56 protein-coding genes and 1 riboswitch (2 of these 57 cut by a window edge) are annotated in these 55,900 nt (G+C 74.3%); of the genes, 26 read left to right on the top strand and 30 right to left on the bottom strand.

The features are described 5' to 3' along the window. A protein-coding gene (locus E4U91_RS08370; RefSeq protein ID WP_137306244.1) for a carbohydrate ABC transporter permease crosses the window boundary here: on the top strand, positions 1-903 show its 3' portion. The gene continues 81 nt to the left of window position 1, outside the view; the window shows 903 of its 984 coding nt (coding positions 82-984); the start codon falls outside the window, past its left edge; it ends in the stop codon at positions 901-903. Beyond that, the gene (locus E4U91_RS08365; protein ID WP_137306243.1) at positions 900-1,799 is read left to right on the top strand and encodes a carbohydrate ABC transporter permease; all 900 of its coding nucleotides are present in this window, start codon (positions 900-902) and stop codon (positions 1,797-1,799) included. The genes E4U91_RS08370 and E4U91_RS08365 overlap by 4 nt, the downstream gene beginning before the upstream one ends. Before the next feature lie 17 nt (positions 1,800-1,816). Here the strand turns inward: E4U91_RS08365 and E4U91_RS08360 are convergent, their stop codons facing one another. Beyond that, entirely contained in the window at positions 1,817-2,284 is a 468-nt protein-coding gene (locus tag E4U91_RS08360) for a GNAT family N-acetyltransferase (RefSeq protein WP_137306242.1), read from the bottom strand. Between the two features lie 78 nt (positions 2,285-2,362). Beyond that, the gene (locus tag E4U91_RS08355) at positions 2,363-3,136 is read right to left on the bottom strand and encodes an IclR family transcriptional regulator (protein ID WP_137306241.1); all 774 of its coding nucleotides are present in this window, start codon (positions 3,134-3,136) and stop codon (positions 2,363-2,365) included. A 123-nt stretch (positions 3,137-3,259) separates the two neighbouring features. Here E4U91_RS08355 and E4U91_RS08350 point away from each other — a divergent pair, with 123 nt between their 5' ends. Then, a complete protein-coding gene (locus E4U91_RS08350) occupies positions 3,260-4,804 on the top strand; it encodes an aldehyde dehydrogenase (NADP(+)) (protein WP_137310726.1) in 1,545 nt (514 codons plus the stop codon). 50 nt (positions 4,805-4,854) lie between these two features. Further along, positions 4,855-5,463 (top strand): DUF1349 domain-containing protein, encoded by a 609-nt coding sequence (locus tag E4U91_RS08345; protein WP_137306240.1) that lies wholly within the window; start codon positions 4,855-4,857, stop codon positions 5,461-5,463. Here E4U91_RS08345 and E4U91_RS08340 read toward each other — a convergent pair. Then, entirely contained in the window at positions 5,423-6,814 is a 1,392-nt protein-coding gene (locus tag E4U91_RS08340; RefSeq protein WP_137306239.1) for an MFS transporter, read from the bottom strand. The genes E4U91_RS08345 and E4U91_RS08340 overlap by 41 nt on opposite strands. 70 nt (positions 6,815-6,884) lie before the next feature. Between E4U91_RS08340 and E4U91_RS08335 the strand changes: the two genes are divergently transcribed. The 4 genes from E4U91_RS08335 to E4U91_RS08320 all read left to right on the top strand — a co-directional run bounded on the left by E4U91_RS08335 (position 6,885) and on the right by E4U91_RS08320 (position 10,350). Further along, complete coding sequence (locus tag E4U91_RS08335; protein ID WP_137306238.1) at positions 6,885-7,868, top strand: GlxA family transcriptional regulator; 984 nt, start codon at positions 6,885-6,887, stop codon at positions 7,866-7,868. After that, positions 7,865-8,371, top strand: a complete 507-nt coding sequence (locus E4U91_RS08330) for a GNAT family N-acetyltransferase (protein ID WP_174867774.1) — start codon at positions 7,865-7,867, stop codon at positions 8,369-8,371. The genes E4U91_RS08335 and E4U91_RS08330 overlap by 4 nt, the downstream gene beginning before the upstream one ends. A 78-nt stretch (positions 8,372-8,449) precedes the next feature. Continuing rightward, on the top strand, positions 8,450-9,166 hold the full coding sequence (locus E4U91_RS08325; RefSeq protein WP_137306237.1) for a DsbA family oxidoreductase: 717 nt from the start codon (positions 8,450-8,452) through the stop codon (positions 9,164-9,166). Between the two features lie 122 nt (positions 9,167-9,288). Next, positions 9,289-10,350, top strand: coding sequence for an aminotransferase class V-fold PLP-dependent enzyme (locus E4U91_RS08320; RefSeq protein ID WP_137306236.1), 1,062 nt, complete (start codon positions 9,289-9,291; stop codon positions 10,348-10,350). Positions 10,351-10,405: 55 nt separating this feature from the next. Here the strand turns inward: E4U91_RS08320 and E4U91_RS08315 are convergent, their stop codons facing one another. From E4U91_RS08315 to E4U91_RS08295, 5 genes are all read right to left on the bottom strand, one after another. Further along, the gene (locus E4U91_RS08315) at positions 10,406-10,810 is read right to left on the bottom strand and encodes an ectoine synthase (protein ID WP_137306235.1); all 405 of its coding nucleotides are present in this window, start codon (positions 10,808-10,810) and stop codon (positions 10,406-10,408) included. Between the two features lie 29 nt (positions 10,811-10,839). Continuing rightward, positions 10,840-12,111: a diaminobutyrate--2-oxoglutarate transaminase gene (ectB, locus tag E4U91_RS08310; protein ID WP_137306234.1), complete on the bottom strand. Its 1,272-nt coding sequence runs from the start codon at positions 12,109-12,111 to the stop codon at positions 10,840-10,842. Between the two features lie 79 nt (positions 12,112-12,190). Beyond that, positions 12,191-12,718 carry a diaminobutyrate acetyltransferase gene (gene ectA, locus E4U91_RS08305; RefSeq protein ID WP_137306233.1) on the bottom strand — a complete coding sequence of 176 codons (528 nt, stop codon included), beginning with the start codon at positions 12,716-12,718 and terminating at the stop codon, positions 12,191-12,193. Between the two features lie 317 nt (positions 12,719-13,035). Continuing rightward, entirely contained in the window at positions 13,036-13,587 is a 552-nt protein-coding gene (locus E4U91_RS08300; protein ID WP_137306232.1) for a DinB family protein, read from the bottom strand. Positions 13,588-13,619: 32 nt separating this feature from the next. Next, positions 13,620-14,723 carry a pyridoxal-phosphate-dependent aminotransferase family protein gene (locus E4U91_RS08295; protein WP_137306231.1) on the bottom strand — a complete coding sequence of 368 codons (1,104 nt, stop codon included), beginning with the start codon at positions 14,721-14,723 and terminating at the stop codon, positions 13,620-13,622. A 194-nt stretch (positions 14,724-14,917) separates the two neighbouring features. On the opposite strand from E4U91_RS08295, the gene E4U91_RS08290 reads away from it, so the two are divergent. The 6 genes from E4U91_RS08290 (at position 14,918) to E4U91_RS08265 (ending at position 20,590) form a co-directional block, all read left to right on the top strand. After that, the gene (locus E4U91_RS08290; protein ID WP_137306230.1) at positions 14,918-15,769 is read left to right on the top strand and encodes a transporter substrate-binding domain-containing protein; all 852 of its coding nucleotides are present in this window, start codon (positions 14,918-14,920) and stop codon (positions 15,767-15,769) included. Further along, entirely contained in the window at positions 15,766-16,599 is an 834-nt protein-coding gene (locus E4U91_RS08285; RefSeq protein WP_137306229.1) for an amino acid ABC transporter permease, read from the top strand. The genes E4U91_RS08290 and E4U91_RS08285 overlap by 4 nt, the downstream gene beginning before the upstream one ends. Further along, the gene (locus E4U91_RS08280) at positions 16,596-17,387 is read left to right on the top strand and encodes an amino acid ABC transporter ATP-binding protein (protein WP_137306228.1); all 792 of its coding nucleotides are present in this window, start codon (positions 16,596-16,598) and stop codon (positions 17,385-17,387) included. Before E4U91_RS08285 ends, E4U91_RS08280 begins: the two co-directional genes overlap by 4 nt. 121 nt (positions 17,388-17,508) lie before the next feature. Beyond that, complete coding sequence (locus E4U91_RS08275; RefSeq protein WP_137306227.1) at positions 17,509-18,300, top strand: PIG-L deacetylase family protein; 792 nt, start codon at positions 17,509-17,511, stop codon at positions 18,298-18,300. 33 nt (positions 18,301-18,333) lie between these two features. Next, positions 18,334-19,425 (top strand): amidohydrolase family protein, encoded by a 1,092-nt coding sequence (locus tag E4U91_RS08270; protein WP_137306226.1) that lies wholly within the window; start codon positions 18,334-18,336, stop codon positions 19,423-19,425. A 268-nt stretch (positions 19,426-19,693) separates the two neighbouring features. Further along, complete coding sequence (locus E4U91_RS08265) at positions 19,694-20,590, top strand: SCO1860 family LAETG-anchored protein (protein WP_137306225.1); 897 nt, start codon at positions 19,694-19,696, stop codon at positions 20,588-20,590. 26 nt (positions 20,591-20,616) lie between these two features. Here E4U91_RS08265 and cobC read toward each other — a convergent pair whose 3' ends face one another. From cobC to cobM, 6 genes are read right to left on the bottom strand one after another with little or no spacing between them, the layout of a single operon-like run. Then, positions 20,617-21,672 (bottom strand): Rv2231c family histidinol phosphate aminotransferase CobC, encoded by a 1,056-nt coding sequence (gene cobC, locus E4U91_RS08260; RefSeq protein WP_137306224.1) that lies wholly within the window; start codon positions 21,670-21,672, stop codon positions 20,617-20,619. Beyond that, the gene (locus tag E4U91_RS08255; RefSeq protein ID WP_137306223.1) at positions 21,662-22,585 is read right to left on the bottom strand and encodes a sirohydrochlorin chelatase; all 924 of its coding nucleotides are present in this window, start codon (positions 22,583-22,585) and stop codon (positions 21,662-21,664) included. Before E4U91_RS08255 ends, cobC begins: the two co-directional genes overlap by 11 nt. Continuing rightward, the gene (locus tag E4U91_RS08250; protein ID WP_137306222.1) at positions 22,582-23,169 is read right to left on the bottom strand and encodes a precorrin-8X methylmutase; all 588 of its coding nucleotides are present in this window, start codon (positions 23,167-23,169) and stop codon (positions 22,582-22,584) included. Before E4U91_RS08250 ends, E4U91_RS08255 begins: the two co-directional genes overlap by 4 nt. Further along, on the bottom strand, positions 23,166-24,839 hold the full coding sequence (gene cobJ, locus E4U91_RS08245) for a precorrin-3B C(17)-methyltransferase (RefSeq protein ID WP_137306221.1): 1,674 nt from the start codon (positions 24,837-24,839) through the stop codon (positions 23,166-23,168). Before cobJ ends, E4U91_RS08250 begins: the two co-directional genes overlap by 4 nt. Further along, a complete protein-coding gene (gene cbiE / locus E4U91_RS08240; protein ID WP_168218082.1) occupies positions 24,836-26,131 on the bottom strand; it encodes a precorrin-6y C5,15-methyltransferase (decarboxylating) subunit CbiE in 1,296 nt (431 codons plus the stop codon). Before cbiE ends, cobJ begins: the two co-directional genes overlap by 4 nt. Continuing rightward, complete coding sequence (cobM, locus tag E4U91_RS08235) at positions 26,128-26,946, bottom strand: precorrin-4 C(11)-methyltransferase (protein ID WP_137306220.1); 819 nt, start codon at positions 26,944-26,946, stop codon at positions 26,128-26,130. The genes cbiE and cobM overlap by 4 nt, the downstream gene beginning before the upstream one ends. A 121-nt stretch (positions 26,947-27,067) precedes the next feature. Between cobM and E4U91_RS08230 the strand changes: the two genes are divergently transcribed. Next, the gene (locus E4U91_RS08230; protein WP_137306219.1) at positions 27,068-27,796 is read left to right on the top strand and encodes a ZIP family metal transporter; all 729 of its coding nucleotides are present in this window, start codon (positions 27,068-27,070) and stop codon (positions 27,794-27,796) included. Positions 27,797-27,813: 17 nt separating this feature from the next. Here E4U91_RS08230 and cobI read toward each other — a convergent pair whose 3' ends face one another. The 9 genes from cobI to E4U91_RS08185 all read right to left on the bottom strand — a co-directional run bounded on the left by cobI (position 27,814) and on the right by E4U91_RS08185 (position 40,575). After that, positions 27,814-28,560, bottom strand: coding sequence for a precorrin-2 C(20)-methyltransferase (cobI, locus tag E4U91_RS08225; protein WP_137306218.1), 747 nt, complete (start codon positions 28,558-28,560; stop codon positions 27,814-27,816). Beyond that, a complete protein-coding gene (locus tag E4U91_RS08220; protein ID WP_168218081.1) occupies positions 28,545-29,936 on the bottom strand; it encodes a cobyrinic acid a,c-diamide synthase CobB in 1,392 nt (463 codons plus the stop codon). Before E4U91_RS08220 ends, cobI begins: the two co-directional genes overlap by 16 nt. Continuing rightward, on the bottom strand, positions 29,933-30,532 hold the full coding sequence (cobO, locus tag E4U91_RS08215) for a cob(I)yrinic acid a,c-diamide adenosyltransferase (RefSeq protein WP_137306216.1): 600 nt from the start codon (positions 30,530-30,532) through the stop codon (positions 29,933-29,935). The genes E4U91_RS08220 and cobO overlap by 4 nt, the downstream gene beginning before the upstream one ends. Continuing rightward, positions 30,532-32,541, bottom strand: a complete 2,010-nt coding sequence (locus tag E4U91_RS08210) for a putative cobaltochelatase (RefSeq protein ID WP_137306215.1) — start codon at positions 32,539-32,541, stop codon at positions 30,532-30,534. Before E4U91_RS08210 ends, cobO begins: the two co-directional genes overlap by 1 nt. After that, positions 32,538-36,191, bottom strand: coding sequence for a cobaltochelatase subunit CobN (gene cobN / locus E4U91_RS08205; protein WP_174867773.1), 3,654 nt, complete (start codon positions 36,189-36,191; stop codon positions 32,538-32,540). Before cobN ends, E4U91_RS08210 begins: the two co-directional genes overlap by 4 nt. Next, positions 36,188-37,696: a cobyric acid synthase gene (locus E4U91_RS08200; RefSeq protein ID WP_137306214.1), complete on the bottom strand. Its 1,509-nt coding sequence runs from the start codon at positions 37,694-37,696 to the stop codon at positions 36,188-36,190. The genes cobN and E4U91_RS08200 overlap by 4 nt, the downstream gene beginning before the upstream one ends. After that, positions 37,693-38,637 (bottom strand): cobalamin biosynthesis protein, encoded by a 945-nt coding sequence (locus E4U91_RS08195; RefSeq protein ID WP_137306213.1) that lies wholly within the window; start codon positions 38,635-38,637, stop codon positions 37,693-37,695. The genes E4U91_RS08200 and E4U91_RS08195 overlap by 4 nt, the downstream gene beginning before the upstream one ends. A gap of 101 nt (positions 38,638-38,738) precedes the next feature. Beyond that, positions 38,739-38,878, bottom strand: a riboswitch (cobalamin riboswitch). A gap of 136 nt (positions 38,879-39,014) precedes the next feature. Next, positions 39,015-39,236 (bottom strand): hypothetical protein, encoded by a 222-nt coding sequence (locus E4U91_RS08190; protein WP_067232427.1) that lies wholly within the window; start codon positions 39,234-39,236, stop codon positions 39,015-39,017. Between the two features lie 31 nt (positions 39,237-39,267). Further along, on the bottom strand, positions 39,268-40,575 hold the full coding sequence (locus E4U91_RS08185) for an inorganic phosphate transporter (RefSeq protein WP_137306212.1): 1,308 nt from the start codon (positions 40,573-40,575) through the stop codon (positions 39,268-39,270). A gap of 248 nt (positions 40,576-40,823) precedes the next feature. On the opposite strand from E4U91_RS08185, the gene E4U91_RS08180 reads away from it, so the two are divergent. From E4U91_RS08180 to E4U91_RS08170, 3 genes are all read left to right on the top strand, one after another. Then, positions 40,824-41,528: a class II aldolase/adducin family protein gene (locus E4U91_RS08180; protein ID WP_137306211.1), complete on the top strand. Its 705-nt coding sequence runs from the start codon at positions 40,824-40,826 to the stop codon at positions 41,526-41,528. 210 nt (positions 41,529-41,738) lie between these two features. Then, positions 41,739-42,872 carry an alpha/beta hydrolase gene (locus tag E4U91_RS08175; protein WP_137306210.1) on the top strand — a complete coding sequence of 378 codons (1,134 nt, stop codon included), beginning with the start codon at positions 41,739-41,741 and terminating at the stop codon, positions 42,870-42,872. A 343-nt stretch (positions 42,873-43,215) separates the two neighbouring features. Further along, a complete protein-coding gene (locus tag E4U91_RS08170; protein ID WP_168218080.1) occupies positions 43,216-44,541 on the top strand; it encodes a hypothetical protein in 1,326 nt (441 codons plus the stop codon). Between the two features lie 220 nt (positions 44,542-44,761). Here the strand turns inward: E4U91_RS08170 and E4U91_RS08160 are convergent, their stop codons facing one another. Next, positions 44,762-45,175, bottom strand: a complete 414-nt coding sequence (locus tag E4U91_RS08160; protein WP_137306209.1) for a VOC family protein — start codon at positions 45,173-45,175, stop codon at positions 44,762-44,764. Positions 45,176-45,360: 185 nt separating this feature from the next. On the opposite strand from E4U91_RS08160, the gene E4U91_RS08155 reads away from it, so the two are divergent. From E4U91_RS08155 to E4U91_RS08145, 3 genes are all read left to right on the top strand, one after another. Continuing rightward, on the top strand, positions 45,361-46,959 hold the full coding sequence (locus E4U91_RS08155) for an ABC-F family ATP-binding cassette domain-containing protein (RefSeq protein ID WP_137306208.1): 1,599 nt from the start codon (positions 45,361-45,363) through the stop codon (positions 46,957-46,959). A gap of 323 nt (positions 46,960-47,282) precedes the next feature. Continuing rightward, positions 47,283-47,504, top strand: coding sequence for a helix-turn-helix domain-containing protein (locus E4U91_RS08150; protein WP_067232444.1), 222 nt, complete (start codon positions 47,283-47,285; stop codon positions 47,502-47,504). A 162-nt stretch (positions 47,505-47,666) separates the two neighbouring features. Continuing rightward, positions 47,667-48,458 (top strand): enoyl-CoA hydratase/isomerase family protein, encoded by a 792-nt coding sequence (locus E4U91_RS08145; RefSeq protein ID WP_137306207.1) that lies wholly within the window; start codon positions 47,667-47,669, stop codon positions 48,456-48,458. Positions 48,459-48,497: 39 nt separating this feature from the next. Here the strand turns inward: E4U91_RS08145 and E4U91_RS08140 are convergent, their stop codons facing one another. Further along, on the bottom strand, positions 48,498-49,274 hold the full coding sequence (locus E4U91_RS08140) for a nucleopolyhedrovirus P10 family protein (RefSeq protein WP_137306206.1): 777 nt from the start codon (positions 49,272-49,274) through the stop codon (positions 48,498-48,500). Between the two features lie 89 nt (positions 49,275-49,363). Here E4U91_RS08140 and E4U91_RS08135 point away from each other — a divergent pair, with 89 nt between their 5' ends. The 5 genes from E4U91_RS08135 to amaP are packed head-to-tail and all read left to right on the top strand — an operon-like array spanning position 49,364 to position 51,740. Continuing rightward, a complete protein-coding gene (locus E4U91_RS08135; RefSeq protein WP_174867771.1) occupies positions 49,364-49,849 on the top strand; it encodes an Asp23/Gls24 family envelope stress response protein in 486 nt (161 codons plus the stop codon). Between the two features lie 44 nt (positions 49,850-49,893). After that, complete coding sequence (locus tag E4U91_RS08130) at positions 49,894-50,079, top strand: hypothetical protein (RefSeq protein WP_137306205.1); 186 nt, start codon at positions 49,894-49,896, stop codon at positions 50,077-50,079. A gap of 4 nt (positions 50,080-50,083) precedes the next feature. Next, complete coding sequence (locus tag E4U91_RS08125) at positions 50,084-50,494, top strand: Asp23/Gls24 family envelope stress response protein (RefSeq protein WP_137306204.1); 411 nt, start codon at positions 50,084-50,086, stop codon at positions 50,492-50,494. Further along, positions 50,491-51,156 (top strand): DUF6286 domain-containing protein, encoded by a 666-nt coding sequence (locus E4U91_RS08120; RefSeq protein WP_137306203.1) that lies wholly within the window; start codon positions 50,491-50,493, stop codon positions 51,154-51,156. The genes E4U91_RS08125 and E4U91_RS08120 overlap by 4 nt, the downstream gene beginning before the upstream one ends. Next, the gene (gene amaP / locus E4U91_RS08115) at positions 51,153-51,740 is read left to right on the top strand and encodes an alkaline shock response membrane anchor protein AmaP (protein ID WP_137306202.1); all 588 of its coding nucleotides are present in this window, start codon (positions 51,153-51,155) and stop codon (positions 51,738-51,740) included. Before E4U91_RS08120 ends, amaP begins: the two co-directional genes overlap by 4 nt. A 24-nt stretch (positions 51,741-51,764) precedes the next feature. On the opposite strand, the gene E4U91_RS08110 is transcribed toward amaP, so the two are convergent. From E4U91_RS08110 to E4U91_RS08090, 5 genes are all read right to left on the bottom strand, one after another. After that, on the bottom strand, positions 51,765-52,520 hold the full coding sequence (locus tag E4U91_RS08110) for an SDR family oxidoreductase (protein WP_137306201.1): 756 nt from the start codon (positions 52,518-52,520) through the stop codon (positions 51,765-51,767). 4 nt (positions 52,521-52,524) lie between these two features. Beyond that, the gene (locus tag E4U91_RS08105; protein ID WP_137306200.1) at positions 52,525-54,312 is read right to left on the bottom strand and encodes a glycoside hydrolase family 15 protein; all 1,788 of its coding nucleotides are present in this window, start codon (positions 54,310-54,312) and stop codon (positions 52,525-52,527) included. Between the two features lie 162 nt (positions 54,313-54,474). Then, complete coding sequence (locus tag E4U91_RS08100) at positions 54,475-55,266, bottom strand: SURF1 family cytochrome oxidase biogenesis protein (protein ID WP_137306199.1); 792 nt, start codon at positions 55,264-55,266, stop codon at positions 54,475-54,477. 47 nt (positions 55,267-55,313) lie between these two features. After that, positions 55,314-55,547 (bottom strand): hypothetical protein, encoded by a 234-nt coding sequence (locus E4U91_RS08095; RefSeq protein ID WP_079083979.1) that lies wholly within the window; start codon positions 55,545-55,547, stop codon positions 55,314-55,316. Between the two features lie 87 nt (positions 55,548-55,634). Beyond that, on the bottom strand, positions 55,635-55,900 hold the 3' portion of the coding sequence (locus E4U91_RS08090; RefSeq protein WP_137306198.1) for a DEDDh family exonuclease. The gene runs 748 nt beyond the window's last position; 266 of the gene's 1,014 nt are visible here — the last part of the coding sequence; its start codon lies off the right edge, out of view; it ends in the stop codon at positions 55,635-55,637.

Raw genomic sequence — 55,900 nt, 5'->3', positions numbered from 1 at the left:
CCGGTCGACAGGCGTTCCCACCGCCGTTCCTGGCAGGACCACCCGCTGCGCCGCGTCACGCCGTGGCTGTTCCTGCTGGTACCGCTCGCCCTGCTCGTCACGTTCACGTACGTGCCGGTGGGCAACATGATCTATTACAGCTTCACCGACTGGGACGGCGTGAGCCCCGACCGCTCCTTCGTCGGCGGCGACAACTACGAGGAACTGTTCACCCGGCCCGAGCTCTTCCGCGTCTTCGCGGTCAGCCTGTACTACCTGGCGGCGTCCGCCGTGCAGATCGCCGCCGCGTTGTACTTCGCGACGATCCTCAGTTTCGACCTGCGGCTGCGCAACCTGTTCAAGGGCATCCTGTTCTTCCCCTACCTGATCAACGGGGTCGCGATCGGCTTCGTCTTCCTCTACTTCTTCCAGGACGGCGGCACCCTGGACTCCGTCCTGTCCCTCCTCGGCATCGACAGCGACCACGCCTGGCTGGGTGATCCGCGGTCCGCCAACACCGCCCTGGCCGGGGTCTCGGTGTGGCGCTTCACCGGGCTGAACTTCGTGCTGTTCCTCGGCGCGATCCAGTCCATCCCCGGTGAGCTGTACGAAGCGGCCCAGATCGACGGCGCCACCCGCTGGCAGCAGTTCCGCCACCTGATCGCCCCCGGTATCCGGCCCGTGCTCAGCCTCAGCGTCATCCTCGCGATCTCCGGCTCCCTGTCGGTGTTCGAGATCCCGTTCATCATGACCGGCGGCGCGACCGGCACCCAGACCTTCGTCATCCAGACGATCAAGCTCGCCTTCCAGTTCAACAAGACCGGCCTGGCCTCGGCCTGCGCCGTCGTGCTGCTGCTCATCATCCTGGCCGTCACCTGGATCCAGCGGCGCCTGGTGCCCGACGAGAAGGTGGACCTCGTATGACCGCCCCTGCCCGCACGTCCGTCCCCGCGCACACGTCCGCCCCTGTCGACGGCCGGCCGGCCCGGCGCAAGCCCCCGCGCGTCAGTACCGTCCTGATCTACGCGTCGCTGGTGGCCGCCTCGCTCGTGGTGCTCGTGCCGCTCCTGGTCGTCTTCCTCACCTCGCTGAAGACGTCCGGCGAGGTCGCCGACGGCACCGACGTGCTGGGCCTGCCCCACGATTGGCTGAACTTCTCCAACTACGGCACCGCGTTCACCGACGGTCACATGCTCATGGCCTTCGGGAACACGGCGTTCATCCTGCTGTTCTCGATCACCGGGACCGTGGTGATCGGCTCCATGACCGCCTACGCCATCGACCGCTTCGAGTTCCGCTTCAAGAAGGCCGTCATGGCCCTGTTCCTGATCGCCACCCTGGTGCCCGGCGTCACCACCCAGGTGGCGACCTTCCAGGTCATCAACAGCTTCGGCCTGATCGACACCCGCTGGGCCCCGGTCCTGCTGTACATGGGCACGGACATCGTCTCGATCTACATCTTCCTCCAGTTCATCCGGGGCATCCCCACGTCCCTGGACGAGGCCGCGCGCCTGGACGGGGCCAACGCGTTCACGATCTACCGGAAGATCATTTTCCCGATGCTCAGGCCGGCGATCGCCACCGTGGTCATCATCAAGGGCATCACCACCTACAACGACTTCTACATCCCCTTCCTGTACATGCCCTCGGAGGACCTCGGCACCATCTCCACCGCCCTCTTCCGGTTCAAGGGCCCCTACGGCGCTCACTGGGAGACCATCTCGGCCGGAGCGATCCTGGTCATCCTGCCGACCCTGCTGGTCTTCCTCTTCCTGCAGCGCTACATCTACAACGGCTTCACCCAGGGGGCGACCAAGTAGGTCCCGCGCCGCGGACGTCAGTCCAGGACGAGCACGAACTCCTCGGTCTCGCCGCCGCGCGCCTCGGCGAACCCGGACGCCCGGCCGGTCACCCGGAACCCGCACTTCTCCAGCACCCGCAGCGACCCGGTGTTGTCCGTGGCGGTGCGGGCGTACAGCGGGCGCTCGGTGACCTCGGCGAGCAGGGCCCGCAGGGCGCTCGTGGCGATGCCGCGCCCCCAGTACGCCCGGTCCAGCCAGTAGGTGACCTCGCGCTCGCCGGGTGAGCCGTAGACCGCGGCGCTGCCGACCACGTCCCCGTCGGCCAGGACCGTGCGCGTGACGGCGTCGGAGGCGCGGATGCGCACCCACCGCGCCTCGAAGGCGTCCCGGTCGGCCGGGTCCTTCGGGGTGAAGGCCGCCATGCGCAGGGCCTCGGGGTCGTTCATCTGCCGGAAGAACACCGGCAGGTCGCTGTCGTGCACCGCACGCAGGGCGATCTCCATGCCCCGAGCCTACGAGGGGGCACTGACAACGGGCGGGGCGCGGGGGCCGCGGGTGCGGGCGGGACCGCACCCGGGCGCTCAGAGCCTGCGCGTCGCGAGGGTCAGCCGGTCGCGGGCGTCGAACAGGGCGTCCTTGACCATCTGCTCGTGCGCCGGGGTCAGCCGGGCCACCGGCACCGAGCAGCTGATCGCGTCGCGGGCCGGGGTGCGGTAGGGGATCGCCACGCCGAAGCAGCGCAGCCCCAGGGTGTTCTCCTCGCGGTCGACGGCGAAGCCCTGCTCGCGGACCTGGTGCAGCTCCTCGACGAGCTTCTCGCGGTCCGTGATCGTGTTCTCGGTGAGCGCGGGCAGCGTCTCGGGGAGCAGCTTGCGCACCTGCTCGTCGGTGTAGGTGGCGAGGATCGCCTTGCCCAGCGAGGTGGAGTGGGCGGGCAGCCGGCGGCCGACGCGGGTGAAGGGGCGCAGGTAGTGCTGGGACTGCCGGGTGGCGAGGTAGACGACGTTGGTGCCGTCCAGCCGGGCCAGGTGGATGGTCTCGGTGGTGTCGTCGGACAGCCGGTCCAGGGTCGGCCGGGCCGCCGCGACCACCTCGTCGCCGTCGATGTAGGAGGTGCCGACCAGCAGCGCCCGCACGCCGATGCCGTACCGGGTGCCGGTCGCGTCGGTCTCCACCCAGCCCAGCTCGACCAGGGTGCGCAGCAGCATGTACAGGCTGGACTTGGGATAGCCGACGGCCTCCTGGACCGAGGCCAGGGAGTGCATGCCGGGCCGCCCGGCGAAGTACTCGAGCAGTTCGACCGTCCGCACCGCGGACTTGACCTGGGACCCGCCCCCCGTCTCGCCTGCCGACATCGCCCTTGACCCCTTCGTTCGACGAGAAATAGTCTCCACAGCATTCACCATCAGAGACAGCGTTCAGTATATCGAACAGTCCTGGTGGCTGACGTACACACTGCGGCATTGCCTGCGGCATCGATGTGGAAGGGACCCGCTGTGGCAGCACCAGTCTGGAGTGTCGACCCCCGTACCGGGAAGCAGCGCGAGCAGGTTGCGGTGGAGGCCACGGCCCAGGAGGTGGACGCCGCCGTCCGGGCCGCGCACGAGGTGCGTGGCTCCCTCGCCGACCGCGCCGTGCGCGCCGCCTTCCTGCGCGGCGCCGCCGACGCCCTGGAGGCGGCCCGGGACGGCCTCGTGGAGACCGCCGACGCGGAGACCGCGCTCGGCCCGGTCCGGCTGACCGGCGAACTCGCCCGCACCTGCTACCAGCTGCGCGCCTTCGCGGACATCGTGGACGAGGGCGCCTTCCTCGGCGTCGTCATCGACCACCCCGACGACACCGCCACCCCGCCCGTCCCGGACCTGCGGCGCTACAAGGTGCCGCTCGGCGTCGTCGCCGTCTACTCCGCCTCCAACTTCCCGTTCGCGTTCTCCGTCGCCGGCGGTGACACCGCGAGCGCCCTCGCGGCCGGCTGCCCGGTCGTCGTCAAGGCGCACCCCGACCACCCGGGCCTGTCGGAGCTGGTCGTCAAGGTGCTGCGCCGGGCCGCCCGCGAACAGGGCGTCCCCGACGCGGTGGTGGGCCTGGTGCACGGCTTCGAGGCCGGCCTGGAGCTGATCCGCCACCCGCTGGTCGCGGCGGCCGGCTTCACCGGCTCGGTCAAGGGCGGCCGGGCCCTGTTCGACGCGGCGGCCGCGCGGCCGGTGCCGATCCCCTTCCACGGTGAACTCGGCTCGCTCAACCCGGTCGTGGTCACCGAGGCGGCCGCCGCCGAGCGCGCCGAGGCCATCGGCGCCGGGCTGGCCGGTTCCATGACGCTCGGTGTCGGGCAGTTCTGCGTGAAGCCGGGCCTGGTGCTGGTGCCGTCGGGCGCGGCCGGCGACGGACTGGTCAAGTCCCTCACCGACGGGGTCAGCGACACCGACGCGGGGGTCCTGCTCGACCACCGCATGCGCGACAACTTCCTCGCCGGGATCGCCGAGCGGACGCAACTGCCCGACGTGGAGTCGCCGGTGACGCCCGGCGCGGGCGGCGAGCACACGGTGAGCGCGGGCTTCCTGACGGTGCCGGCCGGGAAACTCGCCGGCGAGGGCGAGCACGACGTCCTGCTGGAGGAGTGCTTCGGCCCGGTGACCGTCGTCGCGCGCTACGACGACGACGCCGAGGCGCGGGCCGTGCTGTCCCGGCTGCCCGGCAACCTCACCGCGACCGTCCACCTCTCCACCGAGGAGGCCGAGGGGCGGGGCCGCGGGCCGGAGCTCCTGGCCGAACTGACCCCGCTGGCCGGGCGCGTGCTGGTGAACGGCTGGCCGACCGGGGTCGCCGTCGCGCCCGCGCAGCACCACGGCGGGCCCTACCCCGCCACGACGTCCACGTCCACGTCCGTGGGCGGCACGGCGATCGAGCGCTGGCTGCGGCCGGTCGCCTACCAGAACGCGCCGGAGGCCCTGCTGCCGCCCGAGCTGCGCGACGACAACCCGCTCGGCCTGCCGCGGCGCTTCAACGGCCGCCTCGAACACTGAGCCACCCCCCGGCACCGCACCCCGGACCCGGGGCTGGGAAACTCGGCCCCATGGACGTCGAACTCCCCGAACTCCCCTTCCCGTTGCGCACCTACGGACCCGACGGGCACTGGTCCTACGAGGACGGTGTGCTCACCGGCTGGGCCGGGGCCCGGCAGGACCGGTTCGTGACGCCCACCGGGGAGGCGCTGGAGCCCGCCTCCGACGCCCCCCGGCTGCTGGGGGCGCCGGAGGGCGACTTCCAGCTGATCGCGCGGGTCACCGTGGGGTTCAACTCCTCCTTCGACGCGGGCGTGCTGTACGTCCACGTCGGCGAGCGGGCCTGGGCCAAGCTGTGCCTGGAGTACTCCCCGGACGTGCCCACCGTCTGCACGGTGGTCACCCGGGGCCACTCCGACGACGCCAACTCCTTCACCGTGGACGGGAGCTCGGTCTGGCTGCGGGTCAGCAGGACCGGGCGGGCCTTCGCCTTCCACGCCTCCCGGGACGGCCGGCGCTGGGTGTTCGTCCGGCTGTTCACCCTCGGCGACGAGAAGGAGACCGGGGCGGCCCTGGTCGGCTTCATGACGCAGGCGCCGCTGGGGGAGGGCTGCGTCGTGACGTACGACCACCTGGAGTTCAGGGACGCGTGGCCGGACGACCTGCGAGACGGAAGCTGAACGCGCCCGTCACCGCCAGCAGCACGGCCGCGATCGCCAGGCTCAGCCGCATCCCCGTGGCGAACCCGTCCGCGACCAGCGTGCCGAACACCGCGATGCCCAGACCGCCCGCCACCTGACGCGCCGCGTTGAGCACCCCGGCCGCCAGTCCCGCCCGCTCGGCCGGGACGGCGTCCATCATCGCGGCCGTCAGCGGCGGCACGGTCAGCGCGCAGCCCAGCGCCAGCGGCACCAGCGCCACGGCCACCAGCGGCGCGGGCGTGCCCGAGCCGACGGACAGCAGCAGGAGCAGCCCGGCGACCGCGACCCACTGGCCCACCACCATCGGCAGCCGTGGCCCGAACCGCCCCGCGAGCTTGCCCGCCACCACGTTCGTCACCGCGATCAGGCCCGTCATCGGCAGGAACGCCAGCCCCGCCGCGAGCGGCCCGAGCCCGCGCACCTGCTGGAAGTACAGCGAGAAGACGAACACCACGCTGTAGAAGGCGACGCTCACCGCCGCCCCCGTCGCGACCGCCACGGCCACCGTCCGGTCCCGGAACAGACCGAGCGGTACCACCGGGTGCGGCCCGCGGGCCTCCACCCGGAAGAACACCACCCCCGCCACGACGGCCACCGCGAGCGCCACCGCGCCCGTCATCCCGCGCTCGATCACCGCGAAGGTCAGCGCGGTCAGCGCCACCACCGCCGTCACCTGCCCCGGCAGGTCCAGCGGCGCCGGACGGCGCTCGGAGCGCGGGGCGCGCAGGAGCAGCAGCAGGATCGCCGCGCCCACCGGCAGGTTGACGAAGAAGATCGCCCGCCAGTCCCAGGCCGAGGTCAGCACCCCGCCGGCCACCGGTCCCAGCGCCACCGCCGCCGAACCGCCCGCCGCCCAGGCGGCCACCGCCCGCGCCCGCCGTGCCGGATCGGGATACGCCTGCCGCACCAGTGCCAGCGAGGCCGGCAGCACCACGGCCGCCGCCACGCCCTGCACCACCCGCGCGCCGATCAGCGACGGCAGGCCAGGCGCCAGCCCGCAGGCGGCCGAGGCGAGCGTGAACACCGCCGTGCCCAGGGCGTACGCCCGGCTGGCGCCCGCCCGGTCGGAGAAGGCGCCGGTGGACAGCATCAGCGCCGCGAAGGCGAGCGTGTAGGCGTCGACCACCCACTGCAGCCCGGACATCCCGCCCCCGAGGGAGGAGCCGATCGCGGGCAGCGCCACGTTCACCACGGACGCGTCGAGGCAGACCAGGGTGAAGCCGAGCAGCCCGGCGGTCAGCGCGAGGACCGGCGAGGAACGCCCCGGAGGCGTCAACTCACGTGCGTCGTAGGTGCGTTCGCCTTCGTCGAGGGCGGGGTTCGTCGTCATGCGTCCATGCTCCGCAGGACGGGCGCCGTACAGTAGTGGCCCGAACGCCATGCACCCGGAGGTTCTGGCCATGCCCGCGCACCGTGTCGCCGTCGTCGCGCCCTCACCCGTGTCGATGTTCAACCTGGCCATCCCGGAAATGCTGTTCGGCAAGGTCGAGACGGAGGGGCGCCCCGGCTACGAGGTGCTGGTGTGCACCGCCGACCCGGGGCCCGTCCCCACCACCGGCGGACTCGACCTGCACGTGCCCCACGGTCTCGACGCGCTGGAGGACGCCGACACGGTGATCGTCGCCGGCACCGGGGCGCCCTTCGAGCCGGACCCCCGCATCGTGGCCGCCGTGCGCGCCGCGGCCGCGGGCGGCAAGCGGATCGCGTCCCTGTGCACGGGCGCGTTCCAGCTCGCCGAGGCCGGCCTGCTGCACGGTCGCCGGGCCACCACGTACTGGGAGCACGCCGACGAACTGCGCCGGCGCTACCCGCAGGTCGACCTCCAGGGCGACGTCCTCTACGTCCAGGACGGCCCCTACCTCACCGCCTCCGGCTACGCCGCCGGCATCGACCTGTGCCTGCACGTCATCCGCACCGACTACGGCGCCGCCGTCGCCAACCGGGTGGCCCGGCTCGCCCTCGTCGCCCCGGTGCGCCCCGGCGGGCAGACCCAGTTCACCCAGACGCCGCTGCCGCCCGAGCGCGGCACCGCCTGCGCCGACGTGCGCGGCTGGGCCATGCGCAACCTCGACAAGCCGCTCACCCTCACCGACCTGGCCCGGCACGCCGGGGTGAGCGTGCGCACCCTGACCCGCCGCTTCCACGCCGAGAGCGGGGTCAGCCCGCTGCAGTGGCTGCTGCACCAGCGCGTCGAACGCGCCAAGGAACTCCTGGAGACCACCACCCTGCCGATGGACCAGGTGGCCCGCGCCTGCGGCCTGGGCACCGCCGACTCCCTGCGCGCCCACGTGCTGCGCCGCACCGGCCTCACCCCGAGCGCCTACCGCGCCCAGTTCAGCAGGCTCGGAACCGCCGGGCGGGCCGCTTCGTCCTCCGTGGCATGATCCGTGACCGGCTGCCCCGCACCCTCGTGATCCGCACCGCCGTCCCCGCCGAAGCACCGGCCGTGGCCGCGCTGCACGCCCGCGCCCGGGCGACGTACTACCCCGACGGGCTCCCCGACGACGGCTTCGACTGGCCCGCCGCCTGGCGCACCGCCGTCGAACGCACCGACGGCCAGGTGCTGTGCGCGGTCGAGCACGGCCGGATCGTGGCCCTCGCCTCGTTCCGCACGCCGCAGGACGGCCCCGCCGACACGGTGAAGCTGTTCCAGTTCCACGTCGACCCCGACCGCTGGCGCACCGGGATCGGCACCCGCCTGCACGCCGCCTGCGTCGACCAGTGGCGGGCCGAGGGCCGGCGCACCGCCGTTCTCGACGTGCACGTGGACAACCGACGCGCCCGGGCGTTCTACGCCCGCCACGGCTGGACCCCGGACCCGGGGAAGCCGCCGGCCGCGGACGACCACCACCTGTTCCTGCGCCGCCACGTGCCGCCGCGGGAATGAACGGCACTGCTTGAACGTTCAGGAACCCGGTACGGAGAGAGTCCCCGTACGGATGAGACCTGGAGAAGAGCCGACAGCATGCGCGTGGAGATCTGGAGCGACATCGCCTGCCCCTGGTGCTACGTGGGCAAGGCCCGCTTCGAGAAGGCGCTCGCGGCCTTCCCGCACCGTGACCAGGTCGAGGTGGTCCACCGCTCCTTCGAGCTGGACCCCGGCCGCGCCAAGGACGACGTCCAGCCGGTGATCACCATGCTCAGCCGCAAGTACGGGCTGAGCGAGGAGCAGGCCCGGGCCGGCGAGGACAACCTCGGCGCCCAGGCGGCCGCCGAGGGACTGGCGTACCGCACCCGGGGCCGCGACCACGGCAACACCTTCGACCTGCACCGCCTGCTGCACCTCGCCAAGGAGCACGGCCGGCAGGACGAGCTGATCCAGGTCCTCTACCGGGCGAACTTCGCCGAGGAGCGGTCCCTGTTCACCGAGGGTGACGACCGCCTCGTCGAGCTCGCCGTCGAGGCCGGTCTGGACGCCGACGCGGTCCGCGCGGTGCTCGCCGACCCGGCCGCCTACGCCGACGAGGTCCGCGCCGACGAGCGCGAGGCGGCCGAACTCGGCGCCAACGGCGTCCCCTTCTTCGTCCTCGACCGGAAGTACGGCGTCTCCGGCGCCCAGCCCGCCGAGGTGTTCGCCCAGGCGCTCACCCAGGCCTGGGGCGCGCGCTCCCCGCTGACCCTCCTCGACCAGGGCGACGCCGACGCGTGCGGCCCGGACGGCTGCGCGGTGCCGCAGCACTGACCCGGGGAGCACCCGGGCCGCCCGGGAAACCGCAGCTCGGCGCGGTTCCATAAGCGTCGCTTGGGGAAACCGCGCAAAAAATCGCAATGGACGTGGACTCCCGTGGACCGCAGAGTGGAGCCATGGAGACCACGCAGACGTTCGACCGTCTCGTCCGCGCCGAGTTCGCTCCCCGGAGCACCTACCTCAACACGGCGAGCAACGGCCTGCTGCCCGCACGCACCGTCGCCGCCCTGCACGAGGCGGCCGTGCTGCGGGCCGAGGGCCGCCCGCTGACCCCGCTGCACGAGGACGTCGAGGCGTGCCGCGCCGCGTACGCCCGGCTCGCGGGCGTCCCGGCCACCCGGGTGGCGGTCGGCGCCAGCGTCGCCGCGCACACCGGGGTGATCGCCGCCTCGTTGCCGGCGGGCGCCGAAGTCCTCACCGCGGAGGACGACTTCACCTCGGTGCTGAATCCGTTCCACGTCCGCGGCGACCTCAAGGTGCGCGCGGTGCCGCTGGAGCGGATCGCCGAGTCCGTCCGGCCCGGCACCGCCCTCGTCGCGGTCAGCGCCGCCCAGTCCGCCGACGGCCGCGTCGCCGACCTCGCGGCCCTGCGCGAGGCCGCCCGGGAGCACGGTGCCCGCACCTACGTGGACTTCTCCCAGTCCGCCGGGTGGCTGCCGATGGCCGCCGACGCCTTCGACTTCAGCGCTTCGGTCTCCTTCAAGTGGCTGCTCGGCCCGCACGGAGCGGCCTTCCTGGTGGTCCCCGAGGACTTCGGCGGGCTCACCCCGGTGCTCGCGGGCTGGGTCGCGGGCGAGGCGCCCTGGGACAGCTGCTACGGCCCCGTCCAGGAACTCGCCCGCTCCGCACGGCGGTTCGACCTCACCCCGGCCCTGTTCACCTTCGCGGGCCTGCGCCGCTCCCTGGAGCTGATCGAGGAGCTGGGCGTGGAAGCCGTCCACGCCCACGACGTGGCGCTCGCCGACCGGTTCCGGGCCGGGCTCGCCGACCTCGGCCACACGCCGGTGCCCGCGCCGGGCTCCGCGATCGTCTCCGTGCCCGGACTGGGGACCCGCCAGCGCGAGTTGAGCCGCGCGGGCATCGAGGTCTCCGACCGCGCCGGGAACCTGCGCGCGGCCTTCCACCTGTACAACACGACCGACGACGTCGACCGGCTGCTCGGGGCCCTGACCGGCTGAACGGGACCGAGCCGGAGCCTCCCGTCCCACGAGGAGGCCCCGGCCCATGGGCGGCTCACGCCTCCTCGGGCTCGGTGAGCAAGGGGTAGACGCCGTCGTCGTCGTGGTCCTCCCGGCCGGTGACCGGCGGGTTGAACACGCAGATGCAGCGGAAGTCCTCCGCGACGCGCAGCGTGTGCCGCTCGTGGCCGTCCAGGAGGTACATGGTCCCCGGGGTGATCGTGTAGGTCTTCCCGGTCTCGTGGTCGGTGAGTTCGGCCGCGCCCTCCACGCACACGACGGCCTCGACGTGGTGGGCGTACCACATGGACGTCTCGGTCCCGGCGTGGAGGACCGTCTCGTGCAGCGAGAAGCCGACCCGCTCCCGGGCGAGCACGATGCGCTTGCTCTCCCAAGTGCCGGACGCCGCCCGCACGTGCCGGTCGGTGCCTTCGATGTCCTTGAACGAACGGACGATCACGTGGTGCGATCCCTTCTGTGGGGGGCGGGTCAGACGGTCTCCCGGACGGCGCGGGCGAGGACGTCCATGCCCTCGTCCAGTTCGTCCGGGCCGATGGTGAGGGCGGGCAGCAGCTTGACGACCTCGCTCTGCGGGCCCGACGTCTCGATCAGCAGGCCCAGTTCGAAGGCGCGCCGGGCCACCCGCTCGGCGCGGCCCCGGTCGTGGAACTCCAGGCCCCACACCAGGCCGCGCCCGCGGTATTCCTTCACGTCGGCCAGGTTCTCCTCGCAGATCGCGATGAGCCCCTGCTCGACCTGCTCGCCGCGCGCCCGGGTCTGCTTCTCCATCACGGAGCCGTCGGTCCAGTACGTCTCCAGCGCGGCCGTGGCGGTGACGAACGCGGGGTTGTTGCCGCGGAAGGTGCCGTTGTGCTCGCCCGGCTCCCACACGTCCAGCTCGGGCCGGAACAGGCACAGCGACATGGGCAGCCCGTAGCCGCTGATCGACTTGGACACGGTGACGACGTCCGGCGTGACGCCCGCCTCCTCGAAGGAGAAGAAGGCGCCGGTACGGCCGCAGCCCATCTGGACGTCGTCGACGATCAGCAGCATGTCCTGCCGCTCGCACAGCTCCTTGAGCGCGCGCAGCCACTCGGGCCGGGCCACGTTGATGCCGCCCTCGCCCTGCACGGTCTCCACGATCACGGCGGCCGGCTTGTTCAGCCCGGAGCCCTGGTCCTCCAGCAGCCGCTCGAACCACAGGAAGTCCGGGACCCGGCCGTCGAAGTAGTTGTCGAACGGCATCGGCGTGCCGTGCACCAGCGGGACACCGGCCCCGGCCCGCTTGAAGGCGTTGCCGGTCACGGCGAGCGACCCCAGCGACATCCCGTGGAAGGCGTTGGTGAACGACACGATCGCCTCGCGCCCCTTCACCTTCCGCGCCAGCTTCAGCGCGGACTCCACGGCGTTGGTGCCGGTCGGGCCCGGGAACATGACCTTGTACGGCAGGTCACGCGGCCGCAGCACCAGGTCCTGGAAGGTCTGCAGGAAGGTCCGCTTGGCGACGGTCGACATGTCGAGCCCGTGGGTGACGCCGTCCCGGCTCAGGTAGTCGATCAACGCCCGTTTGAGGACCGGGTTGTTGTGGCCGTAGTTCAGCGAGCCGGCCCCGGCGAAGAAGTCCAGGTACGCGTGGCCGTCCTCGTCGTACATCCGGCTGCCCTGCGCGCGGTCGAAGACGGCGGGCCAGCCGCGGCAGTAGCTGCGCACCTCGGACTCCAGGGTCTCGAAGACGCTCAGGTCGGGCTGGGTGATGGTCACGGTGAAGGAACTCCTCGGTCGGGGTGTGCTGGTCGGCGTCGGGGTGTGCGGGCGGGACGGGTGCGTGCTCGGACCCGGCTCAGTGCTGGGGCGGGGTCAACGGGCCGATGCGGTACAGGACTTCGGGGTCGTGCGGGCCGTCCGGGAACAGCGGCGCACCGAACAGGACCTCCCGCGTGACCTGCGCGCCGTGGCGGGCCGCGAACGACGTGAACAGCCGCTCGGAGGCGGTGTTGCCGGGGGTGATGGTGGTCTCGACGGTGTCCACCCCCTGCTCGGCGGCGAGCCGGCGCACCAGGCCGTCGAGCATCGCCGCCGCGAGCCCGTGCCCGCGCTGCGCGGCGTCGACCGCCACCTGCCAGACCAGCAGGGTGCGCGGGGCGTCCGGCCGGACGTAGCCCGTGACGAAGCCGACGGGCGTCCCGTCCTCGCCGCGCGCCACGGCGGAGGTGCCGGCGAAGTCACGGCACCACAGCAGGTAGCTGTAGGACGAGTTCAGGTCAAGGGTCCGGGAATCCTTTGCGATTCGCCAGAGCGCGGCCCCGTCCGCGAGGGAGGGACGGTCCGCGAGACGGTCGGTGAGCAGGTCTGCATGTGCGGCGGTCATGCGGAACGAATTTACCGAGCGAAATGCAAAATTGCATGGCCGGACGGGGTTGGGTGAGGCGGGTCGATGTGTTATCGCGCGGGTGGGTGCGAGTGCGCGGACCGCCTGGGTTCTGCCCAATTATGTCAGCGTATATTGCCGCGAAACGGGCAGCTTGTGGAACCCGTCACAAGGACGGGACCGTCACGGAAGCCGCCCGGAATCCTTCGGGTCGTGTTCGCGAAATCTCCGCGTTTGACCTACGGATAACCGGGCAGGAGAAGGCGGGAAGCTGCTTCGAGGAATTCCCGGTGAATGCGGTGCCGAATGCCGCTCATTCAGACCCCGGTCGTTCCGTCGATGCGTTCGCGAAGAATATCGGCGTGTCCGTTGTGCCGCGCGTACTCCTCCAGCAGGTGGAGGAGCACCCAGCGCAGAGTCACCTCGAGACCGGCCATCGGCGGATCCACGAGCCGCCCCGTGTCCTCCAGGGACCGCCCGGCGATCAGCTCCCGGCTGCGGGCGACTTCCCCGCGCCAGGCGGCGAGCACCTCGTCGAGACCCCGCTCCGGAGCGAGCGCGTACCCCGTCGCCTCCTCGAAGACCGGCGGCACGTCCAGGCCCGCGACCACCCGCTGGAACCAGGTCCGCTCCACCTCGGCCAGGTGCTGCACCAGCCCCAGCAGCGTCAGCGCCGACGGCTCGGCGGACGCGCGCCGCAGCTGCGCGTCGTCCAGCCCCGCGCACTTCGCCTCCAGCGTGGCGCGGTGGAAGTCGAGCCAGCCCACGAGCTGGGAACGCTCGTCGCCGGTCAGCGGGGGGACGGGACGGCCGTCGGGCAGGGTGCCGGAGGTGTCGTCGGACGGGTCGCCGGACGTGTCAGTGGTCATGCGCGGAGCGTGGCACGCGGGTCTGACACCGCCTACCGCCACTCCTCCGCCGCCGCCCGCAGGGCCGCCGTCACGTCGACGTCTTCCGCGCCGGACTCCGCCAGCGCCGTGCCGAGTGCCGCCAGGCACGCCCGGACCGCGCCCGGGGTCGCGTCGGGGCCGTAGTGGTTGACCCGGATCATCTCCCGGGCCAGGGCGCCGCCGCCCGCGGCCAGCGGCAGGGCCGGGTCCGCCGCCAGGGCCCGTGCCACCAGCTCGGCGGCCACCACCCCGTCCGGCGTGCGCAGCGTCGTGGCGACCGGGGCGGCCTCGCCGGCCTCGTGGACGTAGGGCTCCAGGCCACCGCCGAGCGCGGCCACACCCGCCCGGGTCGCCGCCGCGGCGGAGGCGTGCCGGGCCATCACCGCGTCCAGGCCCTCCGCCTCGATCCGCTCCAGGCACGCCTCGAGCGCCAGCATCTCCAGTTGCGCGGGCGCGTGCAGCAGCGCCTTGCGGCCGCCGTCGATCCAGCGCTCCTTCCAGTCGAGCAACGACAGGTAGGAGCGGCGCGGCGCCCTCGGGTTCGCCGCCATCCGGGCCCACGCCCGCTCGCTCACCGACACCGCGGACACCCCGGCCGGGCCGCCCATCGCCTTCTGCGCCCCGATGACGCACAGGTCCACGCCCCACGCGTCCGGCAGCACCGGCTCGGCCCCGACGGAAGCCACCGCGTCCAGGTAGAACAGCGCGCCCTGGGCGCGCACCGCCTCGCCGATCTCCGCGACCGGGTTGGTGTTGCCGGTCGCCGCCTCCGCGTGCACCAGCGACACGAAGTCGATCTCCGGGTGCTCGGCGAACGCCTCCCGGACCTGCGCGGCCTTGACCGCCGTGTGGAACGGCACCGCCAGGTCGATCACCGTGGCGCCGCAGTCCCGCAGCCAGTCGCCGAACGTCTGCCCGTAGGGGCCGGTGATCACGTTCAGCGCGGTCGTGCCGGGGCCGGCGGTCGCGCGGATCGCGCCCTCCAGCGGCAGCAGCGCCTCGCCCTGCGTGACCACGACGTCCTGACGGGTGTCGAGCAGCTTCGCCACCCGGTCCTCGATGGAGGCGAAGCGGGCGGCGCTCAGCGGGGCGAGGTCCAGGAAGGGATGGGTCACGGCGGTGCTCTTTCGCTCGCAGGGTCGACCCGCCGAGCCTAATCCTTGGCCCGCCGCACCCGGTCCCTGGTCCCCGCGCGTCCGCCACCGGCGACTTCTTAGGCCGGACGGCCCCCGTACCATCGGTTTGGTTTGAGACACCCAAACGCCTCCTTATAATCGGAACGCACAGTTCCCTCCCAGGGAGATTCCCCATGAACACGCTCCTCGGGCGCCGCGCCCGCATCCTGGCCGCCACCACCGCGACGGCCGGACTGGTCCTCGTGGCCGGCTGCACGTCGAGCGACGACGGCGGCAGCGGCTCCAAGACCGCCGCCGGCGGGGTCGAACTCGTCAAGGCCGGCCGGCTCACGACCTGCACCCACCTGCCGTACCCGCCCTTCCAGTCGGAGATCGACGGCAAGGTGCAGGGCTTCGACGTCTCCCTCATCGACCTGGTCGCCAAGGACCTCGGCGTGAAGCAGCAGATCCGCGACACGCCGTTCGAGAACTTCAAGACCGGCGCGTTCCTCAACTCCGGCGGGTGCGACCTGGCCGCCGCCGGCATGACCATCACGGAGGAGCGCAAGAAGAACGTCGACTTCTCCGACCCCTACTTCGACGCCACCCAGGCCGTCCTGGTCGACAAGAAGAGCGGCGTCGACTCCCTGGCCGACGTCAAGTCCAAGGGCGTCAAGCTCGGCGCCCAGGCGCAGACCACCGGCGAGGACTACGCGAAGAAGCAGGGCTTCGACCCGGTGTCCTTCGAGTCCTCCGACGCCGTCCTCAACGGCCTGCGCACCGGCCAGGTCAAGGCCGTCATCATCGACTACCCGGTCGTGCAGGGCTGGCTGAAGGACAAGGCCAACGCCTCCGCCTTCAAGGTGGTCGACAACCTCAACACCGGTGAGCAGTACGGCTTCACGGTGAAGAAGGGCAACACAAAGCTCCGCACCGCGATCAACAAGGCCATCGCCGACGCCAAGGCCGACGGCACGTACAAGAAGCTGTACGAGAAGTGGATCGGCCCGTACGACGCGTCCGCGGCCTCCCCGTCGGCCTCATGACCGCCACCGACACCGAAATCCAGCCCCGCGCCAAGGGGCTGACCCGGCGTCAGAAGCGCCGCCTGTCGCGCGGCGCGCAGTACGTCGTCTTCGTCGCCGCCGTGGTCGCCTTCGCGGTCACGGCGGACTGGGGACGGCTGAAGAACCAGTTCGCGCAGTGGGACATCGCCCGGCAGATGTTCCCCGACGTCATCACGCTCGCGCTGAAGAACACCGTGCTGTACACGGTGTCCGGCTTCGTCGTCGGCCTCGCGCTCGGCATGATCGTCGCGCTGATGCGGCTGTCGTCGGTGGGCCCCTACCGCTGGCTCGCCGGGATCTACATCGAGATCTTCCGCGGCCTGCCCGCCCTGCTGATCTTCATCTTCATCGGCGTCGCGCTCCCGCTCGCCTTCCCCGGCACGGAGATCGTCGGCGGCACCTACGGCAAGGTCGCGCTCGCGCTCGGCCTGGTCGCCGCCGCCTACATGGCCGAGACGATCCGGGCCGGCATCCAGGCGGTGCCCAAGGGGCAGATGGAGGCGGCCCGTTCCCTGGGCTTCTCCCCGGCCCGGGCGATGGTCTCGATCATCATCCCGCAGGCGTTCCGCATCATCCTCCCGCCGCTCACCAACGAACTGGTGCTGCTGTTCAAGGACTCCTCGCTGGTCCTCTTCCTCGGCGTCACCCTGGAGGAGCGCGAACTGTCCAAGTACGGCCGGGACCTGGCGAGCACCACCGCCAACTCCACGCCGATCCTCGTGGCCGGCCTGTGCTACCTGCTGATCACCATCCCGCTCGGCTTCGTCGTGCGCCGCATGGAGGCCAAGGCCCAGGAGGCCGTCAAGTGAGCCGACCCGAGATCGAGATCAAGGGCCTGCACAAGTCCTTCGGCGACAACCACGTGCTGCGCGGCATCGACCTGGAGATCGGCCAGGGCGAGGTCGTCTGCGTCATCGGCCCCTCCGGCTCCGGCAAGTCCACCCTGCTGCGCTGCGTCAACCTGCTGGAGGAGCCCAGCCAGGGGCAGGTCGTCGTCGGCGGCACCGAGGTCACCGACCCGGACGTCGACATCGACGCCGTGCGCCGCCGCATCGGCATGGTCTTCCAGCAGTTCAACCTGTTCCCGCACCTCACGGTGACCGAGAACCTCACCCTGCCCCAGCGCCGGGTGCTGCGGCGGGGCAAGGCCGAGGCCGCGCGGGTCGCCGCCGAGAACCTCCGGCGGGTCGGCCTCGCGGAGAAGGCGGACGCCTACCCGTCCTCCCTCTCCGGCGGGCAGCAGCAGCGCGTCGCCATCGCCCGGGCGCTCGCCATGGGCCCGGAGGTGATGCTCTTCGACGAGCCCACCTCGGCCCTCGACCCGGAACTGGTCGGGGACGTCCTCGCGGTCATGCGCATGCTCGCCCAGGAGGGCATGACGATGATGGTCGTCACCCACGAGATGACCTTCGCCCGCGAGGTCGCCGACCGGGTCGTCTTCATGGACGGCGGGGTGGTCGTCGAGGACGGCGTCCCCGAGCAGGTCATCGCCCACCCCCGCCACGAGCGCACCCGCCACTTCCTGTCCCGCCTCCTCGACCCGGCGATGGCCGACGTGGAGGAGGGCACCTCCGACCAGGTCGGCAAGGACGCCTGACGTCCGACCCGGTCGCCGCGCCGCCCCGCCCGCCCCGCCCGCCCCGGACGCCCCGGATCCGACCGATCCGGACATACGCGCCTCTGTCGCCCGGGGCGGGCGAAGCGTCATCATGCACCCCATGACGACGCACGACGACGCGGGCGGCCCCGGTGCGGACCCGCCGCTGCCGCACCTGCCGGAGGACTGGGACCGCGCCCTGGCCGTGGCCGCGCACCCCGACGACATCGAGTACGGCACCGCGTCCGCCGTGGCCCGCTGGACCGCGCGCGGCAAGGAGGTCACGTACCTGCTCGCCACCCGCGGCGAGGCCGGCATCGACGGGCTGCACCCCGACCGGGCCGGGCCGCTGCGCGAGGCCGAGGAACGCGCCGGGGCCCGTGCGGTGGGCGTGGACACCGTGGAGTTCCTCGACCACCGCGACGGAGCGGTCGAGTACGGGCCCGCCCTGCGCCGTGACCTCGTGCGCGCCGTGCGGCGGCACCGGCCGCAGGTCGTGCTGACCGGCGCGTACACCGTGCGGATGGTCGGCGGCATCGTCAACCAGGCCGACCACCGCGCCGTCGGCCTCGCCGCGCTCGACGCCGCCCGGGACGCGGGGAACCGGTGGATCTTCCCCGAGCTCGCCGACGAGGGCCTCCAGCCCTGGGACGGCGTCCGCCTGGTCTGCTTCGCCGGCGCCGAGCGCCCCACCCACGGCGTGGACGTCACCGGCGAGCCGCTGGAGCGCGGCATCGCCTCGCTCGCCGCCCACGCCGAGTACACCAAGGGCCTCGGCGCCGGCGCCTTCGACCCCGGCCGCTTCCTCACGTGGGCCGCCCACCGGGCCGGACCCGCCCTCGGTGTGCGGGCCGCGGTCCTCTTCGACGTCTTCCCGCTCACCCTGGACGGCCCACCGCCCTGGGAGCAGTGACCGGGCGCCGGCCCGCTGGCTAAGGTGCGGTGCATGAGCGATCGCGCGGTGCTGCACGTGAGGGGCAGGGTCTTGGCCGGGCCCGAGGACGTCCGGGACGAGCTGTGGGTGGTCGGCGGCCGTGTCTCCTACGACCGCCCGGCCGGCGCCCGGGACGTGACCACCGTCGAGGGCTGGGCGCTGCCCGGACTCGTCGACGCCCACTGCCACGTCGGCCTGGGCGCCCACGGCCCGGTCGACGCCGACGTGGCCGAGAAGCAGGCCCTGACCGACCGCGAGGCCGGCACCCTGCTGATCCGCGACGCGGGCTCGCCCTCGGACACCCGCTGGGTGGACGACCGCGAGGACCTCCCGAAGATCATCCGGGCCGGCCGGCACATCGCCCGCACCCGCCGCTACCTGCGCGGCTACGCCCACGAGGTGGAACCCGCCGACCTCGTCGCGTACGTCGCCCGGGAGGCCCGGCGCGGTGACGGCTGGGTCAAGCTGGTCGGCGACTGGATCGACCGCGACCTCGGCGACCTGGCCGCCTGCTGGCCGCGCGAGGCGGCTCAGGCGGCCATCGCCGAGGCACACTGGCTGAGCGCGCGGGTGACCGCGCACTGCTTCGCCGAGGACTCGCTGCGCGACCTGGTCGAGGCGGGCATCGACTGCGTCGAGCACGCGACCGGCCTCACCGAGGACCTGATCCCGCTGTTCGCGGAGCGCGGTGTCGCCATCGTCCCGACGCTCGTCAACATCGCCACGTTCCCCGACCTCGCCGCCGGCGGCGAGCAGAGGTACCCGGCCTGGTCCGCCCACATGCGCCGGCTGCACGCACGCCGCTACGACACCGTGCGCGCCGCGTACGACGCCGGCATCCCGGTGTTCGTCGGCACCGACGCCGGGGGCTCCCTGCCGCACGGCCTGGTGGCCGCCGAGGTCCAGGAACTCGTCACGGCGGGCCTGCCGCCCCTGCACGCCCTCGCGGCGGCCACCTGGTCGGCCCGCGCCTGGCTCGGCCGCCCCGCGCTCGACGAGGGCGCCCCCGCCGACCTGGTGGTCTACGACACGGACCCGCGCGAGGACGTCCGGGTGCTCGCGGCACCGCGCCGCATCGTGCTGAACGGCAGGGTGGTCGGCTGAAACCGGGCGGGCCGACGGACCGTCACCGTGCGGGCCGGCCGGCGTGGTGCACTCCGTCCCGCGCGCCGGGCGCCGACCGGCCGGTCCGCCCGTCCGGAGATACGCGGGAGACGGACGGGAGACAGAAGGGAACACCCGTGCCGCCGAATTCGAAACTGCGCGCGGAAACCCCACGATGGGGTGAAGTCACCCTGGATCGCTGACCGTTCACCCGGAGTGCGTAATTCTGTGCTGGTCCCGAGACTGTCTCCTCTGGGGGTCCCACACCGTGAACGGCACCACCTTCCGCATGCCCGCACGCCGCCTCGCCGCCGCCGCGGCGGCCACCGCCCTCGCCGCGGGTCCCGCGGTCCTGGCCGGCGCGGCGCCCGCCCAGGCCACCGGCGACCGGGGCAGCGCGAGCGCCGCCGTCCTGCGTACCGGCCTGGACGTGTCCCTGCTCAACAAGACCGTCCAGGTCCCGCTGGCGCTCTCCCTCGACGAGGTGCGGGCCCCGCGCAGCGCGGAGAAGACGTCGCTCACGGCGACGCTGGACGGCGTCGACGGGGGCCGCCCCTTCAGCCTGCTGAGGGCGGAGGCCGCCCGGTCGGAGGCGACGGTGACCGCGGACCGGGCCGAGGCGTCGGCCCGGCTGGCCCGGGCCCGGCTGCACGTCCCCGGCCTGCCGCTGCTGTCGGTGGTCGAGGTGGACGCGGTGACGTCGAAGGCGACCTGCGCGCGGGGCGCGGCCCCGGTGGCCTCCTCGACGCTCCCGGCCTCCGTGACGGTCCTCGGCAAGCGCGTCTCCGTGACGAGCGGCGGCACCACCGACGTGAAGGTGCCCGGCGTCGGCGAGGTCCGCCTCGACTTCGCCCACCGCGCGACGACGTCCCGCACCGCGGCGGCGACCGCCCTGCGCCTGCATGTCACGGTCAACCCGTTGCACCTGAACGTCGCCGAGGTGGAGGGCACCCTGACCCTGGCCGAGGCGGCGTGCGAGGCCCCGCCGCCCCGCCCCGCGTCCCACCCCGCCCCGAAGCCCGAGGTGGAGCCGCAGGGCGCCCCGGAGACGGCCGACCTGGCGGAGACGGGCGGCAACTCCTTCACCCCGTGGCTGGCCGCGGGCGCGACGGTCCTGCTGGCGGCGGGAGCAGGGGCGGTGGCCCTGGCGCGGCGCAGGAACTGACCCGTGCGGCCGGGGGAGCGGCGGGGTCAGGGGAGGGACGTCAGGGCCCTGTCCAGGGCCTGGAGGAACGCGTTCACCGTCCCCCGGTCCCGCACCGCCACCCGCAGCCAGTCCTCGCCCAGCCCCGGGAACGTGTCCCCGCGCCGCACCGCGAAGCCCAGGTCGCGCAGCCGTCGTCGTACCGCCGTCGCGCCCGGGACGCCGAGCAGCACGAACGGGCCCTCGGCCGGTCCCGCGACCCGCACGCCGTCCCCGGCGAACTCCTCCAGCCCGGCCACGAGGTGGGCCCGGTCGGCCGCCACCCGGTGCGCCGCACGGTCCGCCTCCGCGAGGGCCCGCGCGGACACGCACGCCTCGGCCGCCGCCAGCGCCGGCGTCGACACCGGCCACAGCGGCTGCGCCCGCTCCAGCGCCGCGATCGTCCCCGGCGCGGCCAGGACGTACCCGATCCGCAGGCCCGCCAGCCCCCACGTCTTGGTGAGGCTGCGCAGCACCACGAGCCCCGGCACGTCGGTCCGCCCGGCCAGCGCCTCCCGCTCGCCCGGCACCGCGTCCATGAACGCCTCGTCGACGACCAGCGTCCGCCCGGGCCGGGCCAGCCCGGCGATCAGGTCCGCCGGGTGCAGCACCGACGTCGGGTTCGTCGGGTTCCCGATCACCACCAGGTCGGCGTCCTCGGGCATGGCCCCCGGGTCGAGCCGGAAGCCGTCCTCCGCCCGCAGCAGCACCCGGCCCACCTCGTGCCCCGCGTCCCGCAGCGCCGCCTCCGGCTCCGTGAACTGGGGGTGCACCACGACCGGCCGCCGCACCGGCAGCGCCCGGGCCAGCAGCACGAACGCCTCGGCCGCGCCCGCCGTCAGCAGCACCCGTTCGGCCGGCAGCCCGTGCCGCGCGGCCACCGCCGCCCGCGCCGCCCGCCCGTCGGGGTAGGCGGCCAGGGAGGCCAGCGAACCGGCGATCACCTCCCGCAGCCACGGCGGCGGGGTGCCGGCCCGCACGTTCACGGCGAGGTCGACCAGCGCCGCCCCGTCGTCGCGGACCTCCGCGTCCCCGTGGTGGCGCAGGTCGTGCTCAGTGGGCATGGGCGTGACCGTGCCCGTGGTGGTGCCCGTGACCGTGCCCGTGGTGGTGGTCGCCGTCGTCGTCCGGGTGGAAGTGCGGCTGCTGCGGCAGCCCCACCTTGTCCTCGAACCCGGGCAGCGCGATCCGGTACACGCACGAGTCGCAGTTCATCCGCAGGTCGCCCCCGACGGCCTCCGCGTACCGCTCCATGACCAGGTCGAGCAGCTCCGGCTCCGGACCGATGACGTCCGCCGCGCGCACGTCCAGGCCGGGGTGCGCGGCCGCCCACTCCTCGGTCTGCCGGCGCACCCGGTCCGGCAGGATGCCGGTGAACAGGAAGTACGGCAGCACGACGATCCGCCGCGCGCCCAGCCGCGCGCACCGCTCCAGGCCGCTCGGCACGTCCGGCGCCGCCAGCGACACGAACGCCGTCTCCACCGCGCCGTACCCGCGCCCCTCCCACAGCAGCCGGGCCGCCTTGCACACCTCGGCGTTGGCGTCCGGGTCGGTCGAGCCGCGTCCGACCAGCAGCACGGTCACCTCGGCGCGGTCCACCCCGTCCAGCACCTCGTCCAGGCGCCGCTCCAGCACCCGCAGCAGCGACGGGTGCGGGCCCAGCGGACGGCCGTAGGTGTAGGAGATCCCCGGGTGCCGTTCCTTCTCGCGGGCCAGTGCCGCCGGGATGTCGCCCTTGGCGTGCCCGGCGGACACCAGCATCAGCGGGACGGCGGCGAAGCGCCGTACGCCCCGCTCCACCAGCTCGGTCACCGCGTCGCCGAGCGGCGGCGGCGACAGCTCGATGAAGCCGCCCGCGACGGGCAGTTCGGGATGGCGGCGCCCCAGCTCCCGGACGAAGTCGCGGAACGCCTCGGCTCCGGCGTCGTCACGCGTGCCGTGGCCGGCGATGAGCAGGGCGGGCGGCGGGGTGGTCACGATGTCTCCTCGACGGAAGTGGGGTGGTACAGCAGGGCGTTGAGCGCGGCGGAGGCGACCGCCGAGCCGCCCTTCTCGGACACGTTGCTCACGGCGGGCAGCCCGCTCTCGCGCAGCGCGGCCTTGGACTCGACGGCGCCGACGAAGCCGACGGGCAGCCCGATCACGAGCGCGGGCCGCGCGTCCAGCGTGAGCAGTTCCTCCAAGGCGGTCGGCGCGTTGCCGATCACCCAGAGGGCGCCGGGCCCGACCTGCTCGTGGGCGAGCCGGATGCCGTGCGCGGACCGGGTCAGCCCGGGACCGGCCACGGCGTCCTTCAGCCGGCACACGGTCTCCCGGCGGGTGATGCCGGCGCCGACCATCTCGACGTCGACGACCACCGGCGCCCCGGCGTGCAACGCGGCGTGCGCCGCGACCAGCTCGGCCTCGTCCATGACGAGGTCGTCGGCGTACGCCAGGTCGGCGGCGGAGTGGATCACCCGCTCCACCACCGCCCGGGTCAACGGCGGGAGGCGCGAGGTGTCGAGCCGGGCGCGCAGCCGCCGGTAGGACTCCTCCTCGATGGGGTGGACGACGCGGTTCACTCGGCCGCCTCCTGCCAGCGGTAGCCGCGCGGCGTCACCATGCGGCCCGCGATGTCCCGGGTCGCGGTGTTGCCCACGGTCACCACGGTCATCATGTCGACCGTCGCCGGGTCCAGGGCGCCCAGCGTGGTCAGCCGCGCGGACCCGTCGGGCCGGGACGCGTTGCGCACCACGCCGACGGGCGTGTCCGGCGTGCGGTGCCCGGCGAGGACCGCCAGCGCCTTGGGCAGCTGCCAGTCCCGGCCGCGCGAGCGCGGGTTGTAGAAGGTCACCACGAGGTCCGCCTCGGCCGCGGCCCGCACCCGCCGCTCGATGACCTCCCACGGCGTGTGCAGGTCGGACAGGCTGATCGACACGTGGTCGTGGCCCAGCGGCGCCCCGAGGATCGCGGCGGCGGCGAGGGCCGCCGTGACGCCGGGCACGCCGACCACGTCGATGTCGTCCGACGCCTCGGCGAGCGCCGGGGAGGCCATGGCGTACACGCCCGCGTCGCCGCTGCCGATCAGCGCGACCGCGTGGCCCGCGCGGGCCTCGGCGACCGCGGTGCGGGCCCGCTCCTCCTCCGCGCCGAGCCCCGACTCCAGCACCCGGGTGCCGGGCCGCAGCAGGTCGCGGATCTGGTCGACGTACTGGTCGAGCCCCACCAGCACGGAGGCGCGCCGCAGTTCGTCGCGGGCCCGCGGGGTGAGCAGGTCCCGGGCGCCGGGGCCGAGGCCCACCACCGCGAGCCGTCCGCGCCCCGGCCGCCGTACGACGGCGCAGGTGGCCATGGCCGACTTCCGCTTGGGGACGAGGAGTTGTCCGCCCCGCACGAGGGCGGCGGCCTCCGCGACCGAGGGCGTGCCGACGGCGGCGAGCGGCGCCGCCGACGGGTTCGGCACGTCGACGGCCGACAGCTCCTCGGCGGAGTACGTCACCACCGGCACGCCGAGCCGCGCGGCGGCCGCGAGGATGCCCGGCTCGTCCGACTTGGCGTCCACGGTGGCCAGTTCGGCCACGCTGCGCGCCGAGAGGCCCGCGTCCCGCAGCGCCTCCTCGACCAGGCCCAGCACCTCGTCCGCGGGGGCGCCCCGGGAGGCGCCGACGCCGACGACCAGGGTCGGCGGCCGCAGCAGCACCTCGCGCGGCCCGGCCTCGACGGCACGGTCCGTCAGCCGCACGGTGTGCGCCGCGGGCCCGTCCGCGAACGGCACCGGCGGCAGCGGCCAGGTCACCTCCGCGTCGAGCGCGACCGGTTCGCCGTCGAGCAGCGCCCGGCTCACGCCCGCGACGTCGCCCTCCACCGGCAGGCCCAGGGTGTCCAGGCCCGGCAGGTCCACGGCGTCGGTGGCGGTGGTCACCACCGGGCGGGCACCCAGCACCTCGCCGACCTCGACGGCGAGGGCGTTCGCCCCGCCCCCGTGGCCGCCGAGCAGCGACACGGCGAACCGGCCGGCCTCGTCCACGCACACCACCCCGGGGTCGGCCGCCTTGCCGGCGAGCAGCGGTGCCATGAGCCGGACGACCGCCCCCGTGGCCAGGAAGCACACGAGCTGCTCGCACTCCGCGAACGCCCGGCGCACGGCGTCCGGCACGGGACCGTCGTACACGCGCGTGCGGTCCGGCCACGCCGCGGCCAGCCGGTCGCGCGCCGCCGCCCCCGCCGCGGTGGCGGAAATCAGGCCGATCACTGAGCAACTCCTTCGTTCGTCGCGGGGGGCCGTACCCCCCACAGCAGGAAAACGGGATTGGTGGCCGCCAGCCGGGTCACGTCCCCCGGCAGCGGCGCCAGCCGCGACGACTGCAGCAGCACGCCGTCGCAGGTGAACCCGGCGCCGGTGAGCGCCGCCCGGGCCGCGGGCACCCGGTCGAGTGCGGCCAGCGCCACGACCACGGTCCGCCGGGCCCGCCGCGCGCACGCGGCCACCACGTCCGCCAGCTCGTGCCCGCCCCCGCCGACGAACACCGCGTCGGGGTCGTCCAGCGCGTCCAGCGCGTCCGGCGCGGTCCCGTGCACCACGTGCACGTCGACGCCGTGCGCGGCCGCGTTGGCACGGATCCGCCCGGCCCCGTCGGCGGCCTTCTCCACCGCCGTGACCGCGGCGCCAAGCCGCGCGCACTCCACGGCCACCGAGCCGGAGCCCGAGCCGACGTCCCACACCAGGTCGCCGGGGCGCGGCCCCAGCCGGGCCAGGGCCAGCGCCCGCACCTCGAACTTGGTGATCATCGAGTCGCGGTGGGCGAACGCCTCCTCGGCCAGGGCCCAGCCCGCGGGCCCCGGCCCCCGCCCCGCCAGCGTCCGCGCGCCGCCGCCCGGCGAGCGCCGCTCGTCCAGGCTGACGACCACGCTCACCGCCGTGCCCCAGTCGCGCTCCGCGGCCTCGGCGGGCGTCACCCGCTCCAGCCGCTCCTGCGGGGAGCCCAGCGCGGTCGCCACGACCAGCGTGCGCGCGTACGGCCGCAGCGCGGCACCGATCTCCGCAGGACCCGCGCCCGGGCCGGTCAGCACCGCCACCTTCGGCTCCGCCCGGCACACGTTCACCGCGGTGCGCAGGTCCCGCCCGTGCGCGCTGACGACGACGGCGTCCTCCCAGGTCAGCCCGAGCCGCGCGAACGCCGCCGCCACGGACGACACCCCGGGGCGCACGGCGAGCCGGTCCGGGCCGAACCGCTCGGCCAGCACCCGCACGATCCCGAAGAACCCCGGGTCGCCGGAGGCCAGCACGACCACCCGGCGCTCCGCGCGCACGTACGCCTCGATCGCGTCCAGCGCCGGGCCCAGCGGCCCGAGCACGATCCGCTCGGCCGTCCCCGGCACCGCGGCCGCCTCCAGGTGTCGCCGGCCGCCCACGACCAGCTCGGCGCCCGCCAGGACGTCGGCGAAGGCGCCTGCGGAGGCGTCCGGGGAAGCGCCCACGGAGGCGCCCGGGGAGGCGTCCGCGCAGGCCGGGCCGCCCGTCCCCGCGCCCACGACCGTGATCACGTACTCGCCCCCCGCTCGCGCAGCGCCCGCCGGGCCTGCGGGTCCGCCTTGCGGAAGCCGTGGAAGTGCCCCGGGTGGTACAGGTGCGAGCGCGTGCCGTGCGCGTCCAGCGCCGGACCGACCAGGAACAGCGTGTGCTTCCAGAGCTTGTGCTCCTTGACCGTCTCCTCCAGCGTGCCGATCGTGCACTTCACGACCAGCTCCTCCGGCCAGGTCGCCTGGTAGGCGACGACGACGGGGGTCTCCGTGGGGTAGCCGCCCTCCAGGAGCTCCCGCACCAGCTGCCCGCTGCGGGCGGCCGACAGGAAGACCGCCATGGTGGTCCCGTGCCGGGCGAACTCCCGCACCTCCTCGCCGGGCGGCATGGGCGTCTTGCCGCCGCCGAGCCGGGTCAGCACCACCGACTGGGCGACCTCCGGGATGGTCAGCTCGCGCTGCGCGAGCGCGGCCACCGCCGAGAACGACGACACGCCCGGCACGACCTCGGTCGCGATGCCCAGCGCGTGGCAGCGGTCCAGCTGCTCCTGGGTGCCGCCCCACAGCGCCGGGTCGCCGGAGTGGATGCGGGCGACGCGCAGGCCCTCGCGGTGGGCTCGCTCGTACACGGCGACGACGTCCTCCAGGGACATGGTCGCCGAGTCCAGCACCTCGGCGCCCTCGCGCGCGTGCTCGAGGACCTCCGCCTGGACCAGGCTGGCCGCCCAGATCACCACGTCGGCCTCGGCGATGGCGCGCGCGGCGCGGAACGTCAGCAGGTCGGCGGCGCCGGGGCCGGCACCGACGAAGGTCACCTTGCCGGTGGGGGCATCGGCCATGGGTTCGGTCCTCTCGAAACGTGCGGAACAAGCAGGGATGTAACGGGCGTCGCGGGACGGATCAACCGTCCCGGGCTGGCCGGATGTGCGCGGCCGGGGGTTGATCGGATACGAAGGGGCCATGGCGGTCCTCGTCGCGCTCGGCGCGTTCCTGATGACGCTGGCCGGCGGCTGGACGGCACAGCGGGTGACCGACCGTCGCCACCTGGTGCTGGGCCTGGCCGGCGGGCTGATGCTCGGCGTGGTCGGCCTGGACCTGCTGCCGGAGGCCCTGGAGGCGGCCGGCGCTGAGGTGTTCGGCGTACCGGCCGCGCTGCTGCTGTTCGTGGCCGGCTTCCTGCTGGCCCACCTGATGGAGCACCTGCTCGCCGGGCGCACGGCCGCGCACGGCGCCGGGGAGCACGGCCACCGCGCCCCCGAGGTGGGCCTGACGGCCGCGGCCGCGATGGTCGGCCACAGCGCCATGGACGGCGTCGCGATCGGCGCGGCCTTCCAGGTCGGCGGCGGCATGGGCACCGCGGTCGCGCTGGCGGTCGTGGCCCACGACTTCGCCGACGGCTTCAACACGTACACGATCACGAGCCTGTACGGGAACGCCCGCCGCAAGGCGCTGACCATGCTGTTCGCGGACGCCGTGGCCCCGGTGGTCGGCGCCGCCTCGACGGCGTTCGTCACCATTCCGGAGCAACTGCTCGGCGGCTATCTCGGCCTCTTCGGCGGTGCGCTGCTCTACCTCGCCGCCGCCGAGATCCTGCCCGAGGCCCACCACGCCCACCCGGCCCGCTCGACCCTGCTGTGCACGGTCGCCGGTACGGCCTTCATCTGGCTGGTGGTGGGCCTGGCGAGCTGACCGGGCGGCGGCGGGGCTCACAGCTTGCCGCCCCGGCCGCCGTCGCGCCGCGCGGGCGCGATGAGCGTCGACAGGTACGGCAGCGGCTCGGCGTCCATCCCGGCCGCCGGCCGGATGCTCTCCTCGGGCAGCCCGAGCGAGGCGCCCCACACGGCGTCGTCGAGCCGCCCGGTCTCCCGCAGCACCTCGGCGACCTCGGCGGCGTGCCGGCCGAACTTGTACGCCACCACGGTGCCCGGCCCGGCCAGCGCCTCCTTCAGCACGGCCGACCCGGCGGTCACCGGCACCAGCGTCAGCGGTTCGGTGCCCTCGGTGAGGACGGCGCCCGAGCGCGCGGCCAGGTCCTGCATGGCGGTGATGCCCGGCACGGTCTCCACGGCCACGCCCGGCACCAGCTCCCCGACGGTGTGCGCGAGGTAGGTGAAGGTCGAGTACACGTTCGGGTCGCCGATGGTGGCGAACGCGACCGTGCCGTGCCGCCCGAGCAGCTCGGCGACCGTCCGGCCGGCCTCGTCCCAGGCGGCCTCGCGGCGCGCCCGGTCGGTGCGCTCGTTCAGCGCGAACACCACGCGCAGCACCTTCTCCGCGGGCACGTAGTGCAGCACCGTCGCCTCGGCGCGCCCCCGCTCCCCGGTGTCCATCACCGGCACGACGACGACGTCGGCGGCCCGCAGGGCGTTGACGCCCTTGACGGTCACCAGCTCCGGATCCCCGGGACCGACCCCGATCCCGATCAACCTGCTGCTGCTCATGACGTCCGGCACCTCTCCACGAACCGACGGGCGACACCGGGCTCGGACGCCCAGTGCGTGTGCAGATAACTCGCGTGCACGCCGTGCTGCACGAAGCCTTCGACCCGCCGTACGGGCGCCCGCACGCCCCAGGCGGGAGCGGCACCGGCGCCGGGCTCGACGACGGTGCGGTGGAACTCGTGGCCCCGCATCCGGGTCCCGGCCGCGGCCAGCGCGCTGTCCCCGACGGCCACGGCGTCCCGGTAGCCGAGCGTCAGCCGGTCCGTCATGCGGGCGGTCGCGTCGAGCACCCCGCACATCGGCTGCCCGTCCAGCTCCCGGCACAGGTAGAGCAGCCCCGCGCACTCGGCGGCCACGGGGGCGCCGGAGTACGCCAGGTCGGCGACGGCCTTGCGCAGCGGCTCGTTGGCGGACAGCTCCCCGGCGTACACCTCCGGGAACCCGCCGCCGATCACCAGCCCCCGCGTCCCCTCGGGGAGCCGCTCGTCCCGCACCGGGTCGAACGTGACGACCTCGGCCCCGGCGGCGGCGAGCAGTTCGGCGTGCTCGGCGTAGGAGAAGGTGAACGCCTCACCACCGGCAATGGCGACCACGGGCTTCGACCCGCGCCTCTCGACCGACCGAGACGGGTGGTCGTGGGTGGGCGAGCCGGGGGTCCAGGGGGCGGCGCCCCCTGGTACGGCACCGGCACCCCGGGCGAGTGCCTCCAACGCGCCCAGGTCACACCCTCGTACGACCAGATCAGCCATCGCCGCGACGGAGTCGACCGCGGCGGCCCGCCGTTCGGCAACCGGCACCAGCCCCAGGTGCCGCGAAGGCACATTCACCGGCTCGGCCCGCCGCAGTGCGCCGAGCACCGGCACCCCGCACGACTCCAACGCCTCCCGCAGTAGCGCCTCGTGCCGGTCGGAGCCCACCTTGTTCAGGATCACGCCCCCGATCCGCACCCCGGGGTCCCACGAGGCGAACCCGTGGACCAGCGCCGCCACCGACCGCGACTGCGCGGAGGCGTCCACCACCAGCACCACCGGCGCCCCGAGCAGCTTCGCGACCTGCGCGGTGGAGGCCAGTTCACCCTCCCCGGCGGCCCCGTCGTACAGCCCCATCACTCCCTCGACCACGGCGAGGTCGCACCCGCGCGCCCCGTGCAGGAACAGCGGGGCGATCAGCTCCGGTCCGCACAGGTACGCGTCGAGGTTGCGGCCGGTCCGCCCGGTGGCGAGCGCGTGGTACCCGGGGTCGATGTAGTCCGGGCCCACCTTGTGCGGGGACACGGCGAGCCCCCGCGCGGCGAACGCGGCCATCAGCCCGGTGGCGACGGTGGTCTTGCCGCTGCCCGAGGAGGGCGCGGCGACCACCAGCCGGGGCACGGACGACGGGGAGGTCACCACTCGATGCCCTTCTGGCCCTTCTGGCCGGCGTCCATCGGGTGCTTGACCTTGGACATGTCGGTCACCAGGTCGGCGAAGTCCACCAGCTCCCGGGGGGCGTTGCGCCCGGTGATCACCACGTGCTGGGTGCCGGGCCGATCCCGCAGCACGGAGACGACCTCGTCGGTGTCGACCCAGCCCCAGTGCATCGGGTAGGCGAACTCGTCCAGCACGTACAGCCGGTACGTCTCGGCGGCGAGGTCGCGCTTGACCTGCTCCCAGCCCTCGCGGGCCTTCTCCTCGTTGTCCATCTGAGCATCGCGCTGGACCCAGGACCACCCTTCGCCCATCTTGTGCCAGTCGACGGTGCCGCCCTCGCCGGAGGCGCCGAGCACGCGCAGCGCGTTCTCCTCGCCGACCTTCCACTTCGCCGACTTGACGAACTGGAACACCCCGATCGGCCACCCCTGGTTCCAGGCCCGCAGCGCGAGCCCGAAGGCGGCCGTCGACTTGCCCTTGCCCACGCCGGTGTGCACGACGACCAGCGGACGGTTGCGGCGCTGACGGGTCGTCAGACCGTCGTCCGGTACGACACTCGGCTGTCCCTGCGGCATCAAGCGGCCCTCCTGCTCGTTCCCTGAACGTCCTTGACCAGCCCGGCGATCGCGTCCGCGCGCAGCTCGTCGAGCGTGACGGCCGTACCGCCCAGCTCGGTCGCGAGCTGCCCCGCGAGCCCGAGCCGCACCGGCCCCGACTCGCAGTCCACGACCACCGACGCGACCTGCTCGGCCGCGAACAGCCGCGCCGCCCGCCCCGCGAGCGCCACCGGCTCCGGGCCGCCAGTGGCCCGCCCGTCGGTCACCAGTACGACCAGCGCCCGGCGCGCCGGGTCCCGCAGCCGCTCCACGCGCAGCACCTCGTGCGCCTTCAGCAGCCCGGCGGCCAGCGGCGTGCGGCCCCCGGTCGGCAGCGACTCCAGCCGTGCCGCGGCCGCGTCGACCGACGAGGTCGGCGGCAGCGCCACATCGGCGGCGGAGCCCCGGAAGGTCACCAGCCCCACCTTGTCCCGCCGCTGGTAGGCGTCCAGGAGCAGCGACAGCACGGCCCCCTTCACGGCGCTCATCCGCTGCCGCGCCGCCATCGACCCGGAGGCGTCCACCACGAACAGCACGAGGTTGCCCTCGCGCCCCTCCCGGGCCGCCTGCCGCAGGTCGTCCCGGCGGATCACCAGACCCGGCCCGGACCGGCCGCGCGCCCGCTGGTGCGGGGCCGCCGCCTGCACGGTGGCGGCCAGGTGCAGCTTGGTCAGCGCGCCCCGGGGGCGCCGGGCGCCGGTGGTGCGGCCGTGCTCGGTCCGCGCCCGCGACCGCCGCCCGGCGGCGCCCTCGCCGATGCCGGGCACGCTCAGCGCCTTGGTGCGGAACGGCTCCGCGGCCCGCGCCGCCGGCTGCTCACCCGCGCCCGCCCCGGACGGCTGCGGCTCACCGCCGTCGCCCTCCTCGGGGCGCGCCCCGGTGTCGCCGCCGCCCTGCGGACCCGCGTCGGGCGCCGGCCCGCCACCGCCGCCGCCCGGACCGTCGGGATCCGGGTCGGGGTCGTCGTCGGGGGACTCGCCGGAGAACTCCTCCAGCGTCCGGTCCAGCTTGTCCTCGTCCAGACCGGGCGCGTCGAAGGGGTTGCGGCGGCGCCGGTGCGGCAGCGCGAGCAGCGCCGCCTGCCGCACGTCCTCGGCGAGCACGTCGGTCCGCCCGGCCCACGCGGCCAGCGCGGTCGCCGTGCGCGCCATCACGATGTCCGCGCGCATGCCGTCCACCTCGAACGCCGCGCAGGTCGCCGCGATCTGCCGCAGCGCCCCGTCGCCCAGCCGCACCTGCGGCAGCAGCTCCCGCGCCGCCACGATCCGCTGCCGTACGGCGGCCTCCTCGCCGGCCCAGCGCGCGGCGAAGGAGGCCGGGTCGTCGTCGTACGCGAGCCGGCGCCGGACCACCTCCACCCGTTGGTCGGGCTCGCGGGAGGCGGCGACCTCCACGGTCAGCCCGAACCGGTCGAGCAACTGCGGCCGCAGTTCGCCCTCTTCGGGGTTCATGGTGCCGACGAGCAGGAACCGCGCCGCGTGCCGCACCGAGACGCCCTCGCGCTCCACGTACGAGGCGCCCATCGCCGCCGCGTCCAGGAGCAGGTCGACCAGGTGGTCGTGGAGCAGGTTGACCTCGTCGACGTACAGGATGCCGCGGTGCGCGTCGGCCAGCAGGCCCGGCTCGAACGCCTTGACGCCCTCGGCGAGCGCCCGCTCGATGTCGAGCGCGCCGACCAGCCGGTCCTCCGAGGCGCCGACGGGCAGTTCGACCATGCGGGCGGGCCGGTGCGCGCCCGGACCCGGCTCGTGCGGCCCGTCGGGGCACGAGGGGTCCGGGGCCGCCGGGTCGCAGGAGAACCGGCAGCCGGGCACCACGGCCACCGCGGGCAGCAGCGCCGACAGGGCGCGCACGGCGGTGGACTTCGCGGTGCCCTTCTCGCCGCGCACGAGCACCCCGCCGACGGCCGGCGAGACGGCGTTCAGCAGCAGCGCGAGCCGCAGGTCGTCCTGACCGACGACGGCGGTGAAGGGGAAGGGGGTGGTCACTGGTCGTCGCCCTCCAGGTCGCCTTCGAGCTCCAGGTAGGTGGCCCGCAGCCGCTCCAGCGTGTCCGCGTCCGGCTCGGCCCACAGGCCCCGGTCCGCCGCCTCCAGCAGCCGCTCGGTGATCCCGCGCAGCGCCCACGGGTTGGACTTCTTCATGAAGTCCCGGTTCTCCGGGTCGAAGACGTACTCGGCGCTGAGCTTCTCGTACATCCAGTCGTCGACCACGCCCGCCGTGGCGTCGTAGCCGAACAGGTAGTCCACGGTCGCCGCCATCTCGAAGGCGCCCTTGTAGCCGTGCCGGCGCATCGCCGCCATCCAGCGCGGGTTGACCACGCGCGCGCGGAACACGCGGTGCGTCTCCTCGCCCAGCGTGCGCGTCCTGACCTGGTCGGGCGTCGCCGAATCACCCACGTACGCCTCGGGGTTGGCGCCGGTCAGGTGCCGGACCATGGCGACCATGCCGCCGTGGTACTGGAAGTAGTCGTCCGCGTCGACCAGGTCGTGCTCGCGGGTGTCGACGTTCTTCGCCGCCACCGCGATCCGCTTGAACGCGGTCTCCATGTCCCCGCGCGCCGCCCGCCCGTCGAGCCCCCGCCCGTAGGCGTAGCCGCCCCACACCGCGTACACCTCGGCGAGGTCGGCGTCGGAGCGCCAGTTGCGGGCGTCGATCAGCGGCAGCAGGCCGGCGCCGTACGCGCCCGGCTTGGAGCCGAAGACGCGGGCCGTGGCCCGGCGCCGGTCGCCGTGCGCGGCGGTGTCCTCGTCGGCGTGCGCCTTCACGAAGTTGCGGTCGGCGGGCTCGTCCAGCTCGGCGACGGCCCGCACCGCGTCGTCGATCAGCCCGACGACGTGCGGGAACGCGTCCCGGAAGAAGCCGGAGATGCGGACCGTCACGTCGATGCGCGGCCGGCCCAGCTCGGCGAGGGGCACCACCTCGAAGCCGGTCACCCGGCGCGAGGCGTCGTCCCACACCGGGCGGCAGCCCAGCAGCGCCAGGATCTCGGCGATGTCGTCGCCCTGGGTGCGCATCGCGGAGGTGCCCCAGACGGTGAGCCCGACGGACTTCGGGTACTCCCCGGTGTCCTGGAGGTACCGGGCGACCAGGGAGTCCGCCAGGGACTGCCCGACCTCCCAACTCAGGCGCGAGGGGATGGCCTTGGGGTCGACGGAGTAGAAGTTGCGGCCCGTCGGCAGCACGTTGACCAGGCCGCGCGTGGGCGAACCGGACGGGCCCGCGGGCACGTAACCGCCGTCCAGGGCCCGCAGGATGTGCCCGATCTCGTCGGTCGTACGGGCGAGGCGCGGCACGACCTCGGTGCACGCGAACTCCAGCACGGCGACGGCGTCGGGGAGTTCGGTGCCGAGGACGTCGCGGACGAGGCCCCGGACGGGGGAGACGTCCCAGCCGCGCTCCTCCATGCCCTCCGCGAGCCGCCGGCACAGCTGCTCCAGCAGGTCGACCGCGTCGGACGCGGTGCGGGCCGGTCCCTCCACCAGGTCGGTCAGCTCCACCGGCACCTTCACCGGGGCGCCCGGCTCGGCCAGCAGCTCCTTCTCGTCCAGCCCGAAGTGGGCGGCCAGCGAGGCCCGCAGACCCGGCAGCGCGTTCGCCTGCCCGCCCCACACCTGGGAGGCGCGCAGCACGGCCAGCACCAGGTTCACCCGGGGCTCGCCGACCGGGCCGCCGCCGAGGATGTGCAGGCCGTCGCGGATCTGGACGTCCTTGATCTCGCACAGGTAGCCGTCGATGTGCATGACGAACTCGTCGAACGTCTCGTCGTCCGGCTGTTCGTCGACGTGCAGGTCGTGGTGCAGCTCGGCCGCCTTGACCAGCGTCCAGATCTGCGCCCGTACGGCCGGCGCCTTGGTCGGGTCGAGGTCGCTCACCAGGGCGTACTCGTCGAGGAGTTGCTCCAGCTTGGCGAGGTCGCCGTAGGTGTCGGCGCGGGCCATGGGCGGGACCAGGTGGTCGACGACCGTGGCGTGCCCGCGCCGCTTGGCCTGGGTGCCCTCACCGGGGTCGTTCACGATGAACGGGTAGACCAGCGGCAGGTCGCCGAGCACGGCGTCCGGCGCGCACCCGGCGCCCAGACCGAGGCCCTTGCCGGGCAGCCACTCCATCGTGCCGTGCTTGCCCATGTGCACGATCGCGTCGGCGCCGAAGCTGTTGTCCAGCCAGCGGTAGGCGGCCAGGTAGTGGTGCGAGGGCGGCATGTCGGGGTCGTGGTAGATGGCGATGGGGTTCTCGCCGAAGCCGCGCGGCGGCTGGATCATCACGACGACGTTCCCGAACTGCAGGGAGGCCAGCACGATGTCGTCGCCGTCGACGTACAGGGAGCCCGGCGGCTCGCCCCACGCCTCGGTCATCGCGTCCCGCAGCTCCGGGTCGAGCCTGCCGAACCACTCCCGGTAGTCGGCGAGCGGCACCCGGGCGGGCGCGGAGGCGAGCTGGTCCTCGGTCAGCCACTCCACGTCGTGGCCGCCGGCCTCGATCAGCCGGTGGATCAACTCGTCGCCGCCGTCGGGGTACTCGGTGAGCGAGTAGCCCGCGTCGCGCAGCGCGTCGAGGACCCGCACCGCGGAGGCGGGCGTGTCCAGGCCGACCGCGTTGCCGACCCGGGAGTGCTTGGTGGGGTAGGCGGTGAAGACCAGCGCGATCTTCTTCTCGGCGTTCGGCTTGTGCCGCAGGCGCGCGTGGCGCACGGCGATCCCGGCGACGCGGGACGCCCGCTCGGGGTCGGCCACGTACACCGGGACCTCGTCCGGACCCTGCTCCTTGAAGGAGAACGGCACGGTGATGAGCCGGCCGTCGAACTCGGGGATCGCGACCTGCATCGCGGCGTCCATGGGCGCGAGCGCCGCGTCGGACTCCTCCCAGGCGCTCCGCGACGAGGTGAGGCACAGGCCCTGCAGCACGGGGACGTTCAGCTCCGCGAGCGCGCCGACGTCCCACGACTCCTCGTCGCCGCCCGCGGACGCCTGCGAGGCGTGCGTGCCGCCGGCCGCGAGGACGGTGGCGACCAGCGCGTCGGCCCGGCCCAGCAGCTCGTACAGCCCGGCGTCGGCCCCGCGCAGCGAACCGCAGTACACCGGCAGGGCGTTGGCCCCGTGGGCCTCGATCGCCCCGCACAGGGTGTCCACGAAGGCGGTGTTGCCGCTGAGTTCGTGCGCCCGGTAGAACAGCACGCCCACGGTGGGGCGTCCGTCGCGCAGCTCGTACCCGTCGTGCACGCCGTACTCCGGCATCCGGTGCGGCTCGGCGAAGCCCTCGCCGGTCAGCAGCACGGTGTCGGAGAGGAACCGGGACAGCTCCAGCAGGTTCGCGGGGCCGCCCTCGACCAGGTATTTCAGCGCCTCGGCGACCACGCCGGCGGGCACGCTGGACTCGGCCATCAGCTCCGCGTCCGGCACGGCCTCGCCGCCCAGCAGCACCGTCGGGACGCCGGACGCCTTCAGCGCGGCCAGCCCGTCCTCCCAGGCGCGCTTGCCGCCGAGCAGCCGCACCACGGCGAGGTCCGCGCCGCGCAGCAGGTCCGGCAGTTCCCCGGCGACGTCGACGCGGGTGGGGTTGCCGATGCGGTAGTCGGCGCCGGAGGCCCGGGCCGCCAGCAGATCGGTGTCGGCGGTCGACAACAACAACACTGTGCTCATGCGGGCGCTCCCGGTGGAATGAAAGGCAGTCCTTGCGGCGCGCCCGACTCGATGAGCCGCCACAGCGCGTCCGTGTCCGCGTGCTGTTCGATCAGGTCGCCGAGCCGGTCGAGCTGCTCCTCGCGCAGCGCGGCGAACGAGGTGTCGGGGGCCGGCACGAAGCGGCGGCCCGCGGCGGCGGCCACCTCGCGCAGGAACGCCCGCCGGAAGCCGTCCGACTCCAGCGAGCCGTGCCAGTGCGTGCCCCAGGTGTGGCCGACGCGGCAGCCGTCCAGGAAGGGCTTTCCGCCCAGCACGTCGGCGACGCCGTGGTGGATCTCGTACCCCTCGACCGGCTCGCCGAGGGCCTGTCCGGCCGGCCGGGTGAGGGTCTTCTCGCGGGCGAACCGCACCCGCACGGGCAGCACGCCGAGCCCGTCGACCGCGCCGGCCCGTGACTCGACCTCGTCCTCGATGTGTTCGCCGAGGATCTGGAAGCCGCCGCAGATGCCGAGGACCGGGCGCCCTTCGGCGGCCCGGCGCACCAGGGCGTCGGCCAGGCCGCGTTCGCGCAGCCAGGCCAGCGCCCGCACGGTGCCGCGGGTGCCCGGGACGATCACCAGGTCGGCGTCGGCCAGTTCCTCGGGCCGGTCCACGAACCGCACCACGACGCCCGGTTCGGCGGCGAGGGCGTCCACGTCGGTGAAGTTGGACATCAGCGGGATCGCGCACACGGCGACCCGCAGCACGTCCTCCCCGACGGGCGGACTGACCGTGGACTCGCGCACGGTGCCGCGCAGCGACACCCTCAGTCCGTCCTCCTCGTCGATGCCGAGCCCGTGCCGGAACGGCAGCACACCGTAGGTGCGCCGCCCGGTGAGGCCGTGGAGCATGTCCAGCCCCGGCTCCAGCAGCGACACGTCGCCGCGGAACTTGTTCACCAGGAACCCGGCGACCAGCTCCTGGTCCTCGGGCGCGAGCAGGGCCACGGTGCCGAAGAAGGAGGCGAAGACGCCCCCGCGGTCGATGTCGCCGACCACCAGCACCGGCAGCCGCGCGCCCCGCGCGATCCCCATGTTGACGATGTCGGTGCGCCGCAGGTTGATCTCGGCCGGGCTGCCCGCCCCCTCACAGATCACCGCGTCATACGTGCCCCGCAACTCGGCCAGGCAGTCCAGCACGGTGCCCAGCAGCCGCTGCTGGCGTCCGCCGTGGTAGCCGCGTGCGCTCAGTTCGCCCACCGGCTTGCCCAACAGCACGACCTGGCTGCTCTGTTCGCCCCCGGGCTTGAGCAGCACCGGGTTCATCTGCGCGGTCGGCTCGATCCGGCACGCCTGCGCCTGCATCGCCTGCGCCCGCCCGATCTCGGCGCCCTCGCGCGTCACGAACGAGTTCAGCGACATGTTCTGCGCCTTGAACGGCGCCACCTTCACGCCGCGGCGCACCAGCCACCGGCAGATCCCGGCGGTGACGACGCTCTTGCCGGCGTCGGAGGTCGTACCGGCGACCAGGAGTCCCCCGTTCACTTCCCACGTCCCTTCCACAGCAGGCGGGCCCCGGCCGTGACGCCGAGCGCGAGCAGGCCGACGCGCCGGGACAGCCGTACGGCCCGGTCGATGTCGGTGACGGCGACGGGGCGCCCGGCGGCCCCGTTGAGCACGGGCCGGTGCTCGACCCGGCCGCCGTAGGAGAGCGTCCCGCCCAGGCGCACGCCGAGCGCGCCCGCGAACGAGGCCTCCACGGGACCGGCGTTGGGGCTGGGGTGGCGGCCGGCGTCGGCGCGCCAGGCGCGGACCGCCCCGCGCGGGTCGGGCCCCGCGAGCGTGGCGAGCACGGCGGTCAGCCGGGCTCCCGGCCAGCCGGCGACGTCGTCGAGGCGGGCGGAGGCCCAGCCGTAGCGCAGGAAGCGCGGCGACCGGTGGCCGACCATCGCGTCCAGGGTGTTCACCGCGCGGAAGCCGAGCAGCCCCGGCACCCCGCCGACGGCACCCCACACCAGGGCGCCGACCACGGCGTCGGAGGTGTTCTCGGCGACGGACTCCACGACGGCCCGGGCGATCCCGTCGGCGTCCAGCGCCTGCGGGTCGCGGCCGCACAGGTGCGGCAGCCGCGCGCGGGCCGCGTCGACGTCCCCGTCCCGCAGGGCCCGCCCAATGGTGTCGGCCTCGCGGGCGAGCGAGGTGCCCCCGACGACCGCCCAGGTCGCGGCGGCGGTCAGGGCGACGGAGGCGGCGGGGGAGCGGCGCACGGCCCGTTCGGCGACGGCCCCGAGGGCGACGGCGCCCCCGGCGCACACGGCGGTGTGCAGGGCGCCCCAGCCGCGGTGGTCGCGCCACAGGACCCGCTCCACGGCCGCGGCCGCGCGTCCGAACGCGGCGACCGGGTGCCCGCGGCGCGGGTCACCGAGGAGCAGGTCACCGAGGAGGCCGGCGGCGGCGCCGTACGCGTACGAGCGATCGGCACCCATCGGCTCAGCCGGCCGTGCGCGCGGGGGCGGGCCGGGTGGTGGTCCTCACATGGCAGCCGAGCATGGCGGTATGTCCTCACTCAGGGTGTCCACGCCCTGGTTCGACGAGACCGGCGGTGAGAGTTCCTGGCTCCCGGGGTTCGCACCCCGGTGACAGTGGCGGGACCGCGCCGGACTCGCACCGGCTTCCTCTCCTTGCCGCCGTACATGGCCCCGGCAGTCCACCACGCCCCCCGAACGACCGTCAACTTGCCGTTGACCTGGGGCGGAGGAGTGTGTGGAGGCCCACACGGAAGGGGCCTGCGGGGTCACAGCGACGCGGGGTGCCCGAGGGGCACCCCGCGTTGCGTGGTCCTGCTACGACGATGCGGCCGGACTCAGGCGACGATCAGGCTGATGCCGTACGCCACCGCCGCCGCGCACGCCGCGAAGCAGGCGTACGCGCCGGTGACCGCGAGGGCGGCCGAGCCGCCCCGGGCCTGGGCCCGCTCACGGGCGGACAGGCCCGCCACGCCGAGGGTGAACAGGGCGACGAGGCCCACGGTGACCACGAGGCTGACGCCGAAGACGGAGCCCAGGGCTGCCCAGTCGATCTTCATGCTGCTTCTCTTCCTTCAGGCCGGGGCGGGCTCAGACGGCGGCCGGCGGGGCGGCCGGTTCCGCGGCGAGGGCGGCGGTCGCCGTGGCCCCGACGGGGGCGGCCACGACCGGGGAGGGCACGGCCGGGGAGGCCACGGCCGGGGAGGGGATGACCGCCGACGGCTCGTCGGTGGCCGGGAGGCCCGCCGGGGGCGGGGTGACGGCCGCCATCGCGGCGGTGACCACGCCGGCCGGCTCCTCGGCGTCGTTGACGTTGGTGTGGTCGACGACCTGGCGGCGGGAGATCTTCCAGATGGCCGCGCTGGAGGCGATCAGGAAGACGGCCACGACGGCCGTGCCCCAGTCGCCGAGGTCGGTGACCGACTCGGCGAGCGCGCCGACCAGCGCGGCGGCCGGCAGCGTCAGGCCCCAGGCGATGAACATCCGGGTCGCGGTGGACCAGCGCACGACGCCGCCCTTGCGGCCGAGGCCCGCGCCCATCACCGAGCCGGAGACGACGTGCGTGGTGGACAGCGAGAAGCCCAGGTGGGAGGAGGCCAGGATGGCGGTGGCGGCGCTGGTCTGGGCGGCGAAGCCCTGCTGCGGCGCCAGGTCGGTCAGGCCCTTGCCCATGGTGCGGATGATGCGCCAGCCGCCGATGTAGGTGCCGAGCGCGATGGCCAGGCCGGCGGACAGGATGACCCAGGTGGGAGGGTCGGAGTCGGGGGCGACGGCGCCGCCGGCGACCAGCGCGAGGGTGATGATGCCCATCGTCTTCTGGGCGTCGTTGGTGCCGTGGGCGAGGGAGACCAGGCCGGCGGAGGCGATCTGGCCCGCGCGGTAGCCCTTCTGGGCCGCCTTGCCGTCGGCGCTGCGGCCGACCCGGTAGGACAGGCGGGTCGCGAAGGCCGCGGCCACACCGGCCACGATCGGGGCGGCGACCGCGGGGATCAGCACCTTGGTGACGAGCACGTCGCCGTGGACCGCGCCGAAGCCGGCCGAGGCGATGGTGGCGCCGACCAGGCCGCCCATCAGGGCGTGGGAGGAGCTGGAGGGCAGGCCCACCAGCCAGGTCAGGAGGTTCCAGAGGATCGCGCCGACGAGGGCGGCGAAGATGACCTCGGGACGGATGCCGGTCTCGTCGACGAGACCTTTGGAGATCGTGTTGGCGACCTCCACCGAGAGGAATGCGCCCACCAGGTTGAGCACGGCGGACATGGCCACCGCGACCTTGGGCTTGAGCGCGCCGGTCGAGATGGTCGTGGCCATCGCGTTGGCGGTGTCGTGGAAACCGTTCGTGAAATCGAACGCGAGTGCGGTTACCACCACAATCGCGAGGATCAGCGAGAAGCTTTCCATTTACCCAGGCAATCGTTCGAAGTCATCGGTCGGTTGACCGTAGGCAACGTGGGTGAACGGAAGATGAACTGGGGAGGGCGTCGTGGTGTCCGTCTGGCCGGTTGTCGGTCCGCACCGCCCGCGCCGGGCTTGGGGGAGCGGGCGCGGCGGGCCCCGGGGGACCGGTGAGGAGATTCCCGTCACAGGCGGACCACGGGCGGGCCACGGGCGGACCGCCGGACCGCGCGGCCACCTGGGAGGATCGCGGCATGAGCGAACAGCGGGGCGACCGGACCGACCGCGGCGACCAGGGCGGCGAGGTCTCCGCCGCCTGGGAGGCGCTGGTCGCCACGGCGCGCCGCACCGTCGCCGACGGACTGGTCGTCGGCACCTCCGGCAACGTCTCGGTGCGCGTCGGCGGCACGGGCGGCACCGGCGGCATCGTGCTGGTCACCCCCTCGGGCGTCCCCTACGACCGGCTCACCCCGGACGACGTGACCGGCGTCGACCTGGGCGGCCGCCAGGTGCTCGGCACCCTCGTCCCGACCAGCGAACTGCCGCTGCACCTCGCCGTATACGAAGCGACGGACGCCACGGCGGTCGTCCACACCCACGCCGTGCACGCCACCGCCGTCTCCACGCTCGTGGAGGAGCTGCCGCTGGTCCACTACATGGCGGCCGCGCTCGGCGGCCCCGTCCGGGTCGCCCCCTACGCCACGTACGGCAGCGCCGAACTGGCCGCGAACGCCCTGCGCGCCCTCGACGGCCGCACCGGCTGCCTCCTGCGCAACCACGGCACCCTCACCCACGGCACCGGCCTCGACCAGGCCTACGACCGCACCGCCCAGCTGGAGTGGATGTGCCGCCTCTGGCTCACGGCGTCCTCGGTCCCCCACCTGACCCCCACCCTCCTGACCCACGACCAACTGACCGAGGTCACGGAGAAGCTCCGCGGTTACGGCCAACGGGGCTGACCGTCGCGTGCCGCGAAGGGGCGCGGAGGCACGGCCGAGCCCGGTGTCCCGACCTCCAAGGGGCGCGGGGAACTGCGCGAACACCCCCCACGCACCCGCACCCGCCCACGCGACCGCACCCCGCCCCAGCCGGACGCACCCGCCCCACCCCCGGTGACTCGTCGTGGCCCACCGCTGGCCGTACGCGCACGGGACCTGGACACTGGACCCGTGCGCCCTGTCAAAGCGACGGCCGTCGCCGTCACCGCAGCCCTCGCCGCCGGTGCCGCGAGCGTCGCCGCCGGCCGCCTCGCCAGCGACGCCGCGCTGAAGGCGCCCCCGGGCCGCCCGCTGCCGACCGAGCCCCGGCTCACCGTGCACGGCACCGCCGCGGGCCAGATCGTCCTCACCCGCCACCTGGCCAGTCGGCGCCCGGGCACCTACGGCCTGGCCGGCGACGGCTCCCACGCGGTCGTCGGGCCCGTCCTCGACCGGGCGGCCCAGTCCGCCGACACGGTCGTGCGCCGGCTCGAACGCGTCACCCACGGCACCCTCAGCCCCGGCGACGCGGTCTGGCTCACCCCGAACCTCTACGTCGGCGACCCGCGCGGCGCCCTCGGCCTGGACCACGCCGACGTCGACGTGCCCGGCGAACTCGGCCCGCTCCCCGCCTGGTTCCTGCCCGGCTCCCGCCGCACCTGGGTGATCGCCGTGCACGGCCTGGGCACCACCCGGGAGCACGCCCTGAACCTCATGGGCTTCCTGGCCCGCCGCCACCTGCCCGTCCTCGCCCTCGCCCACCGCGGCGACCTGGGCGCCCCCCGCTCCCCGGACGGCCTGAACCACCTCGGCGAGACCGAGTGGCGCGACCTGGACGCCGCGATCCGCTACGCCGTCCACCACGGCGCCCACCGCGTCGTCCTGCTCGGCTGGTCCACCGGCGCCACCATGGCGCTGCGCGCCGCCGACCGCTCCGGGCTGCGCGACCGGATCAGCGGCCTGGTGCTGGACTCCCCGGTCCTCGACTGGCGGACCACCCTGCGCGCCCTCGCCGCCGCCCGTCACGCCCCGGGCGTCCTGCTGCCCCTGGCCGTGCGGGCCGCCCAGGGCCGCGCCGGACTGGGACTCGGCCCCGACCGCGGCCGCCCCGCGTTCGACCCCGCCCGGCTGGCCGTGCCGACCCTGATCGTCCACGGTCCCGACGACACGGTCGCCCCGTGGCGGCTCTCCCGCCGCCTCGCCGCCCGGCGCCCCGACCTAGTCTCCCTGCACACCGTCCGGGACGCCCCGCACGCCGCGATGTGGAACGCCGACCCGGGCGCCTACGAGGAGGTCCTGCGCCGCTTCCTCACCCCCCTGATGTGAGCCCCCGGCACCCGCACCGGGACCCGCGCCGACCCCGCACCGACAGGGCGGGCGGAACGGTTCCGTTTAGTGCCGTACGACTGGCCGGAACACCCCTGTCACCTCCCGTCCCGGCGCCACCCCTTGGCCAGTCCCGTAGCCCCCCGTGACGTTCCGTTTGGGTTTTCGGACCGTCAACCGGAAGACTGCACCCGTGACGTCCCGTATCCCGCGCGACTCCAGGCTTCGACTCGTCCGCCCCCGACCCCTGGCCGCCGCCCCCTCAGCTGTGAACCAGCGGCGCCCGCGCCGCCCCGCGCCCCGCCCGCCGGAGGGCACGCCCGCCCCCGCGGAGCTGGCCAGAATGGCTCGCTCCCGACTGGCCCCCGCCGCCCGGGTCGCCCGCTGGGCCGACGCGGCCCTCGGCCCCGGCAGCGAAGCGGCGACCGCCGACGGCAAGGCCACCCTGGCCGACGCGACCGCCGAACGCGCCGCCCGCGACCTCGGTCTGACCGCCGACCGGGTCCGGGCCGACTGGGACACCGCCCGCCTCGCCGGTCTGATCGAGGTGCACGGCGACAGCGCCCGCCCCGGCTGGCGGCTGCGCGCCTGGGACCGCGACGACAGCGCCGTGCTGCGCGGCTGGGTCGCCCTGTTCGACGCCTGGTCGCTGGCCACCCCCGAACCCGGGGACCAGGAGGCCGCCACCGTCGCCGAGGTCGTCTCGGCCATGCCCCAGGTGCTCTCCTTCCTCCAGCTGTCCGCCGGGCCCGTCCCCGTCGACCAGCTCCTGGACCTGCTGCGCCAGCGCGTCACGGAACTGCGCACCGAGCGCTGCGAGGTCGTCTACGACGCCGACGCCGCCGACGCGGGGGCCGCCGCCCCGGACGCGCCCGCGCGCCCCGCCCTGGCCGCCGCCGCCGGACCCGCCGAGAGCGAGGGCGAACCGGCCGACCCCGCGCGGGCCGCCGAACTCGCCCCGCTCCTGGACTGGGCCCTGCACGCCCTCGCCTCCGTGGGCGCCCTCACCTACGGCGACGGACAGGCCACGCTCACCCCGCTCGGCAGCTGGGCGGTGTGGGTCAAGCTGGAGCAGATCTGCGTGGCCGCGCAGAGCCCCGCCGGCAACATCGAGCAGCCCGCCGAGGACATGCTGCGCGGCTGCGCCCAGCTGCGCCCCAACGCCGCCCGCGCCGAGTACCGCGCCTGGCTCGCCGCCCGCCCCGTCGGCAGCGCCGTCACCGAGCTGCTGGCCGCCGCCCGCGGCGAGGACGCCCTGCTGCGCGGCCTGGCCTTCGAGGCGCTGCGCGTGGTCGGCGCCCCGGCCGAGCCCGACGTCCGCGCGGTCGTCGAGGAGCCCGCGCTGCGGCCGTACGCCCTGCTGTGGCTCGCCGAGCACGACGGCGTGGACCCCGAGGACGCCCACGAGGTGCTGACCCGCGAGGAGGCCACCTGGCTGTGGGTCGACACCGCGGCGGCCGTCGCCGACCACGGCGAGGCGCCGATGCTGGTGCGGCACCTGGAGTCGGCGCTCCAGCCGACCGTACCCGCGCTGCTCAAGGAGGTCCGGGCGGCCGGGCACCCGCGCACCGTGCAGGTGCTGGTCGCGCTGGCCGCCGCCCACCCGGACCCGGCGCTCGCCAAGGCCGTCCGCCGCGCCGCCTTCCAGGTGCACACCGGCGGCCACTAGGGGGTGTCTCGTCGATCAGGCCGGGCTCGCGGCGTCCGGTGCCGCGCCTCGCCGCGTTGTCGTCGGTTTCCCCCGCTCTCGGCTCCGCTCGAGCGGGAGGGGCCCCCACCGCTCCGCATCGCCGCCCTCCTCCGCCTTGCGATGCACGGCACCGGACGCCGCTCTCTGATCCGGCCTGATCGACGAGACACCCCCTAGCGCAGGCGCCCGGCCGGCGCCGTCAGGCCGGTATCTCGGGGGCGTACGTGCCGAAGCTCCACACGTTGCCCTCGAGGTCCCGGGCCATGTAGTCCCGGGAGCCGTACTCCTGGTCGTTCGGGGGCATCAGGACGTCCACGCCGTGCTCCACCGCGTGCGCGTGGTGCCCGTCGACGTCGTCCACCACGACGTAGACCCCGGTGGTGCCCGCGTTCTTCATCGCCGCGTCGAAGACGCCGCCGCGGCCCTTGGAGCCGAGCATCACCACGCCGTTGCCCTGCACCAGCTCGGCGTGCAGCACCGTGCCGTCCTCGCCCTCGTACACCGACAGCTCGGTGAACCCGAGCGCCTCCGTGAGCTGCCGGATCGCCGCCTTCGCGTCGGCGTACAGCAGGGTCGGGTAGATGCTCGGCCGGGTGCCGTTCGTGCCGGTCATACCGCTCACTCCCTCGTGATCCGTCGCTGGTCCGTCGTGGTCCCCGGTGATCCGTCCCTCCGGTCCGGGAAAAGCCGTTGCACACCCCCGTTAGACTGGGGCCCATGGCCATTCTCCTCGCGCATTAGACGACGGGATCGTCCTCAGCCGTCCATCCCGCCCCTTCCCCGCCCTGGAGTCTGTCCGTGATCTCCGCCACCGGTATCGAGCTGCGCGCCGGCGCCCGCGTCCTCATCGAGAACGCCACCTTCCGCGTCGCCAAGGGCGACCGCATCGGCCTGGTCGGCCGCAACGGCGCCGGCAAGACCACCCTCACCAAGTGCCTGGCGGGCGAGGGCCAACCCGCCGGGGGCACCATCACCCGCTCCGGCGAGGTCGGCTACCTCCCGCAGGACCCCCGCACCGGCGACCTCGACGTGCTCGCCCGCGACCGCATCCTCTCCGCGCGCGGCCTGGACGTCCTGCTGCGCAAGATGCGCGAGAACGAACAGCGCATCGCCAACGGCCAGGGCGCCACCCGCGACAAGGCGATGAAGCAGTACGAGCGCCAGGAGACGGAGTTCCTCACCAAGGGCGGGTACGCCGCCGAGGCCGAGGCCGCCACCATCGCCGCCGCGCTGAACCTGCCCGACCGGGTACTCGGCCAGCCCCTGCACACGCTCTCCGGCGGTCAGCGCCGCCGCATCGAGCTGGCCCGCATCCTGTTCTCCGACGCGGACACCCTGCTGCTCGACGAGCCGACCAACCACCTGGACGCGGACTCGATCATCTGGCTGCGCGACTACCTGAAGACCTACCGCGGCGGCTTCATCGTGATCTCCCACGACGTCGACCTGGTCGAAACGGTCGTCAACAAGGTGTTCTACCTGGACGCCAACCGCTCCCAGATCGACGTCTACAACATGGGCTGGAAGCTCTACCAGCAGCAGCGCGAGGCCGACGAGAAGCGCCGCAGGCGCGAGCGGGCCAACGCCGAGAAGAAGGCCGCCGCCCTGCACTCGCAGGCCGACAAGATGCGCGCCAAGGCCACCAAGACGGTCGCCGCGCAGAACATGGCCCGCCGCGCCGACAAGCTGCTCGCCGGTCTCGACGACGTCCGCATGCAGGACAAGGTCGCCAAGCTCCGCTTCCCCGAGCCCGCGCCCTGCGGCAAGACCCCGCTGATGGCCGAGGGCCTGTCCAAGTCGTACGGCTCGCTGGAGATCTTCACCGACGTCGACCTGGCCATCGACAAGGGCTCCCGGGTGGTCATCCTCGGCCTCAACGGCGCCGGCAAGACCACCCTCCTGCGGCTGCTGGGCGGCGTCGAGCAGCCGGACACCGGCATGGTCGTCCCCGGCCACGGCCTCAAGCTCGGCTACTACGCCCAGGAGCACGAGACCCTGGACGCGGACCGCACGGTCCTGGAGAACATGCGCTCGGCCGCCCCCGACATGGACCTCGTGGAGGTCCGCAAGGTGCTCGGCTCGTTCCTGTTCTCCGGCGACGACGTCGACAAGCCGGCCGGAGTCCTCTCCGGCGGCGAGAAGACCCGGCTGGCCCTCGCCACCCTGGTCGTCTCCTCGGCCAACGTCCTGCTGCTCGACGAGCCCACCAACAACCTCGACCCGGCCAGCCGCGAGGAGATCCTCGGCGCGCTGCGCACCTACAAGGGCGCCGTCGTCCTCGTCACCCACGACGAGGGGGCCGTCGAGGCGCTCCAGCCCGAGCGGATCATCCTGCTGCCCGACGGCGTCGAGGACCTCTGGGGCTCCGACTACGCCGACCTGGTCGCGCTGGCGTGATCCACTCCGGGTGGATCATTCGGCCCATCGGTGATCCCTCATCTGTGTGAGATCTCCTCGTATCGAGGTGTGTCCTACACGCATTTTCCGGCCGGTCCCCCTCTTCCGGGGCGACCGGCCGTCGTGCGTCCCTGACCTGCTGATTCGTGTGGACGGACGTTCGACCCTGCGGACGACTGTGTGCGGAATCACACATTCCGTTCGTGGGGACGCGCTCCTGTCGTCACAACCGTGTCGTACGGACCTTGCCGAATGGGTGGCCATCACGCCCCGGAGGGGTGATCATGAGGAGACCAGAGCGCACTTCCCATGAGGAGGCACGGGTGGCCGAGACTCTGAAGAAGGGCAGCCGGGTGACCGGCGCCGCGCGCGACAAGCTCGCGGCAGACCTGAAGAAGAAGTACGACTCCGGTGCGAGCATCCGAGCGCTGGCCGAGGAAACCGGCCGCTCGTATGGCTTCGTCCACCGGATGCTCAGTGAGTCGGGCGTCACGCTCCGTGGGCGTGGCGGGGCGACGCGGGGCAAGAAGACCCCGGCGTCCTGAGCCCGGGCGGCCCATCGGCTCCGCTGGTGGCCACCCGGTCGGCCGGACCCCTGGTTCCACGGGGGCTCCACAGGGGCCCTGGGGGCATTCCCGCCCGGCCGGGTGGTTACTGTGCAGTCACTTAGCTGACCGCTGACTGACCGCACGCACCGGAGGCACCGCATGGCTTCGTCCGAACCGCTCCTCGACCAGGACGGCGTACGTCTCACCGTCGACGACGCGCTCGCCACGGTGACGCTGGCCAACCCGGCCAAGCGCAACGCCCAGAGCCCCGCGATGTGGCGTGCGCTGGCCGAGGCCGGCCGGCTGCTGCCGGGCGCCGTGCGGGTCGTCGTGCTGCGCGGCGAGGGCAAGTCCTTCTCCGCCGGCCTCGACCGGCAGATGTTCACGCCCGAGGGCATCGAGGGCGAGCCGTCCTTCATCGACCTCGCGCGCAGCGGCGACGCCGAACTCGACTCCGCCATCGCCGGGTTCCAGGAGGGCTTCACCTGGTGGCGGCGCAGCGACCTCGTGTCGATCGCCGCCGTCCAGGGGCACGCCATCGGCGCGGGCTTCCAGCTGGCCCTCGCCTGTGACCTGCGCGTCGTCGCCGACGACGTGCAGTTCGCGATGCGCGAGACCGGCCTGGGCCTCGTGCCCGACCTGACGGGCACCCACCCGCTGGTCTCCCTCGTCGGCTACGGCCGCGCGGTCGAGATGTGCCTGACCGGGCGGTTCGTGCAGGCGGCGGAGGCGGTGAGCACCGGGCTGGCCAACCTCGCCGTGCCCGTCGACCAGCTCGACGCGACCGTCGGCGAACTGGCGTCCGCGATCCTCGCCGCCCCGCGCGACGCGGTGATCGAGACCAAGGCGCTGCTCCAGGGCGCCGCGGACCGCACCTACGACGAGCAGCGCGCGGCCGAACGCGCCGCCCAGTCCCGCCGCCTGCGCGCCCTGGCGGGCCTCGGCGAGTGACCCCCGGGCCCGGGCGGAGCCGGCCGGCTCACCGCACGTTCACCCGATTGCCGTAATCACGACGGCCACGGTCGGATGGTCGGTGAGTGCCTCGCTCACCGCCGCCCTGACCTGCCGGGCCACGTCCACGGCCCGGTGGCCGGGGCGCAGGGAGAGCTCCACGCGCGCGTGACGCCGCGGCAGGGCCGCCGCCTCCCGGGTCTCACCCGGACGGGGGTACTCCAGATGGACGGCCCGGCCGAGCCCGCCGAGGCGGCCGGTCAGCCCGGACACCCCGGGAACGTCGAGCGCGACGAGCGCCACGCGCGCCTCGTCGCCGCCGTCGGGGACGTCGAGCCGCGCCGCTTCACGCTCCCGTCCGGGCTCCGGCGCGGGTTCGGGCGCCGGGTCCTCGTCCAGCAGCGTCGTCACCCGCACGTCCACCTCGGTCACCGTCAGGCCCAGCCGCTCGGCGGCGGCCGCGGCCAGCACCACCCGCAGCCGCGCGGCCGCCGTGGGCAACGGCTCCGCCGGACCCGCCGCGCACTCCGCCGACACCCGCAACGGCCCCGGCTCCAGCCCGCTCGGCGGAACCGGCACGACGGGCCCGTACGCCTCCTGCCCGGCTTCCTCCCGCCCGGTTCCGGCCGCGTCCGCCGGGCCCACCCGGAGCCTGCCCAGGCGCACCCCGGGCACCTCCCGCCCCGCCGCCCGCAGCACCGTCGCCGCCGCGTCCTCCGTGATCCACGCGCCGTCCCGCGGCCCGCCCAGGGGCAGCAGCCTGCCCAGACCCACCTGCGCGCGCACTGCCCGCGTCCATTCGTCCGCCGTCGTCATTCCTCCAGCCTGCCGCATCCCCGGAGCGAAGTCGGACAACCGCGCTTACGGTGGGTACAGGACGACCATCGAAAAAGGGACGTACGGCGATGACCGAGATGACGGAGCGGAACCGGACGCAGACTCCCGACGACGGCGCGGACACGCCGGCACAGGTCCGCAAGACCCCGCGGCGCGGGGGAGGGGACCCGGCCGGACGGGGCCGGACGACCATCGCGGACGGGGTGGTGGAGAAGATCGCCGGCCTCGCCGCACGCGACGTCGTCGGCGTGCACGCCATGGGCAGCGGCATCAGCCGCACCTTCGGCGCCGTGCGGGACCGGGTGCCCGGCGGCTCGAAGTCCGCGGCGCGCGGAGTGAAGGCCGAGGTCGGCGAGGTGCAGACCGCGCTCGACCTGGAGATCGTGGTGGACTACGGTGCCGCGATCGCGGACGTCGCGCGCGACGTCCGCGAGAACGTCGTCGCGGCCGTAGAGCGGATGACCGGGCTCGAGGTCGTCGAGGTCAACATCGCCGTGAGCGACGTCAAGCTGCCCGAGGAAGAGGACGACGAGCCGGAGCCCCGGATCCAGTGACCCGTCGGCGGCCGGACTGTCGTACGGGCTGAAGGGAGAGCACGTTGAGCATGGCCGTGGTCGGTTTGATCGTCGGCATGGCGCTGGGCTTCGCCGGGTACTTCGGCGGCTTCGGAGCCTTCCTGCTGGTGGCGGCGCTCGGCGCCGTCGGGTTCGTCGTCGGCCGGTTCCTGGAAGGGGACCTGGAATTCGGCGACTTCTTCCGCGCCCGCGACGACCGGCGGCGGTGACCCGGTGAGCGGAGGGACCGTCGCGACCGGCCGGCGCGGGAGCGTCGTCCCGGCGGCCGAGCGCGGCGCGACCCGGATCGCCGACCGGGTCGTCGCCAAGATCGCCTCCCAGGCGGCGCGCGAGGCGGTCGGCGTGCTGCCGCCGGACGCCGCGCCCCCGCACGCGACCGTCGTGGTGCGGCCCCACGCGCACCCCGGGGGCGGGGGCACGGCCCCCAGCCGTGCCGCCTACGTGCGTGTGCACCTGGACCTCGACTACCCGTGCGACATCGGCGCCCGCTGTCACGCAGTGCGCCGGCACGTGGCCGAACGAGTGCGCGCGGGCGTGTCGATGGAGGTGCCGGAGGTCACCGTGCAGGTGGAGCGCCTGCACCTGACGGGGACGGCCGGCACCGCACGCGGGAGGACGCGATGAGCGAGCCCCAGGACACCACTCGGCGCCTGCCGGTCCTGGAGAAGGAGGGCGCACTCGACCCCGCGACCGGCCGCGGGGACGGGGGAGCGCATGCCGCCCCGTCGGAGGCGCTGCCCGCCCGGGCCCACCGCTTCTGGTCGGCGCGCCGCGTGCCCGCGGGCATCGTCGCCGTCGTCCTGTTCGTCGTCGCGGGAGCCTTCCTCTACGACATCGCCGCCGTGCGTGCCGACCGGGACGCGCTGTCCTGGCGGCGCACCCTGGCGCGGGAGCTCGCCGAACGCCCGCTGGACGACATCTGGGTGCGGGTCGGCGCGGGCGTCGCCGCGGCCCTCGGCCTGTGGCTGCTCCTCCTCGCCCTCACGCCGGGACTGCGCTCCCTGCTCCCCATGCGTCCCGTCCACCCGGACGTGCGCGCCGGCCTGGACCGGGACGCCGCCGCGCAGGTGCTGCGCGACCGGGCCATGGAGGTGGCCGGCGTGCAGTCGGCGCGGGTCCGGGTCCACCGCCGCAAGGCCGACGTGCGCGCGCTCGCGCACTTCCGTGAACTGGACGACGTGCGCGGCGACCTGGACACCGCGCTCACCGAGGCGGTCGCCGGACTGGGCCTGTCCCGCACGCCGGCGCTGTCGGTGCGCGTACGGCGGCCCGGGAAGAAGGGGTGAGGGCGGTGCTGAGGACGGTCAACCGGATCCTGCTGGCCCTGGTCGGGCTGGTGCTGCTGGCCGTGGGAGGCGCGGTGCTCGCCGTCGGCCTGGATGTGAAGCCGCCCTCCTGGTGGATCCACCAGGGCCGGCACGACGTGCTGCTGTCCGCCGCCGAGCGCACGCGCTGGCGCGGCGAGGGCTGGTGGTGGCCGGTGATGATCGCCGCCCTGGCGGTCCTGGTGCTGCTCGCCCTGTGGTGGCTGGTGGCGGTCCTGCGCCGCCGCAGGCTGCGCGAGGTCCTGGTCGACACCGGCGACGGCGCCGGTGCGACGCTGCGCGGGCGCGCCCTGGAGCACGCGCTCGGCGCCGACGCCGCGGGACTGGAGGGCGTGGCCCACGCCCGCGCCCACCTGAAGGGCCGCCGGACGGCACCGGAGGCCCGCCTGAGGCTGCAGGTGGAGCCGCACGTCGACCCCGGGACCGCGCTGCGGGAACTCGCGGACGGGCCCCTGGCCCACGCGCGCGTCGCGGCGGCGCTGCCCGCGCTCCCGGCGGAGGTCCGCCTGCGCACGGTCGGCCACAAGGCGGAACGGGTCACCTGACGCGCCCCGTCCCGCCCTGGGGCGTCAGAACCCGTGCCGCATCCCGCCGTCCACCGGCACCATGATCCCCGTCAGGTAGGAGGCGGCCGGCGACAGCAGGAACGCCCCCGTCCGCCCGAACTCCTCGGGCGTCCCGTACCGGCGCAGGGGGATGCGCGACTCGTTGGCGACGCGGGTGGCCTCGGGGTCGGCGGACAGGGCGTCCAGCTCCCGCACGCGGTCGGTGTCGATCCGCGCGGGCAGCAGCCCCACGACCCGGATGCCCCGCGGGCCCAGCTCGTCCGCGAGCGACTTCGCGAACCCGGCGAGCCCGGGCCGCAGCCCGTTGGAGATGGTCAGCCCGGGGATCGGCTCGTGCACGGACCCCGACAGCACGAACCCGATGACACCCCCCGCGCCCAGCTCGGCCGCCGCCGCGCGGGCGAGGCGCACCGCGCCGAGGAACACCGACTCGAACGCCGTCCGCCACTGCTCGTCGGTGGTGTCGGCGACGAACCCGGGCGGCGGCCCGCCCACGCTGACGAGGACCCCGTGGAACGCGCCGAAGGCATCCCGCGCGGCCGCGATCAGCCGCTCCGGCGCCCCCGGGTCGGCGTTGTCCACGGCGACCCCGACGGCGTTCGGCCCCAGCGCGGCCGCCGCCTCGGCCGTGCGCCGCTCGTCCCGCCCGGTCACGACGACCTTCGCGCCGTCGGCGACCAGCTCACGCGCCACGGCGTTGCCGAGGCCGCGGGTCGCTCCGGTGACGACGTACACCCGGTCCTTCAGTCCAAGATCCATGGACCTATCCTGCCTCCTCGCCCGCGAACAGGGTGAGGGCGGTGTTCACCAGTCCGATGTGGCTGAACGCCTGCGGGAAGTTGCCGAGGTGGCGGCCGACGACCGGGTCGTGTTCCTCGGACAGCAGCCCCACGTCGTTGACCAGCCCCGCCAGCCGCTCGAACAGCTCCCGTGCCTCCTTCGTCCGGCCCGTCAAGTGCAGCGCGTCCGCCAGCCAGAACGAGCACACCAGGAAGGTGCCCTCGTCGCCGGGCAGGCCGTCGACCGTGGCGCCGTCGGTGGTGTAGCGGCGCACCAGTCCGCCGTGCCCCAGCTCGTCGCGGACCGCGTCCACGGTGCCGACGACCCGCGGGTCGTCGGGCGGCAGGAAGCCGAGGCGGGGGATGAGCAGCAGGGAGGCGTCCAGGTCACGGGAGCCGTAGGACTGCGTGAAGGTGTTCCGTTCCGGGTCGTAGCCCTTCTCGCACACCTCCTGGTGCACCTCGTCGCGCAGCGCCCGCCAGCGGTCGAGGTCGCCGCGCAGCTCGGGGTGCTCCTCCAGGGCGCGCACCGCGCGGTCCGCGGCCACCCACACCATCACCTTGGAGTGCACGAAGGGCCGGCGGCCGCCGCGCACCTCCCACAGGCCCTCGTCGGGCTGCCGCCAGTTCTCGTCCAGCCAGCGCATCAGCACGCACTGCAGCGACCACACGTGCGGCCGGGGCGACAGGCCCGCCTTGCGGCCCAGCGACAGCGAGTCCATGACCTCGCCGTACACGTCGAGCTGGAGCTGGTCCACGGCCGCGTTGCCGATGCGGACCGGTGCCGAGCCCGCGAACCCGGGCAGCCAGGGGAGCTCCGTCTCGGGCAGCCGGCGCTCCCCCGCGAGGCCGTACATGATCTGCAGGTCGGCGGGGTCGCCGGCGACCGCGCGCAGCAGCCAGTTCCGCCAGGCCTCGGCCTCCTCGTGGTACCCGGCGGCCAGCAGGGCGCCGAGGGCGAGGGTGGAGTCGCGCAGCCAGCAGAAGCGGTAGTCCCAGTTGCGCACCCCGCCCAGTTCCTCCGGCAGCGAGGTGGTGGCGGCGGCGACGATCCCGCCCGTGGGGCTGTACGTCAGCGCCTTCAGGGTGATCAGGGAGCGGACGACCGCGTCCCGGTACGGGCCGTCGTACGTGCACCGGGCCGCCCAGGCCTGCCAGTCCTCCACGCTGGTGCGCAGCGCCTCGAACGGGTCGACCAGCGGCGGGCGCGGATGGTGCGAGGGGTGCCAGGTCAGGACGAACGCCACCCGCTCGCCCTCGGCCACCGTGAACTCCGAGTGGGTGCCGAAGTCCTCGCCCCAGGTGCGCACGGGCGGCTCGGTGCGCAGCCACACCGCGTCGGGGCCGGCGATCGCCACCCGGTGCCCGTCGGCCCGGCGCATCCAGGGGATGACCGCGCCGTAGTCGAAGCGCAGCCGCAGCGTGCTGCGCACGGTGACCCGGCCGCGGACGCCCTCGACGATCCGGACGAGGTCGGGCGCGACGTCGCGCTGCGGCATCAGGTCGGTGACCCGGACCGCGCCCTCGTCGGTCTCCCACTCGGTGTCCAGGACGAGGGTGTCGGGGCGGTAGGCGCGGCGGGTGCAGGGGCCGCGGACGCCCTTGGGTGCGATGCGCCAGTGGCCGTTGTCCTCGTCGCCGAGGAGCCGGGCGAAGCAGGCACCGGAGTCGAAGCGCGGCAGACAGAGCCAGTCGACGGAGCCGTCCAGCCCGACCAGGGCGGCGGTCTGCTCGTCACCGATCAGGGCGTAGTCCTCGATGCGGGGATGCACGCAGGACCGGGTTCCCGGCGGGCCCCGGGGGCAATCAGGGCGTGCGGCCGGGGGAGTGACGGACGGGGGACCGCGGGGGTGAGGGGCGCGGGAGGGCCTCGCGCGCGGTGTTCCCTGGGCGCGCACCGGCGTCCGCCGGGCTCGCCCCCGCGCGGGCCCGGCTCACACCGGTGCCGGCTCGGTCTCCTCCTGGGAGGCGCGCGCCGTCTCGCCGCGGTCGCGGGCCTCGCGGCGGGCGAGGATCACCCAGCCGACCGGGACGCACGCGGCGAAGAGCCACCACTGTATGGCGTAGGCGTAGTTCAGTGCGGCGTTCTCCATGCCGGGCTTGCCGACCAGCTCCGGGGTACCCCCCCGGGGCTCCGGGGCGGTCTGGGCGAGATAGCCGCCGAGCACCCGGGCGCCGAGGCGGCGGGCCTCCTGCTCGCTGTTGATCAGCATGACCTGCCGGGCCGGCAGCCCCTTGAGGTCCTTGATGCCGCTGGCCGCGGTCGTCTCGTCGGGCATCAGCCGCCCGGTGACGGTCACCTGGCCGGCGGGCGGCGCGGGGACCTTCGGGAACGCGGTCTGGCTGGGCGCGTCGGCGGGGATCCAGCCCCGGTTGACCAGGACGACGCTGCCGTCCGTCAGGACGAACGGGGTCAGCACGTGGAAGCCGACCTGCTCGTCGCCGTTGACCCGGCGCCGGACGACTTCCTCACGCGCGGTGTCGAAGTGGCCCGTGGCGGTCACCGTGCGGTACCGCTGGTCGGTGGTGACCGTGTGCCCGGGCGAGGTCAGCCGCTGCACGGGCACCGGATCGGCGCCGAGCGCGTCGGAGACCAGCTGGTTGCGCGCCGAGCGCTCGTCGTAGCGGTGCATCTGCCACACGCCCAGCCTGATCATCGTGGGGATGAGCAGCAGGGCGACCAGCGTGAGGATCACCCACTGCCGGGACAACAGGAAGCGGTACACCCCACGACCGTACAACTCGGACCGTGGGGTGGTGCGCGCAGGGGGCCTCAGACGCGGTCGACGATTCCCGCCCTCCCCTCCGCCCGGGCGCAGTGGGCGCCGCAGTACCAGTGGCCGTCGACCTCGACGCCCTGCCCGATGATCTGGACCCGGCAGTGCTCGCAGATCGGGGCCATGCGGTGGATCGCGCAGGAGAAGCAGTCGAAGACGTGGACCGCGCCCTGCGCGTGCACCTCGAAGGTCATGCCGTAGTCATTGCCGCATACTTCGCATCTCGCCATGCGCCACAGGGTGGGCCGTCCCCACGGGCCGGGCGGGCGGTCGCGGGGCGAGTCGCGCGGCAAATCACCCGGAGGGACCCGGGGCGGTCACGCGTCGGCCGGCTCCACGTCGCCCAGCAGCTGGCCGAACGCCGCCTCGTCCACGACCGGGGTGCCGTACTGCCGGGCCTTGAGCACCTTCGACGTCCCCGAGTCGGGGTCGTTGGTGACCAGCAGGCTGGTCAGCCGGGACAGGCTGGTCGCCACGTGCAGTCCGGCCTCGGTGGCCCGGTCCTCCAGCAGCTCCCGCTCGACCGACGTGTCACCCGAGAAGGCGACCCGCATGCCCTGCTTGAGCGGTTTGCCCGCTTCGT

Source organism: Streptomyces lasalocidi, from assembly GCF_005280215.1.
Classification (GTDB): Bacteria; Actinomycetota; Actinomycetes; order Streptomycetales; family Streptomycetaceae; genus Streptomyces; species Streptomyces longwoodensis.
Note: the sequence above shows the minus strand (reverse complement) of the source record. Positions and strands in the feature narration are given on the sequence as shown.

Excerpts from the sequence above, each read along its gene's own strand:
- E4U91_RS08365 (WP_137306243.1), top strand. The coding sequence starts at position 900 with ATGACCGCCCCTGCCCGCACGTCCGTCCCCGCGCACACGTCCGCCCCT.
- E4U91_RS08360 (WP_137306242.1), bottom strand. The coding sequence starts at position 2,284 with ATGGAGATCGCCCTGCGTGCGGTGCACGACAGCGACCTGCCGGTGTTC.
- E4U91_RS08355 (WP_137306241.1), bottom strand. The coding sequence starts at position 3,136 with ATGTCGGCAGGCGAGACGGGGGGCGGGTCCCAGGTCAAGTCCGCGGTG.
- E4U91_RS08350 (WP_137310726.1), top strand. The coding sequence starts at position 3,260 with ATGTGGAAGGGACCCGCTGTGGCAGCACCAGTCTGGAGTGTCGACCCC.
- E4U91_RS08345 (WP_137306240.1), top strand. The coding sequence starts at position 4,855 with ATGGACGTCGAACTCCCCGAACTCCCCTTCCCGTTGCGCACCTACGGA.
- E4U91_RS08340 (WP_137306239.1), bottom strand. The coding sequence starts at position 6,814 with ATGACGACGAACCCCGCCCTCGACGAAGGCGAACGCACCTACGACGCA.
- E4U91_RS08335 (WP_137306238.1), top strand. The coding sequence starts at position 6,885 with ATGCCCGCGCACCGTGTCGCCGTCGTCGCGCCCTCACCCGTGTCGATG.
- E4U91_RS08330 (WP_174867774.1), top strand. The coding sequence starts at position 7,865 with ATGATCCGTGACCGGCTGCCCCGCACCCTCGTGATCCGCACCGCCGTC.
- E4U91_RS08325 (WP_137306237.1), top strand. The coding sequence starts at position 8,450 with ATGCGCGTGGAGATCTGGAGCGACATCGCCTGCCCCTGGTGCTACGTG.
- E4U91_RS08320 (WP_137306236.1), top strand. The coding sequence starts at position 9,289 with ATGGAGACCACGCAGACGTTCGACCGTCTCGTCCGCGCCGAGTTCGCT.
- ectA (WP_137306233.1), bottom strand. The coding sequence starts at position 12,718 with ATGACCGCCGCACATGCAGACCTGCTCACCGACCGTCTCGCGGACCGT.
- E4U91_RS08300 (WP_137306232.1), bottom strand. The coding sequence starts at position 13,587 with ATGACCACTGACACGTCCGGCGACCCGTCCGACGACACCTCCGGCACC.
- E4U91_RS08290 (WP_137306230.1), top strand. The coding sequence starts at position 14,918 with ATGAACACGCTCCTCGGGCGCCGCGCCCGCATCCTGGCCGCCACCACC.
- E4U91_RS08285 (WP_137306229.1), top strand. The coding sequence starts at position 15,766 with ATGACCGCCACCGACACCGAAATCCAGCCCCGCGCCAAGGGGCTGACC.
- E4U91_RS08275 (WP_137306227.1), top strand. The coding sequence starts at position 17,509 with ATGACGACGCACGACGACGCGGGCGGCCCCGGTGCGGACCCGCCGCTG.
- E4U91_RS08270 (WP_137306226.1), top strand. The coding sequence starts at position 18,334 with ATGAGCGATCGCGCGGTGCTGCACGTGAGGGGCAGGGTCTTGGCCGGG.
- cobC (WP_137306224.1), bottom strand. The coding sequence starts at position 21,672 with ATGCCCACTGAGCACGACCTGCGCCACCACGGGGACGCGGAGGTCCGC.
- cobM (WP_137306220.1), bottom strand. The coding sequence starts at position 26,946 with ATGGCCGATGCCCCCACCGGCAAGGTGACCTTCGTCGGTGCCGGCCCC.
- E4U91_RS08230 (WP_137306219.1), top strand. The coding sequence starts at position 27,068 with ATGGCGGTCCTCGTCGCGCTCGGCGCGTTCCTGATGACGCTGGCCGGC.
- cobO (WP_137306216.1), bottom strand. The coding sequence starts at position 30,532 with ATGCCGCAGGGACAGCCGAGTGTCGTACCGGACGACGGTCTGACGACC.
- cobN (WP_174867773.1), bottom strand. The coding sequence starts at position 36,191 with ATGAGCACAGTGTTGTTGTTGTCGACCGCCGACACCGATCTGCTGGCG.
- E4U91_RS08195 (WP_137306213.1), bottom strand. The coding sequence starts at position 38,637 with ATGGGTGCCGATCGCTCGTACGCGTACGGCGCCGCCGCCGGCCTCCTC.
- E4U91_RS08190 (WP_067232427.1), bottom strand. The coding sequence starts at position 39,236 with ATGAAGATCGACTGGGCAGCCCTGGGCTCCGTCTTCGGCGTCAGCCTC.
- E4U91_RS08185 (WP_137306212.1), bottom strand. The coding sequence starts at position 40,575 with ATGGAAAGCTTCTCGCTGATCCTCGCGATTGTGGTGGTAACCGCACTC.
- E4U91_RS08180 (WP_137306211.1), top strand. The coding sequence starts at position 40,824 with ATGAGCGAACAGCGGGGCGACCGGACCGACCGCGGCGACCAGGGCGGC.
- E4U91_RS08170 (WP_168218080.1), top strand. The coding sequence starts at position 43,216 with ATGGCTCGCTCCCGACTGGCCCCCGCCGCCCGGGTCGCCCGCTGGGCC.
- E4U91_RS08160 (WP_137306209.1), bottom strand. The coding sequence starts at position 45,175 with ATGACCGGCACGAACGGCACCCGGCCGAGCATCTACCCGACCCTGCTG.
- E4U91_RS08145 (WP_137306207.1), top strand. The coding sequence starts at position 47,667 with ATGGCTTCGTCCGAACCGCTCCTCGACCAGGACGGCGTACGTCTCACC.
- E4U91_RS08140 (WP_137306206.1), bottom strand. The coding sequence starts at position 49,274 with ATGACGACGGCGGACGAATGGACGCGGGCAGTGCGCGCGCAGGTGGGT.
- E4U91_RS08135 (WP_174867771.1), top strand. The coding sequence starts at position 49,364 with ATGACCGAGATGACGGAGCGGAACCGGACGCAGACTCCCGACGACGGC.
- E4U91_RS08120 (WP_137306203.1), top strand. The coding sequence starts at position 50,491 with ATGAGCGAGCCCCAGGACACCACTCGGCGCCTGCCGGTCCTGGAGAAG.
- E4U91_RS08110 (WP_137306201.1), bottom strand. The coding sequence starts at position 52,520 with ATGGATCTTGGACTGAAGGACCGGGTGTACGTCGTCACCGGAGCGACC.
- E4U91_RS08095 (WP_079083979.1), bottom strand. The coding sequence starts at position 55,547 with ATGGCGAGATGCGAAGTATGCGGCAATGACTACGGCATGACCTTCGAG.